The organism is Nocardiopsis prasina DSM 43845 (genome assembly GCF_000341265.1).
In the GTDB taxonomy this organism is placed as follows: domain Bacteria; phylum Actinomycetota; class Actinomycetes; order Streptosporangiales; family Streptosporangiaceae; genus Nocardiopsis; species Nocardiopsis prasina.
This window is the reverse complement of record NZ_ANAE01000098.1, coordinates 1-54,219: the sequence shown is the minus strand read 5'-3', so window position 1 is coordinate 54,219 and position 54,219 is coordinate 1. Positions and strand designations below refer to the sequence as shown.

Sequence of the window (54,219 nt, the reverse complement as noted above, 5' to 3'; positions counted from 1 at the left end):
GCTCCCCCCGCCGTGTCACGGGTGTCACCTGGGGTGACGGGACACTCGTCCACAGGGTCCGGGGCTCTGCCTTTCGCTGTCGTGCCCGCGCGGGTTAAGCTGCGCCGGGCAGGGGTTTCACGCGCACTCCCCCGACCCGGGCCGCTGCCCCCGAAACAACCAGCTCCTCCCGATCCCGCCTCCCCCGCCCTCCGCGGGGACCGACCCCCCGGACCACCATGCGAAGGCCCACTTCCGCCCCGGTACGCAAACGCCAACTCCAGGGTCGCCGCGACGACGGTCAGGCCAACGTCCTGCTCCTGTTCGGTCTGACCCTGAGCCTGCTCGCGCTCACCGTGCTGTTCGTGCGGGTGGGCGCGGCCAATGACATGCGTTCACAGGCGCAGACGGCCGCTGACGCGGCGGCACTGGCGGCTGTGGCGGGGCTCCGGGACCACGCGGCCCGCCAGCTCGCTGACGGAGTCCACCCCATGCCCCGGTATGACGAGGAGATCGCCGAGTCGCGCGCCGAGACGTACGCCCGCAACAACGGCGGCGTGCTCACGGACATCCGGGCCAGTGACAACGCCATGGGCCGCTTCGGCAACATCGTCCGGGTGGAGGTGCGCGGCGCGCTCTGTCAGAAGGAGCTGACGGAGGACGGGTCCCGTGCCTGGAACGACGTCGTGTGTGACGGCGAGGAGGACGACGCCACGTCCTTCGAGGGCACCGCGGCCGCCGTCGCGATCATCGATCTCTCCGCGGACTGCGGCCGCGACGGCGACGGACTGGTGTGCGGCGGCGACGCCGTCACCGACGAGGAGCAGGCCTCGTCCTACTTCGACGTGCACCTCATCGACCGGGAGGGGCAGTTCAAGTTCGACCCGAACTCGGTGTTCGGCGGCGGGGCAATCACCGACTGCGGTTCCCTCGGCGGGCTCCACCCACAGATGTGCGCGGCGCACGAGGCGCTCAACCAGGAGTTCCCCGGCTTCTACCTGAGCGCGGGCGGATACCGGGACGAGGACAACAGCGACCACGGCTACGGCGAGGCGGTGGACTACATGATGGCCGACCTGGGCGCGACGCCGACCCCGGAGATGGACGCGACCGCCATCGAGGTGATCGACTTCCTCATCGCGAACGCCGAGGACCTCAACATCAAGGGAATCATTTACAACTACCACATCTGGAGCCCCAGCAGAGATAATCCCGGGCCCTGGATGGAGGTCAAGCGTCCGGCGAACACGGTGTACAACAACCCGACCCTGGACCACGTGGACCACATCCACCTGTCCGCCGGTCCACCGCCCTTCCGGTAGTCCTCCAGCCACGTCTGGTCCGGGGGCGCCGAGCGGGTTGCGGTCAACGGTCCGCGCCGGTTTCCCCCGTCATGTGCTCGGGCTCCCTCAACCCTGCCGCGAGTTGTCCACAGATTCGGATCGGGGCTTGTCCAGGGTGGTCCGGCGACCGAACCTGGAGGCATGAAGCGAGACCGCCGTGTTCCCTCTGGTTGTTCCCCGCTCTTCCCGCTCCCCCGCCCCGTGCCCCGACCCGGGCCACGCCGTACGGAACCCCCGCCGCGACGACCCTCCCCGCTGACGGGGCCGCCGCCCGACCACGACCTCCTCCTGCGCACGCTGCGCCCCGTCCTGGCCCAGCTGTCCCCGGACGCGGTGGCCTTCGGTCGAACGGCCGCCTACGTGTGGGGAGTCGATCTGCACCCGCAGGGCACCTCCGTGACCCGCAACCGGCTGCATGTGGCGGTACCTCCGGAGGTCGAGGGCGCTGCTCGGGCCGGGGTCATCGCGCACCGTGAGCGCCTACAGGAGGCCGAGCGCACCCGGGTGCACGGGGTACTGGTGACCACACGGGCAAGGACCGCGCTGGACGTGGCGGTGCAGTCGACCTCCCTGTACGCCGCGACCGCGGCCCTGGACCGCTTCCTCGCCCTGCGCCTCACCTCGGAGGAGCGGTTGCGGGCCGCCGCCCTGGTCCACCCCCGACGGTCCCAGCGGCAACTGAGGCGGGCGCTGGGGCTCGCCGACGGGCGCAGCCAGTCGCCCGCTGAGAGCTGGACCCGGGTCCTGTTGCACCAGGTGGACCTGCCCAGGGCCGTGCCGCAGTGTCCGGTCTCCACCATGGAGGGCGACTTCAGGGTCGACCTGGGTTGGCCCGCGTACCGGGTGGCCGTGGAGTACGACAGCGCGGAGCACCACTCCCTTCCGATCGACCGTGCCCGCGACCGACTGCGGTACCGGGCCATGGAGGAGGCCGAGTGGATCGTGATCCCGATCGGCGTGTTCGACCTGTGCGCCCGCCCGGCCGGGTTCCTGCGCCGGGTGATGGGGGCGCTCACCGAACGGGGCTGGTCCGGGACGCCGGAACGCACGGCCGGGGTCTGGCGGGCCATCCGTCGGATCGAGCGCCATCCCCCGCGGTTGGGCTAGGCCGTTCTCGGCGCAGGTTCGCGCGGGCGGTCACGGCCACATGCGGACACCGAACGGATGCGTACCGTGGCCGCTCCCTCCCCCTGGGCGCACACGTCACGGACCCGGCCGCACGGGACCGGACCCCCGGCGCACCCTGGTCGAACGTGTCCGGGGCCGCACGGTGGGGCCGACAGGTCGGCGGCGCCGGGCCCCGCGCACCCCGCTCCGGGCCCCGTGGCGGGCCGCCCGTTCGTCGGTGGTGACAGCGATGATGTTCGCCCGACCCCCGAACGGAGCGGTGAGTTACCGCGTCGTACTCCGCGTAAGCGGTACCCCCCGATCGTCGAGCCGCAGAATCGAGGCGTTGTCAGTGTCGACGTCGATGCCGTCCACGGAGCAGGAGCTGGAGGACGTCCCCGGGAAGCCCAACTGGCTGCTGAGCCTGTTGGTGGCCGTGGCCAGTCTGGCGGTGGTCGCCAGTGGTTGGAGCGTGGCCCGGCTGACGCTGGACGTGGAGGCCGCGGTGCCACCGTTGGCGGACCCGGGCGGAGTGGAGTCGCCGCTGGTGCGGGCCGTGGACGCCGACCCCTCGGACCCGGAGGTGTTCCTGGAGTCGGCCGTCCAGGAGGTACGGGACGCCCCCGCCCTCCATGTGAGCTACACGCGGACCGTGGAGGGTGAGGAGCCCGCCCAGGGGTGGGCCCGCCACGAGCCCGGCTCCGACACCGCCTTCGAGCACTACTTCGAGTCGTCCGAAGGGGTACGGGTCTACCGCTACGACCTGCCCGGCACCGGATTCATGATGACCGCGGAGAAGGGCCTGCCCGGCATGACCGTGCTGACCCAGCCCACGGAGGCCGACCGCCGCCTGTGTTCGGAGGAGTTCGTCCTCGGCGTCCTGGAGGACCTGGTGGAGACCGCGACGGACCTGGAACTGGTGGGTTCGGAGGAGATCGAGCTCCCCGAGAGCACCCGCGGGGTCGGGGCCAGCACGCACACCGCCTACCGGTACGGGGGGACCTTCGCGACGGAGGCGGGCGAATACCTGTCCGAGCCCGGTCGCAACAGCCTGGTCCCGGTCCCCGAGGCCCGGTTCGACCTCTGGGTGGACGAGGGCGGCCACCCGCGAAGACTCAGCTACACCGCCCCGGACGGGTTCGGTGAGACCTACGACTACCACCCCGTGGGGATCTAGGAGGTGCTCCGCCGCTGTTCACGGGCGGCGGTCAGTCGGTTCCGGCCCGGCTCATCACCAGCTCGGGAACGTTGACGGTGTCGTCGAGTTCGTAGGCGTAGGGCGGGTCGGGCACGGTACCGCGCGGCTCGGGCTGGTCGGAGTCGACCAGCAGGTTGTCGCGGGTGACCACGTTGCCCGGTTCGTCGGGCTCGGCGGACACGGAGACCGGGGTGTTCTCGAAGTAGTTGCCCTCGACCAGCACCTGCGAGCCGTGCGAGGACTGGACGCCGTACTCCGGGTTGGCGCGGAAGTAGTTGTTGAACACGTGGACGTGCTCGGCGTTGCGGGCACGGGGGTGACGTTCGGAGGTGCCGTCGAAGAAGTTGTGGTGCACGGTGACCCGCAGCGCGCCGGGCTCGTCGTCGTCGCCTCCCACGGTGACCGCGGACTCGGCCTCGGTGAAGTGGTTCCACGAGAGGGTGACGTGGTCGGCGCCGTCGGTCACGGAGATCAGGGAGTCGTCCTCGCCACCGGAGAAGGTGGAACCGTCCACCCACACGTGGTGGGCTCCTCCCCTGAGGGTGATGGCGGGGCCCGTGGAGACCATGCCCAGGTTGGCGAGGATGACGTTGTCGGCGCCGTCCACGGTCAGACTGCCGCCGCTGAGCTCGGCGCCCTCCCCCACACCGAGGAGGGTCTTGTCGGAGGCGATCCGGACGGTGCCGTCGAGGTCGATCTCGCCCTCCACCTCCACCACGAGGGGCTCCTCGGCCTCCAGGTACTCGGCGAGCTGGTCGGCGTCGGTCGCGGTCACGGTCTCGCCGGCCGCTCCTCCGGTCACTCCGGGGTGTTCGGCCGGGGCGTCCTCCGCGGAGCCCTCCGTGTCCTCGGGGTCGGGGACCTCCTCTTCGGCCGAGGCCTCCGCTTCGTCTCCGGGGTTCCCGTCCGCCTCGTCCTCGTCCACCGGGCCGGCCAGCACCATGGGCTGGTCCGCCCAGCCGACGGGGGTGCCGAAGGGCCACTCCTCCTCGGGCGTATCCGGGGGCGGGCTGGACTCGTCCGCCTCTCCGGTGTCGGGGTCCACGGCGGCACCGACGGGGGGTTCGAGGGTGTCGTCCGTGTCCTCCTCCGGCCGGGAGCAGGAGGTGAGGGCCACACACAACAGAGCCGCCAGGCAGGCGGCGGCGAGAGGGTGGAGTCGCATCTGGAACTTTCCAACGAGCGGGGCGGGGGGGAGGGGAGGTGTCGGGGCTTCGACGATTCTCTCAGGCGGGGGGAGACACCGAACACACCGCCCGCGCGGTCCCGCCCCGTGCGAGCACGACGAAGGGCGTCGGCCCCCGTCCGACGGGGGCCGACGCCCTCACTGTCACGCCTCGCGATCACTCACCGTGGCCGCGAGGGGCTCCCCGGTGCCCGGTGTGGACACCGGGGACGCCCCGTGGAGGCACGTCACCCTGGGGTGGCGCTAGTCCTCCTTGGCCCAGCCGATGTCCTCGTAGACGTAGTCGGCCGCCAGGCCGTACTCGCCCCAGTTGTGCAGATCCTCGTTGACCACGTAGAGGCCGGGACGCTCGAACAGCGGGATGGTGACGACCTCGTCCCACAGCAGCGCGTCGATCTCGTTGGCGATCTCGGCGTAACGCTCGGGGTCGGTCTCGATCGCGAGCTCGTCGAAGAGCTCCTCGATCTCCGGGGTGGAGTGCTTGCTGTTGTTGGCGCCCCAGTCCTCGCCGTCCTCGTCCAGCGGCATGCCGTAGTTGCCCTTGGTGGTGGAGGAGAAGGGGGAGGTTCCGACGAGGACGTAGGTGACCATCTCGTAGTTGCCGGGGGTGACGTACTCGGAGAAGAGCGCGTTCGCGGGCACCTGCTGGACGTCGACCTCGATACCGACCTCGGCGAGCATCTGCTGCGCCATCTCGCCCTCGTCGACGGCCAGGTCCATGCCCTCGGAGGCCACGTAGGCCAGGGTGAGGGTCTCGCCGTCCTCGTTGGTCCGGATCTCCTCACCCTCTTCCAGGGTCCAGCCGGCCTCGTCGAGCAGCTCGGCGGCGCGGTCGAGGTCGCGGTCGCCCAGGTCGCCGCTGTTGTCCTGGTAGCCGTTCTGGCTGGAACGGAGGAGGCGGTTGACCTCGCCCGTGATGGGCCAGTCGACGGCGCCGAGCGCGACCTCGGCCATGGTGTCGCGGTCCAGGGTCATGGCGATGGCCTGACGGACGCGCTTGTCCTCGAGACGCGGGCTGGAGCCGTTCAGCGCGGTGAAGCGGTGGCCGTGGTTGACGGCGCGGGTGAAGTAGGCGCCGTCGCCCTCCATGTCCTTGACGCGCTCATAGCCGGCGGCGTCGTAGCCGAGGTAGAAGCCGTCGACTTCACCGTTGGCGAAGGCACCGGCCTGGGCGCTGGTGTCGAGGCCCGCGAAGATGATGCGGTCGAGCTTGGCCTCGTCACCCCACCAGTCCTCGTTCTTGTGGACGGTGATGCGGGAGGCGACGTCGTCGAACTCCACGTCACCGAAGGGACCGGCGGTGACGGGGATGTCCTTGTTGTAGCCGTCGGCGAAGAGCTCCTCGTCCTCCATGTACTCCTTGGGGTACAGGGGGGAGAACAGGGTCGGCCACTCGCCGTAGGGCTCCTTCATCTTCAGGGTGAAGGAGTGCTCGTCGTCGCCCTGGACGATCTCGTCGATCCACTCGTAGCCGGTGGTCGAGAGGATCTCGAAGTCCCCGTCACGATCGCCCTTGCGGGTGATGACGGTGGCCTCGTAGTCCTCCCAGGTGATCGGCTCGCCGTCGGACCAGACGGCGTCCGGGTTCAGCGTGTAGTCGACCTCCAGGCCGTCGTCGCTCACGCCGTACTCGAGGACGTAGTCCTCGTTGGGGGCGAACCCGCCCTCGGCGTCGTAGCGGCTCGCCGACGGCATGACGGCGGCGATGACACGACGGACGTCGCCCTTGTTGCCCTGCACGTGGTTCATGTTGTGCTGCTCTTCGTACTCACTCAGAGCCCAGACGAAGTCACCCCCGTCCTGGAGGTCGTCGCGGTCCGCCGGGTTGAGGTCCTCAGCGGCGAGGGAGGCCTGCTCCTCGCGGGCGTCGTCCTCGCTCTGACCATCATCACTCGCGCAGGCGCTGGCGAGCAGCACCAGTGCGGCCACGGGCGCGAGATAACGCGCCTTCCCGATACGCATGGGGATCTTCCTCCTAGGGGTGGTCTGACCGGCGCGCGGGGCGGCGTCGGCCTTGCCTTTGGTGAACCGTGGGTCAGGCAAGACCCGCNGAAAACCCCCCCCTGCCGCTCCGAGAAGTGGCAGGCCGAGGCCTGGTCTCCTCCATTGGTCGGCAGGATCGCCGGTTCGGCGCTCATGCACGTCTCCTGGTCGGACTCCGAGAGAGTGATGAACTTCTGGCACCTCGTCCGGAAGCTGCAACCCGTGGGCGGGTTGGCGGGGCTGGGCAGATCGCCTTCCAGAACGATGTGCGTGCGTGCCCGCTCGCGTTCCGGGTCGGGAACGGGGATGGCGGACAGCAGGGCCTGGGTGTACGGGTGGCTCGGGTGCCTGTAGACCGACCCGGTGTCGCCCAGCTCCACGATCTTCCCGAGGTACATGACCGCCACCCGGTCGGCGATGTGCCGGACCACGGACAGGTCGTGCGCCACGAACAGGTAGGCGAGCCCGAGCTTGGCCTGGAGTTCCTCCAGCAGGTTGATCACACCCGCCTGGATGGACACGTCCAGGGCGGAGACCGGCTCGTCGAGCACCAGGAGCTTGGGTTCCAGGGCCAGGGCTCGCGCGATGCCGATGCGCTGGCGCTGACCGCCGGAGAACTCCGCCGGGAACCGGGTGGCGTGTTCGGTGTTGAGTCCGACGAGCTGGAGCAGCTCGTAGACGCGCGCGGTGACCTCCCGGGACGGGACCCTGTGGGTGCGCAGCGGCTCGGCGATGATGTCGAACACCGGCATGCGCGGATCCAGGGAGCTCATCGGGTCCTGGAACACGATCTGCATGTCACGGCGCAGTGCGAACCGCTCCGTGCGGGACAGCTTGGAGACGTCCCTGCCCATGACCTCGACGCTGCCCCGCTGGGGCTTCTCCAGGCCCAGGATCTCCATGAGGGTGGAGGACTTCCCGCAACCGGACTCCCCCACCAGCGCCAGGGTCTCCCCCTCCCGGATGTCGAAGTCGAGGCCGTCCACCGCGAACACGGTGCCGACGCGGCGCTTGAAGACCGCGCCCTTCATGAGGGGGTGGTGCTTGATCAGGTCCCGGACCCGCAGGACCTCGGGCAGGTCCTCGCGCCGCTCGGAGGAGACCTCGAACTCGGGGATCTCGGGAACGGGGTAGATGTCCTTGGCGGTCCAGTCGTTGGCGTCGATCTCGCCGGAACGGATGCACGCGGCCCGCTGGACCCCGGTGTCCTCGACGCGGACGTGGTCGTCGTCGAAGTCGTGCCTGGACCCGATCATGAGCAGGTCCGGTTCGGCTGCCTCGCACTCGTCCTGCGCGATGGGGCACCTGGGGGCGAAGGGGCATCCGGGCGGCAGGTCCGTGAGCGAGGGCGGAGTGCCCTTGATCGGGACCAGCGCCCCCTGGTCCTCCAGGTCCATGCGGGGCACGGCGCCGAGCAGGCCCATGGTGTAGGGCATGCGGCTGTTGTAGTAGATCTCGTCGACGGTGCCGATCTCCACCGGCCGCCCCGCGTACATGACCAGGAGTCGGTCGACGAACCCGGCGACGACGCCGAGGTCGTGCGTGATCATGACGATCGCCGCGCCGGTCTCCTGCTGTGCCGTGCGCAGGAGGTTGAGGATCTGCGCCTGGATGGTGACGTCGAGGGCCGTGGTGGGCTCGTCGCAGATGATCACGTCGGGGTCGTTGGCCATGGCCATCGCGATCATGACGCGCTGGCGCATACCGCCGGAGAACTCGTGCGGGAAGGAGCGGTAGCGGTCCTCGGCGTTGGGGATGCCGACCAGGTCGAGGAGTTCCACGGCTCGGCGGCGCGCCTTGTCCTTGCCTCCCCTGGGGTTGTGCACCATGACGGCCTCGGCCAGCTGGTCGCCCACCGTGTACACGGGGGTCAGGCCGGACAGCGGGTCCTGGAAGACCATCGAGATGACCTTGCCGCGGATGCGGGCCATCTCCTTGTCGGACTTGCCCAGGAGTTCCTCACCGTGCAGGCGCACGGACCCGGTGATCTCGGCGTGTTCGGGGAGCAGTCCCATGGCGGCCATCGAGGAGACGGACTTGCCGGAGCCGGACTCGCCGACGATGCCCAGTACCTCGCCGCGGCTGACCGCGTAGCTGACGCCTCGCACGGCCTTGACGTCGGGATTGTTGTTGAAGCCACGGAAGGTGACCGTGAGGTCGGTGACCTCCAGGACGGGGGTCGACCCCGTGTTGGCGGTGTTCTCGGACTCCGTGTCCGCGATGGTCTCGGTGCTCATTGGTGGGCCTTCCCCTACTAGGACCGACGCGACTTGGCGGTGGGGTCGAGGGCGTCGCGCAGCCCGTCCCCGATCATGTTGACGGCCAGGACCAGCAGCACCAGCAGAGCCGTGGGGAAGACGAAGACCCAGGGCGCGGTGGTGGCGAAGGACGCTCCGTCAGCGATGACCACACCGAGGCTGACGTCGGGCGACTGCACACCGAGACCGAAGTAGCTCAGCGCGGTCTCGCCGATGATCGCGGTGCTGACCATGATCGTCGCGTCGGCGATGAGCAGCGACGACATGTTCGGCAGGATGTGCCGCAGGATGATCTTGTAGGGGGGCACGCCCATGAAGCGGGCGGCGTGGATGTACTCGCGTTCACGCAGGGAGATGGTCAGTCCCCGGACCATCTTGGAGGTGACCATCCAGCTGAAGGCCGCCAGCAGGATCACCAGGATGAGCCAGCCGCCCTGGCCGACGAAGTGTCGGGACAGGATCGCGAGAATGACGAAGCTGGGCAGGACCAGGGCCAGGTCGGCGGTCCAGGTGAGGGCGCGGTCGGTCAGTCCGCCGAAGTAGCCCGCGAAGGCACCGATGAGGGCGGCCATCACCGTGGAGATCGCGGCCACGAGCAGACCGATGAGCAGAGACTTCTGCAGACCGGCGGTGGTCTGGGTGAAGATGTCCAGCCCGGTCCGGTTGGTGCCGAACCAGTGGTCGGGTGAGATGCCCTTGAGCAGGGCCCCGTAGTCGCGCTCCCCGACGTTCCACGGGCTGATCACGGGCCCGATCAGGGACAGGACGATCAGCAGCACGAGGATCACGATGCCGACGATGACGCGCCGGGTGGAGATGAGCTGCCGGGCGATGTCCTTGAGCCGGCTGGGCGCGGGCGGCGAGGTGGGGACGTCCTGGGGCGTCTCGGTGGTGGTGGTCATGGCGTGGTCTCCAACATGGCTGCTGCGGTGGCGTCCGGGAAGGGCTCGCTGGTGCTGGTGGCGTGGCGGTTCGGCATCGTCACACCCGGACCCTCGGGTCGAGCCAGGCGTAGAGGATGTCCGAGAGGAACGACGCCGCCATGATGGTGACGGCCATGAACCAGGAGACCGCCGCGACCACGTGCACGTCCTGTCGCGCGATGGAGTCGATGAGCCAGGCGCCCATGCCGTGCCATCCGTAGATCTTCTCGGTGAAGGTCGACCCGGAGACCAGGGCGCCGAAGGTGAAGGTGAAGTACGTGATGGTGGGGATCAGTGCCGTCCGCAGGGCGTGCTTGAACAGCGCCTTCCTCCGGGTGAGCCCCTTCGCCATCGCCGTGCGCACGAAGTCCGAGCCCAGCACGTCCAGCATCATGTTGCGCTGGTAGCGGGCGAAGGCCGCGAACAGGGCGAGCGCGAGCACGAGGGTCGGCAGGATCGCGTGGTGCACGCGGTTGAGGAGGGTCTCCCAGAGGTTGCCCTGGAAACCCGCCGAGTACTCGCCGACGTACTTCAGGAAGGTGAATCCGAGCCCGTCGTTGATCGCCACCGCGAGGACCTGGATGACGATCGCGATCACGACCGTGGGAATCGAGAGCACGAAGAAGGAAGCGCCGGTGGCGGCCTTGTCGAAGAACCGGTACTGGCGTACCGCGGCGTAGGCACCGATCGCGATGCCCAGGGCGCTACCGAGGAGGGTGGCGACGGTGATCAGCCGCAGGGTGACACCGGCCTTCAGCCACATCTGGGCGGTGACGTCGCCGCCCTGGATGTTCTTGCCGAAGTCACCGGTCAGGACCCCGCTGATCCAGGTCACGTAGCGCTGGGCGAGCGGCGTCTGGTCGTTGAGGTTCAGCGAGTCCAGCTGGGTGTTGACCACCTCGGGCGGCGGCGGTGGCTGCATCTGCTCGAAGTAGACGCGCGGTTGAAGATTGGTGGCCGCGAGCACGTACGCGAAACTCGTCGCGATGAAAATCAGCACGACGTAGTTCAGCAGCCGTCTGGCCAGGAACTTGCCCAAAACTATCTCCGAACCTCACAGCCGAGCCCGGCGCTTGACCTGTCTTGATCTGTTGTGAGTCACCAGCACGGGGAGTGACACGGGTCGGGCAGGGTTCGTGGGCTCCGATCGGTTAGTCCGGGTAAGCGCCCAAGCTCTGCCGACACCGCGGGGATCACCCCCAGTGACCGCCGAAACACACTGGATTCCAGTTCACGGTCAGTGACCGGAATGTCAAGATTCTGGGGGATCACTAGACACTTGCTGGTAACCACCACATCAAGAAAGGACAACGGTGGCAATTTGGGCAGCAAGTTCGCATGCAATTGTCAAGTTTGACACGCAACGCAGCACTCCAACTCCATTGCGTCACATAGCCGCACTGACCTGGACAAAGGGGAGGCACAAACACGGATCACGTAAACGACGTTTACAGAAAACCGCTCCCGAAGACGTTTCGCCACCCGATCGGTCGACGTTCGCAACATGCCGGAAACGATCCCCCTCCGCGCGTCGACCAGGACCGAACCAGCACGCGGGCATATTACCCTCAGTCACAAAAGTGGCGATGTCCGGCGATCTCCGTTCCTCCCCGCGGCCCCCGAATTCGTCACCGTGGGTGACACGCGTTAACACCGACTAAGCACCGTCCCTGACGCGGTCTTACGAACGGCACCCTCAGCACCCTCTGCCACCTGCACGGATTCGAGCGACGTGGCCAACACCGGAGGACGGACACGCGGTACCAGCGGGGCCGGAGAACCGGACCGCACCGCACCCCACCAGGTGCCCAGCGAGCGCGCCGCGTCACCGGCGACGGACAGACCCGTCCATGCCAGTGGCCCCACCGGGGCCACACCGTGGCGGCGCCGCCAGGACACCAGGTGAGGAACGGTCAGCACCGCGGCGGCGATCAGCGCCCGCTTCCCCGGCCGCCGCGCTCCCCTGCCGTAACGGGGCGAACGCCGGATGCCCGGGGACAGGTCCGCACGGCGCGGGCGTTCGCGGGCCCAGACCACCGCGCCGCTGACGGCCACCGCCGCGACGAGCGGCCAGTGGGCCGTCCGCGCGAACCGTGCTCCGGTGCGCACCGTGTGCGCCAGGTCCATGGTCACCGGCCGCACCGTGTCCCTGGCCGGGACCCCGGCCTCCCGTACCAGTTCGCGTGCGGTCGCGGCTCCCCCGAGCGCGCACACCGCCAGGCCGGCCAGCGGACGGCCGGACAGGGCCAGGCCCAGGCCGACCACGCCGGACAGCGGCAGCTCGGGACCGGCCGCACCCCGCCCGTGCCTGCGCGTCAGCGGCCCGGCCGCAGCCCCGGCCTCGAACCGGGAGAGCAGATGGGAGCGCAGGTCCGTGAGCGGCGCCGTGCGCACCCGCGACCGGGGCTCGTACCGGACCGTCCATCCCCGCTCGGCCAGTCGCCACAGCAGGTCCAGGTCGGCCGTCGCGCCGAGGGAGGGGTCCGGTTCGGCCAGGCCCCGCCGCACGAACAGGGCGGGCACCGGTTCCGGCGACGCGGCCGGGCCGTGGGTGGGCGCGGGTCGGCCGGGGCCGGGCCCCCAGGGCAGGATCGGCGCGGGGTCGGGTCCCCTGTCGGCGTGCAGGGCACTGAGGGAGGCGACGAACATCCCCCGGGGGCCGCTCCGCACCCGTTCGGCGAGGACCCTGGGCACCACCGCCGCGACACCCGGGTCGGCGAAGTGACCGAGGGCGGTGACCAGCCAGCCGGGCGCGGGCCGGGTCCCGGCGTTCACCAGGGCGACCACCGGGGCGTCGCAGACCCTGAGCGCGACCGCCCGGGCCTCGGCGCCGTCCAGGGGTCCGGGCACCACGTGCAGGCCCCGGGCGCGGGCCACCTGGGCGCCCAGAGAGGTGGCGCCGACCACCACCGGCCTCAGGTCCGGGTGCTCTTGCCTGAGCCCGTCCAGGGTGGCCTCCAGTTCGAGGTGGCGTTCGGCCCCGACCACGGCGACCTGCACACCGGGAACAGGGGCCGCCGACGCGGGCCGTGGGTGGGCCAACCCGGCGTCCACCAGCGCACGTGCGATCCGGCGTTCACCTTGGTGGGCGGGCATGGCTCCGCTGAGCCAGCGGATGACCGCGCTGACGCCCTCGGGCGGCAGGCGCAGGGCTCCGGGCGGTGAACCGCCGACGAGGACGTGGCCCTCGTCCGTGAGTCGGACGGCGCGGTCGATCTCGACGCCGAGGCCGACAGGCAGGGGGTCGGGGGTGGGCGAAGCCATGCCTCCTACCCTCTCGGGTGATCCGCGCCACGCGCAAGGCCGAGGCAAGCGGCAAATTTCGGGAGGTCTTCACCAAATCGTTATTCGACCTTGAACCGCCGCAGCGGCGCGTATCCCCGCCGATATCCGACCCCCACCGGGCCCACCCACCCGACCGGAACCCTCTTTGGGCAGTTCAGAGGGGGTTACCCTGTCCGGACCAGGTCGGCTGGGTCGTCAAGGAGGCACGGAGCGTATGCTGAGCGCGATTAGGCCCTTCAGTGTCGTAGGGCACACCCCCCACCACACATGACCACCCTCCACGGCCGGCCCTTCGGCCTCGCCACCGTCCCGTGTGAAGCCCCGCGGCTTCTCCGCCATCGCATGCCGCCGCCCTCGTGCCGCGTCCCCAGCGGCACCGAGCCGTGTCCCTCCCTGCTCCCGGGGGCTTCGCCCCGTGTCTGCATCCCGCGCCGTGACCCGTTCCGGGCATGGACGCGTCCAGGGCCAGGCGCCAGTCCGGCCCTGCCCGCGAACACACATCCTCGGGGAGTGAACCCACTTGTGTGAGACCGCAGCCCCTCGACCAGTGCCCGCGCACCCGCTCCCGACGGCGTCGGCCCCTCTCCACCGTCCCCAACGCCCGGCCAGTCCCATGAAAGAGTCCAGCAGTACCCCGTCCCGATCCACCGCAGAGGGCCGTCCCGTGCGTCGGCGCTTCCCCGGTCTGGCCAGCCAGATCGCCTACGCGCGCAGGTTCGTCGCGCGGCAGCTGGCGGTCTCACCGGAGGTCACCACGGCGACGCTGTTGACCAGCGAGCTCGCCACCAACGCCATCACCCACAGCGACTCGGGCCGCGCCACAGGGAAGTTCGAGGTGTGCGTGCGGCACGCGCCCGGGTGGGCCCGGGTGGAGGTCCGTGACCTGGGCAGCACGACGGAGGCGCCCACGCCCCAGCACCGCGATCCCTACGACACGGCCGAACACGGCCGGGGTCTGGATCTGGTGGAGGCGCTCGCCAGTAAGTGGGGGACCGAACCACGCCACGACGGCCGGGGCCGTCAGGTGTGGTTCGAACTGGTGTGGGACGGCGACGACCAGGAGTCCGATCGGTCCGGCTGAGGGGCCGGTGCGGTTCCGGAGCTGGGCGTTCCCGGCCGCCAGGTCCGTGCGTCGCCGTGCCGGGGGCGTGTGCTGTCCTAGTCGTCAGCCGTGGTCGGTACGGTCCCCTTGGGGGCCTCGGTGGTCACACCGGTGTCCGTGGCGGGCAGCCGGTAGCGCTCGTACAGTTCGCGCGCGTAGTCCTTGGCCTCCTGGGAGGGCTCGTCTCCGAGCTCGTCGCGAACGAGGTCATCCAGGCTCTTCTTCGAATCATCCATGGGGGGAAGCCTGCCTGGACTGGGCGGATAGCACAAATCGACATACCGGTGACACAGAGGAAGGGCCCTGGATCCCTTGATCCACAGGGCTTTGCGGTCCTCCGGCGGTCTCGGGGCCCCGCGTTCCCCACGCTCACGGGCCCGGTCCGGTGCCGCCGAACGCGAGGAGGGTGCCCCGCACGACCCCCGTGCGGGGCACCCTCCTGTGGGTGCCGTACCGGTGGAGCTAGCTCCCGCTGGTTCCTCCGGTGGCGGTGTCCTGGTCCCGCGGGACGTCACCGGCCTCACCGTCGGCCGTGGTGCCGTCGCTCGATTCCCTGGCCTCCGCCCGGGCACGCCGCTTGGCGCGGCGCCGCTCCTGACGCTCGGCCGACCTGGCCTCGCGCCGCTGGCGGCGCACCTCCACCAGCTGGTAGAGGACCGGGACCAGGATCAGGGTGAGCAGGGTCGAGGTGACCAGACCACCGATCACCACGAGGGCGACCGGGGCGGAGACGAAGGCTCCGCCGCCCGCCAGCCCCGTGGCCATCGGGACGAGCGCGGCGATGGTGCCGACCGCGGTCATCAGGATGGGGCGCAGGCGGTGTCGCGAGCCCTCGACGATGGCCTCGCTGAGGCCCATCCCCTTCTTCCGGTTCTGGTTGATCAGGTCCATCAGCACGATGGCGTTGGTGATCACGATGCCGATGAGCATCAGCATGCCGATCAGGGCGGCGGCGCCGATCGGCGTGCCGGTCAGCATCAGCAGGCCCAGAGAACCGGTGGCGGCGAACGGGACCGAGACGAGCAGCATGAGCGGCTGCATCAGGCTCTTGAACGTCGCGACCATGATCAGGTAGCAGATGATGACCGCGGCGAGCAGTGCCAGACCCAGCTGCGCGAAGCCCTCGGTCTGGTCCTGGCTGACACCGCCGAGGCTGGCGGTGGCACCCGAGGGCAGGTCGATCCCGTCCAGCGCCTGGGTGATCTCGACGCTGACCGCGCCGAGGTCGGAGGCCGTGGGGTTGGCCGACACCGTGGTGCTGGTGACACCGTCGATGCGGGTCAGCTCCGGCGGCTGCTCGACCTCGGTGACCTCGGCGACGTCGCCGAGTTCGATCTCCTCGCCGGTGGGCGTGGTGATCGGCAGCTCCTCGAGCTCGGCCACGGTGCCCGGCGCGTCCTGGACCAGGACGACGACGTCGCGGCGGATGTGCTCGATGGTGGCGTCACCGACGTCGCGGCCGTTGAAGGCGGCGGAGACGGTCTGGCCGACCACGCTCTCGTTGAGGCCGTACTCGGCGGCCTCCTCACCGTCGACGTGCACCTCCAGCGCGGGCTGCGACTGGGAGATGCCGCTGGTGACGTCGTCCGCGCCGTCGATGCCGCGGAGTTCGTCCTCGATCATCCCGGCCGCCTCGACCAGGGTGTCCTGGTCTTCGGCGGTCACACGGACCTCGATGCCCGAGCCGCCCATGCCGCCCGTGGAGTCCATGCGCGGCGGGTACTCGGTGTCGAGGTCGTCGAAGGTGTCCCGCAGGACGTCGCGGTTGCGGAGCTGGTCGGTGTCGGGGTCGGCGGTGATCGTGTAGTCGATCTGGTCGCCGCCCCCGCCCATCATCGGGTTGCCGCCGATGTTGACCTGGTAGGTCTCGATCCAGGCCATTCCGGCCAGGGCTTGCTCGACCTTGACGGCCTCGGCGTCGGCGGCCTCCAGGGACATGCCCGGTTCGAGCTCCTGGATGACCGTGTAGGTGTTCTCCTCGGCCTCGCCCAGCCAGTCCGTCTCGGAGTTGGCGGCCATCACGACGGTGCCGCCGAAGATCGCCACCGAGGCGGCGAGCGTGACCACCGTGGCGACCCTGCGCTTGGTGGTGATCCACCGGATGATCGGCAGGTAGGCCCGCTGGAGCGGGGTGCGCATCTCGCGCTGGTGCGCGGCTCGCTCGATCTCCTCGCGGCTGGCGTCCCCGACCTCGGCGGGCCGCAGGAACCAGTAGCACAGGACCGGGGTGATGGTCAGGGCGACGAGCAGGGAGCCGGCCAGGGCCAGGCTGCTGGTGACCGCGAACGGCATGAAGAGCTCGCCGACCATGCCGCCGACGAAGGCCAGCGGGAGGAACACGGCGATGGTGGCGAAGGACGAGGAGGCCACGGCGGTGGCGACCTCGCGGACACCGTCCTTGACGGCGGTCATCCGCTCCTTGCCGTAGTCCATGTGTCTGCGGATGTTCTCCAGCACCACGATGGAGTCGTCCACCACCCGGCCGATCGCGATGGTGATCGCGGCCAGGGTGAGCATGTTCAGGGTGAACCCGAACACCTGCATGCCGACGAAGGCCGCCAGGACCGACACCGGGATGGACACCGCCACCACCAGGGTGGAGCGGATGGACAGCATGAAGACCAGGATCACGATGACCGAGGCGGCCAGGCCGTAGGCACCGGCCTCGAACATGTCCGTGATCGAGTCGTTGATGAACGGAGCCTGGTCGAAGACGACGGCCAGGTCGATGTCGTCGCCGAGCAGGTCGGACTGCTGGTCGAGGACGTCCTGGACGCCGTCGGAGATCTCGACGGTGTTGCCGTCCGGCGTCGCCATGACCATGAGCGCGACGCTGGGGTTGCCGTCCAGGCGGGCGATGGAGGAGGCGTCCTCGGTCACCATCTCGACGTCGGCGACCTCGGAGAGTTGCACGGGAGAGGGCGCCGGGGCCGGAGGCGCGCCCGGCATGGCCGCGGACGGGTCCGCGCCCTGGGAGGGCTGCACCCACACGTCCTCGATGTCGTCGAGGCTGGTGAGCTGGTCACCGGTGGTGACGCTCAGGCTGCGGCCGTCCTCGTCGATGCTGCCGCCCGCTATGAGCAGGCCGCTGGACTCCAGGGCGTCGGCCAGGTCCTGGGTGCTGATCCCGGCGTCGGAGAGCTCGTCCTCGTCCGGGGTGACCTCGACGCGCTGGTCGGGGACGCCGGACAGGTTGGCCGAGCGCACGCCCGGGACCGACTCCAGTTCCGGGATGAGCACGTTCTCGATGGACGCGGCCATCGACTGCTCGTCGCCGTTCTCGGAGCTGGCGGCGAGCATCATCACCGGCATCATGTCCATGCTCAGGGCCATGACGGAGGTGGAGGCGTCGTCGGGGAGCAGACCGGAGATCTGGTCGACGGCGACCTGGGTCTCGCGGACCAGGGCGTCCTGATCGCGGTCGTAGTCGAACTCCGCCATGATCTGCGCGGACCCGGTGGTGGAGGTCGAGGTGATGGTGTCGACCCCCTCCACTCCCTGGAGGGCCTGTTCGAGGGGCTCGGTGACCTGTCCCTCGACCACCTGCGGTGTGGCGCCCTGGTACTGGGCGGAGACCATCACCATCGGCAGGGACATCTCGGGGAAGAGCTCACGCTTGGACGACATCGCCGCGAGGACGCCGAAGAGCAGAACGGCCAAGGTGATGAGGAGGACCAGCGCCCGGTTGCCGAGCGACATGACCGAAAGCCGGTTCACGCGTTCGTCCCTTCCGCCGGGTGGGCGGAGCCCCGAGTCGGGGGTTGTTCCGCGCGGAGGGCCGTTGGGGCCTGTCTGGACATGAGAGGTGCTCGCTCCTAGCTCGCCGTGTGTGGGACGGCCGGACCCGGGTGTGCGGCGTTCGTTGTCGAGCGCGCGCTCACCGGTGCGGTCTCGGTGCCGATCCGCGAGGACGTGGGTGTGGGGGATGCGGGGTGTTCGTCCGCCTGGTACGGGGCCCGCGAGGGGCTGCGCATCCGCCGGGCGCACCACTCACCATACGTCGCGTTATATCGGAAGTTGAGCGGAACAAGGGAGTTCAGGGATCTCTCAGGGACATGTCAGCCTTCTGTCAGGGTCCCGTCCGACCAAAGTTAGGGACGCCTGCGAAAAGGACGGGGGTCACCCCTCCCGAAGTGTGTGTTCGTGCGCTCAGAACGCACGGGTTCCTGTAACGGACATCACATGGACCTTTCCGGCCCCCCGAAACTCGCCGGAGTGTGCCGCGCCCGCCCGGCGAACCGGGGACGAGCGACGGCGCGGCGCGGTGACTCAGACGACCGGCGCCTGTTCCCCTGGTTCCCCCTGGGAGTCCAGGGTCACGTGGGGCTGCGTGGTGCCCCAGACGACACCGAGGAGGTCCTCCAGCGCGTGGGCCAGGGACGCGTCGACGAGTTCGTAGCTGACCTGGCGTCCGCGCGCCTGCGTCCGGACGAGTCCGCAGTCGCGCAGGCAGGCGAGGTGGTTGGAGACGTTCTGCCGGGTGAGGCCGAGCCGGTCGGCGAGTCCGGCCGGATAGTCAGCCCCCTCCAGCAGGGCCAGGAGGAGGCGGCACCGCGTGGGGTCGGACAGGGCGCGGCCAAGACGCTGGATCGCGGAGAGGCGCTGCTCGGAGGTCAACATGAAAATCATTGTACATCGTTTGCTGTATAGACAGTCATCGCTGTATAAACAGTGAAGGCTGAACTGTTGGCCGGGGACACCCGGGCCCACCGATCACGCGGGCCCACCGCAGCAGACCGCAGCGACCGTGGCGACGCCGCCACCGCTCGCACCGAACCGAGGAGGGAACCCATGGGCGCGGGACACGACCACGGCCCGATCACCGCCGGGGCCGCCAACAGCAGGAGGTTGGCGCTGGTCCTGGGATTGATGCTCGTCGTCGCCGTCGTTCAGGTCACCGGCGCCGTGTTCAGCGGCAGCCTCGCCCTGCTCGCGGACGCCGGACACACCGTCACCGACTCCTTCGGGATCGCCCTCGCGCTGGCCGCCGTGTGGATCGCCGCGCGCCCCGCGACCAGCAAGCGCACCTTCGGTTTCCAACGGGCCGAGATCCTCGCCGCCGCCGTCAACGCGATCGTGCTGTTCGCCCTGTGCGCGTTCATCGTGATGGAGGCGGTCAAGCGACTCAGCGAACCCGCCGAGGTGTCCGGGCCCGGCATGGTGGTCGTCGCCGCCTTCGGCCTGGTCATGAACATCGTGGCGCTGTTCGTCCTGCGCTCGGGCGCCAAGGAGAGCCTCAATGTCAAGGGCGCCTACCTGGAGGTCATGAGCGACGCTCTGGCCTCGGTCGGCGTGATCGTGGGCGGCCTGATCGTGTGGCTCACCGGCTGGCAGCAGGCGGACACCCTGGTCTCCCTGGGCATCGCCGCGATCATCGTGCCGCGCGCGTGGGCGCTGCTGAAGGAGGCCGTGCACATCCTGCTGGAGGCCACGCCCAAGGGCATGGACCTGAGCGAGGTCCGCGCGCACCTCATGGGTCACCCGGCCGTCATCGACGTGCACGACCTGCACGCCTGGACCATCACCTCGGGTGTCCCCGTGATGTCCGCGCACGTGGTGGTCTCCGAGGACGACCTGAGGGACTCCGGAAGGATGCTCGACGAACTGCACGAGTGTCTGACCGGGCACTTCGACGTCGAACACTCCACCCTCCAACTGGAGCCGCCGGGCCACGCCGACCACGAGGGCGCCCGGCACCCCTGAGGGGTTCCCACTCCTCGCGGTGGGGCGGCGTGCCCGGACCGCGTGGCTTTGGCAGAATTGTTCGGGTCCCCGAGCGAGGAGAGCCCGTGTCACGGAGCCCTGACCACCAGGCACGTCAACGGTGAACCGACCGCCCGCACGCCGTCGCCCCAGGGCGCTGCGATGGTTCGCACGCGGCGTGTTCTCGCTGCGGGGAGCGGTACGGAACCGGAACCCGGCCACCGAACGGCACGTCAGTCGGGAGCCCCGCGCCTGGCTCAAGCCCGCGCGGGTCTTCCTGCTGATGTTCGTGACGGTGGATCTGGTCGGTGCCCTGCTCCTCAGCACCCCGTGGGCGACGACGGACGGCCGCGGGCTCCCCTTCGAGCAGGCCTTCTTCACTGCGACCTCGGCGCTCGCGGTCTGCGGTCTCAGCGTCGTCTCGATCGGTGACGACCTGAGCGGGTTCGGCCAGGGCGTGGTTCTGGCGCTGATGCAGGCGGGCGGCATGGGCATCATGACCCTGGCCTCGCTGCTGGGAACCGCCGTGATCCACCGGTTCGGGCTCCGGATGCAGCTCAACGTGCAGGCAGAGATGCGCACCCTGTGGGTCGGGGACGTGCGCGGCCTGGTGAGCCGGGTCCTGATGATCTTCCTGGTCTGCCAGGCGATCACCTTCCTCCTGATCACCCCCCGCATGTGGCTGGGCTACGACCTCACCCTCGGCCAGGCGGTCTACTCCGGCGTCTTCCACGCGGTCTCGTCGTTCAACAACGCCGGGATGTCCCTGTACCCCGACAGCTTCGTCCGGTTCTCCGGAGACGCGCTCGTCCTCTTCCCCATCGCGCTCTCCTCGATCCTCGGCGGCATCGGCTTCCCCGTGCTGCTGGAGCTGCGCCGCCAGCTGCGCACGCCGCACCGCTGGACCCTGCACACCAAGCTCACCGTCGCCACCACCAGCCTGCTCTTCGTGGTGGGAGCGCTGCTGGTCACCACGATGGAGTGGAACAACCCCAACACCCTGGGGCAGCTGCACTGGTGGGCCAGGGTCACCGACGGCGTCTTCGCCGGGGTGATGCCGCGCAGCGGCGGCCTGAACTCCGTGCCCACCGGCGAGATGCAGGACTCCACCCTGCTGCTGACCATCATGCTGATGTTCGTCGGCAACGGCAGCGCCGGGACGGCGGGCGGGATCAAGGTCGCCACCCTCGCGGTCATCTTCCTGGTGGTGCTGGCCGAGGTCCGCGCGCACGACCGCGTGCACGTCTTCGGTCGTCAGCTTCCCTACGACGTGATCCGCCAGGCCCTGAGCCTGGTCTTCCTGTCCGCGACGGTGGTCGCGGCCAGCACGTTGGTCATGCTGTACGCCACCCGGTACTCCCTCCTGGAGGTGCTCTTCGAGGTGGTGTCGGCGTTCGGCGTGGTGGGGCTCTCCACCGGGATCACCCCCGATCTCGCGCCCTGGAACCAGTACCTGATGGCGGTGCTGATGGTGGCCGGACGGATCGGGCCGGTCACCTTCGTGACGGCCCTGGCCTTCCGCGACCGGCACCGCCGCTACGAACTCGCCGAGGCCCGGCCCATCATCGGTTGAGCACGGGATCCCATCGGTACTTCCCCGGAGGAGAGAGAACATGCCACACCGAGACAGACCAGACGACAAGCGCGTGCTGGTCATCGGCCTCGGCCGGTTCGGGAGCTCGCTCGCGCTGGAACTGGTCAACCGCGGCTGGGAGGTGCTCGGCCTGGATTCCAACCCCCGCCTGGTGCAGACCTACGCCGACGCGCTCACCCACACGGTGGTCGCCGACGTCACCGACGAGGAGGCGCTGCGACAGATCGGCGCGGCCCAGTACGCGCGGGCGGTGGTGGCGATCGGCAGCCACCTGGAGGAGAGCATCCTGGCCACGTCCCTGCTGGTGGACATGGGTGTGCCCTCGATCTGGGCGAAGGCGACCAACCGCAGGCACGGGCGCATCCTGGAGCAGGTCGGCGCGGACCACGTGGTACTGCCCGAGCACGACATGGGCGAGCGGGTGGCGCACCTGCTGTCCGGCCGGATGCTGGACTACGTGGTCCTGGACTCGGGCTTCGCGCTGGGCAAGACCCGGGCGCCGAAGTCGCTGCTGGGCAGGACGCTGCGGGAGACACGGGTACGCCAGCAGTTCGGGATCACCGTGGTGTCGGTGAAGCGGGTGGGGGCGTCCTTCACCTACGCGACCCAGGAGACCGTCCTCCACAAGGGTGACGTGATCGTCGTGGCCGGGCGCACCGACGACGTGGAGCGGTTCGCGGAGAGCACCTGAACGGGGTTGTGGCAGGCCAGGGAGCTTCCCGACAAGGCCGACAAATTGACAACCGTTTTCATTGTCCCGATGATGGGTCCATGAGAACTCCCATCGCGCGCGCCGCCGCCCTCGGCGCCACCACACTCCTGTTCGTCACCGGGTGCGGAACCGGCGGAGGCGGGACCGACGAGGACGGCGTCTCCCCCGCCGACGCGGACCTGACCGTGGTCACCGGCGTGTATCCGCTGGAGTGGCTGGCGCAGGAGATCGGTGGCGACGGCGTCGCCGTCGTCCAGCTCACGGAGCCGGGCACCGAACCGCACGACCTCGAGCTGACCGGCCGACAGATCGCCGAGGTCAGTGAGGCCGACATCGCCTTCTACGTCCAGGGACTCCAGCCCGCGGTGGACGAGGCGGTCAACCAGGAGGCCGAGGGGGCCGCTCTCGACGTGGCCGACATCGTCGAGCTCCGCCCGGCCGCTGGCGCAGACGACCACGCGGAGGACGAACACGCGGAGGACGAACACGACCACGATCACGATCACGACCATGGGCACGAGGAGGAGGACGGGGGGCACGCCGAGGACGACGGTCACGACCACGGCGACCTCGACCCGCACTTCTGGCTGGACGTGGACCTCATGAAGGAGTCCGCCGAGGCCCTGGCCCAGCGGATGGGCGAGATCGACCCCGAGGGAGCCGACCGCTACCAGGAGGGGGCCGAGCGCGTCGTCGGCGAACTCTCCACCATCGGCGATGCCTACGAGGACGGCCTGGCCACCTGCGAGCACCGCGAGGTGGTGGTCGGCCACACCGCCTTCACCTACCTGACCGAACAGTACGACCTGGAGCAGATCGGGGTCAGTGGGGTGGACCCCGAGACCGAGCCCTCCCCCGCCCAGATCGCCGCGATCACGGACGTCGTCAGGGAGCGCGACATCACGACGATCTTCACCGAACCGCTGATGCCCGCCGCCACCGCTGACACCATCGCCGCCGAGACCGGCGCTCGGGTGGAGGTGCTCGACCCGCTGGAGGGCGTCACCGACCGGTCGCCCGGCGACGACTACCCGTCGATCATGCTCGGCAACCTGGACGCGTTGACCGCCGCACTCTCCTGCGAGTGAGTCGAGGGGGCGCACCCCCCAACGAGGCCCCGTCGGATACCGGCGGGGCCTTTTGCTACCACAGGACATTCAATGCGGGGCGCCCTTTCCAATAACGGTTCCGCGATCGTCACAAAGGGCCTGACCTGCATCGAAATGGGCTTGATCGGATACCGAAAGGCATCCCGATTACATGGCGCTTACATCCTCACAAAGCTCCGGACAAGTGGCGATGGTCACGCTATGCTCGGAAGAGTGTCAGTGCTGATGCACGTGCATCTGTCAGTGCATCGGTACGCACATCCCCTCAGAGAGACCAAGGAGCTAGACGAACATGACCGCACACAACGGCATCCGCGCGACCGAGCTGACCGAGGCCTCCTGGCAGAAGGCCAAGCGCAGCAACTCACAGGGCGCCTGCGTCGAGATGGCCCGCCTCAACGACGGTTCGATCGCCATGCGCAACTCGCGCTTCCCGACCGGACCGGCCCTGGTCTACACCCAGGAGGAGATCGACTGCCTCATCCTGGGCGCCAAGGACGGCGACTTCGACAATCTGCTCGGCTAGGGCGTGTTCCCCGACTCCTGACCGGCGCACCCCGGGGCGGTGCGTCAGCAACGGCCTGGTATGCCTCACCCTTGCTCTCTCCCAGGCCGCAGGGGCTCCACGAACACCGAAGGGCTCCGTCCGAACGGACGGAGCCCTTCACGCGTGTGTGGACCGGCCGGGCGGGGGGGCGGCCTCGGTACCGGTGTCAGTTGCCTTCGAGGTCCTTCAACATGTCCTTGAGGAAGGAGAGGGTCTCGTCGGGGGTGGCGGCGGAGACGCTGAGCCGCGTCATGGCCTTGGTGTAGGCCTCCACCGTGGCGGGCTTGTCGATGACCTCGCCGTCGGTGAGCTGTTCGAGGTAGACGATGTCGGAGAGTTCGAACTCGGAGTAGCGCAGCAGCGTGAAGGAACCGGCCTCCGCCGCGTGCGCACCCACCTCGAAGGGGATGATCTGGAGGGTGACGTTCTCGTGGTTCTCGCAGAGGTGGATCAGGTGACGGAGCTGGCCGCCCATGATCGCCGGGCCGCGCTCCCTGCCCCCGATGGGACGGCGCACGGCCGCCTCGTCGAGGATGATCCACATCTTCTTCCCGGCTTCCAGGTGCTTCTGTCTGGTGAGTCTGGCCTGGATGCGCTGCTCGGTCACCATGTCCGTGTCGACGCCGCCGGAGATGATCTCGCGGGCGTACTCCTCGGTCTGGAGCAGGCCGGGCACGAACTGGGACTCGTAGATCCGGATCTGGTCGGCGGCCTCCTCGAAGCCCACGTAGCGGATGAACCACTTGTGGAGGGCGTCGCCGTACTCCTTCCACCAACCGGGCTTGTTGGATTCGGCGGCCAGTTCCCGGAATTGCTTGAGCAGCTTGCGGTCCGTGACGCCGTACAACTTCAGGAGGTCCTCGATATCACGGGTCTTGAATCCGACCCGGCCGAGTTCCATGCAGCTGATCTTGGAGGCGGAGGCGCGAATCTTCTCACCGGCCGCCTCACGCGTGAGGCCGCTGCGCTCCCGATGCTTCCTCAGCTGGTGCCCGAGGAGCATGCGACGCACGGTGGGTCCACTCCCCTGACGCAATTGAGCGATATCCACCTTCGCCGCCTCTCTGTCATTCTCCGAACAAGGGTATCGGGTGGACCGAACCCCTTTGCCGGGCGGTCCGGACACTACACGTACACGATATAGCCCGCGTCCCGCGCCGCCCACGGATCGGTCCCGTCTACGCCTCCGACACGTCGGATCGCTGGGTGGAGACCCTCCGGGGGCCACCAAGCGGTCGGCCCCCGAGAACCGGGGGCCCGTGTCATCGACTCACACGAATTGCGCCCAAACGAACTTTCCGCCGGGCGGCGTGGGAATCACTCCCCACTCTCGCGCGAAAGCGCTCACCAGGGCAAGCCCTCTGCCACCCTCCATGCTCGGCTCCGCTTCCCTTCTGTGGGGCAGGCGATCTCCGCCGTCCCGAACGGCGCAGATGAATTCACCGCCGCTGCGCATCAGGGACAGCTGAATACCGGCTTCGCCCTGCCTGGTCAAGGCCAGAGGTCCCCCGTGGCGTACCGCATTGGTGACCAATTCGGAAACGACCACCGCCACATCACCTGACAAGTACTCCATCCGCCATTCGAGGAGGAGGGCCGCGGAAATCTCGCGCGCGGCGGCCACCGCCCGGGGACGGGGTTCGAAGGTCCACGTGACGGCGTCGTGCCGGTCACCGCAGACCGGGGTGTTCCAACGACGCGAACCATGGGTCAGGACCCTGAGCCACCAGGCGCCGGCCGGCTTCGCCACCACCTCCGCACACTCCATGCCCTTCAACTCCTCACTGACGCTTCGCGCCGGGCCGCCGACGAAAGGGGAGGCCCGTGCCGGTGCACGACCCGAATGCACGTGCATCTCGGCGTTGGAGGCAATCGTAGGCCACACCCCGACAAAGTGCAGGCAAACGCGGACACGAACCCGAATGGATTGCCGGTGCGCAGGTGGGAGGTATCGAGGAGCTGCCGCGGAAGCGCTACCCAGGTGTTTCGCAAGTGCGGCGCAACCACCACCCGGGGACGTACCGACCGGTAGGCATGTGGATAGGATTCCCCAGCGCCCAGCACACGAATTACGGAGGTAACACCATGTCCCCAACGCCTCGTGTGGCGATCGTTACCGGTGCGGCCCGTGGTATCGGGGCCGCGACCGCCCAGCGTCTGGCCCGTGAGGGCCGAACCGTCGCGGTGCTGGACCTCAGGGAGTCCGACGCCCGGGAGGTCGCGGACCGGATCACGGACGCCGGTGGCACGGCCGTCGCGGTGGGCTGCGACGTTTCCGACGAGGACCAGGTCGCCTCGGCGGTCGACACCGTCGCCGAACGGCTCGGCCCGCCCGCGATCCTGGTCAACAACGCGGGCGTGCTCCGCGACAACCTGCTGTTCAGGATGTCCGCCGACGACTGGGACACGGTCCTCGGCGTGCACCTGCGCGGATCGTTCCTGATGAGCAGGGCCGCACAGGCGCACATGACCGCCGCCAAGTGGGGCCGGATCGTCAACCTGTCCAGTTCCTCCGCGCTGGGTAACCGGGGCCAGGCCAACTACTCGGCGGCCAAGGCGGGGCTCCAAGGCTTCACCAAGACCCTCGCCGTCGAGCTGGGCAAGTTCGGTGTCACCTGCAACGCGGTCGCCCCCGGGTTCGTCGAGACCGCGATGACCCGCGCCACCGCGGAGCGGATCGGTATCGACTACGACGACATGAAGGCCTTCAAGTCGGCCGAGATCCCGGTCCAGCGGGTCGGCTACCCGGAGGACATCGCCAACGCCGTCGCGTTCTTCACCGGCGAGGACGCCGGGTTCGTGTCCGGCCAGGTCCTGTACGTCGCGGGTGGCCCCCTCGACTGACCGGCCCCGGCCACAGGGCGGGCGTCCCCTGGCGGCGGGGCGCCCGCCCTCCGTGATTCACGTGGCCGGAACCGGCCATCCGATCCCGGCGCCGGCGCGCTAGGAGGGCGGCTCCTCCGGCTTCGGGCGCACGAGCACCTCGGTGATGGTCCTGCCGTTGGTCTCCGCCACCTCGGCCGTCCAGCCGCCGAAGTCCACCCGTTCCCCCGCCCTCTGGGGGATGTGTTCCAGCACGGCGAGGATCAGCCCGGCCACGGTGACGTAGTCGCCCTCCGGCGGGTCCGGGAGGTCCAGGTCGAGGTCGGACAGGTCGTGCACCGGGTAGGTCCCCGGCAGCGTCATCGACCCGTCCTCGTGCCGCCGGACGACGCGGACGTCGGTGTCGGTCTCGTCGTAGATCTCCCCGACGATCTCCTCCAGCAGGTCCTCCAGGCTGACGATCCCCTCGATCCAGCCCATCTCGTTGACCACCACGGCGAGCTGCGCGCGTTCCTCGGTCATCCGTTCGAGGGCCAGGGACACCATTAGGGAGTCCGGGAGCAGCATCGGTTCCCGAGCGACCTCACGGACGCTTCCCGCCCCTCGAACGAGGTCGGACCAGTGCACCACGCCGAGGACCTCGTCGAGGTCGCCCTCGGCCACCACCGGCGCCCTGGAGTGCCCGTGCTCGGCGAGCATCCGCAGGGCGTCGTCGGTCGGCGTCCCTGCGGGGACGGTGAACACCTCCCCGCGCGGCACGACCACCTGGCGTAGCCTCCGGTCGTCGATCTCGAACGCGCCCGTGATGATGGTGCGCTGTTCCTGGGTGATGCCGCGCTGGGAGGCGAGCATGTCCCGCAGTTCCTCCTCCGGGATCTCCTCCCTGGCGGCCGCGGGGTCACCGCCGGTCAGTCTCACCAGCAGGTCGGTGGACGCGCTCAGCAGCCACACGACCGGACGGGACAGCGTGGCCATCAGGTCCAGGGGGCGGGAGACGGCCAGGGCCCAGGTCTCGGCGCGCTGCATCGCGACGCGTTTGGGCGCGAGCTCTCCCAGCACGAGCGTCACGAACGTCAGGACGACCGTGACGAGGACGACCGACACCGGGGCCGCGGCGGCACCGAGGAAGCCCAGGGGTTCGACGAGCGGACGCGCCAGGGACACGGCGGCGGTGGCGGAGGCGAGGAACCCGGCGAGGGTGATGCCGATCTGGATGGTGGCGAGGTAGCGGTTGGGGTCCCCGGCCAGGCGGGCCACGGCCCTGCCGCCCGCTCCGCGTGCCGCCAGGTGCTTGACCTGACCCTCGCGCAGGGTGATCAGTGCGATCTCACTGCCTGAGAACAGGGCGTTGACCAGGACCAGGGCCAGAACCAAGCCGAGCTGCACCCCGTAGCTGTCCATGTTCCGCCGTCTCCCCCGTGGTGGCCCCGTGGTTCGTTACCCCTTGTCCACTCACCCTTACACAACGCGCTGGTCGGACCCCCTCCACGCACCGTGGTCCGCGTTCTTTGTCGGAGGGCCGGGGTACCGGGCGCCGACCGCCGCGTCACGTCCCGAGTGACGGGCCGGTGGCCAGGAGGAGGTCGTCGCGGGGGCCGGGCGTGGCCTCGATGGCGTCGGTGACCTCGGTGACCAGTTCCTCGACGAGTTCGATGCCCGGGGCGTAGCCGGGGTGTCCTTCGGACAGGACCGCGACCAGGTACTCGTGGTCGGGGCCGCGGACGTATCCGACGCTGTTGATGATCCACGCGCCGCCGTCGGACTCGTTCGGAGTCCAGCCGTTCTTCACCCCCACGGTGTCCCCTGGGGCGGCGACCGCGGTGACCCCCCAGGCCTGTTCGGGGACGACCGACTCCATGAGCCCGCGGACGTGAGCGCGGTCGTCCTCGGAGAGCGGCCCCTCGTCGCTGTACAGGGCGCGCAGCAGGCGGACCTGGTCGGCGGCGGTGGTCGTCGTGGCGCCCCAGCTCCCACCCGCGTCGGGTTCCGTGCCGGTGAACCCGAGGCGCCTTGAGTGACGGCGGAACCCGTCGGTGAAGCCGAGCCGGGAGTAGAGGGCGTCGGTGACCGAGTTGTCGCTGTACCTGATCATCCGTTCGGCCCGATCGCGCTCGTCCTCGGTGAGTGCGCGGCCCTCCTCCTCAGCGCTCATGAGGAGCATGGTGATGACGGTCAGCTTGGCGACGCTCGCGGTGGGGAACCGCTGGTGCGCGTGATGGCTGAAGGTGGTGCCGGTTCGCAGGTCCTGGACCGCGATCCCGAACCCGGCCGCGTGCCGGGCGTCGAGGGCCTCGACGCGTTCGGTCAGGGCGGCCCGCTCGTCCGGGGGAAGGGCCGTGCCTCCCAGCGCGGCGGTGGGCGACTGCCGGGGCGGGGCGGCGTGTTGGGCGATCCGCGCGTCTCCGTGGGGCACGGCGTCGATCCCGGGGAGCGCACCGGGCAGGGAGGTGGCCACCAGAAGGGCGACGAGGACGGCGGTCGCGACGGACCGGACTCGTCGATCGGCGGAGGGAGGCCGGGGCACACGATCACCGGTTGCACCGTTGAGGGGGTCTGGCGGCCATTGTCCCCGGACAACCAGCGCGAATCACCCGTTCGATGCCGAATCGGTACCGGCGGGTCAGTCCGTTCCCACGCGGGTGTCCTCGTCGATCCCCCGGGCCACCAACGCCTCACCGGTGGCGTCGGCCATCCGGAGCAGTTGGACGATCACCGGCACCACCAGCAGGTGCGGCCGCCCGGTCAGACCGCGTGCGCGGTACCCCTCCCGCGCGGCGCGCCAGGCGGTGGCGACCATCGGGATCGACCGCACGGTCAGCGCGAGCACCAGGGCGACCCGGTCGGGGTTCACCCCTACGTGGCGCAGCGGACGGGCGAGGCGTTCGAAGAGGTCCAGCATCTCCCGCACACGGGTCGTGAGGGTGACGGCGTTGGCCAGCAGCACCAGGGCGGCGAGCTGGGAGCAGAGACGGAGCCCCTCCTCCCAGGCGCCGAACAACACCTGGAACGCCCCGATGGCCAGGAGGAACGGCCACAGCGCCCGCAGGACCCCCAGGGCCCGGCGCGGGTGCAGGCCGACGAGCGGGTACGCCACGAGGCTCGCCGCGAGGGCCCCCAGGGACACCCAGGGGCCGGCGGCGACCAGCAGCGCCGCGCCGGCCACGAGCAGGCCCAGGAGTTTGGGCCCGGCGGGCACCCGGTGCAGCGGGCCCGTGCCGGGCACGTACAGGCCGATCGCGCTCACGTGGCGCCGTCCGCCTGGTCCATGAGCTTGGTGTAGAAGGACACCGCGTCCCCGGGGACTCCGTCGAACGCCACCCGGCCCCCGGCCATGACCAGGACCCGGTCGAAGCCGGAGAGCAGGTCGAGGTCGTGGGTGAACAGGACGACCCTTTGATCGAGCCCGGCCAGGGTGCGGTGCACCATGCGGGTGTTGCGCAGGTCGAGCAGGGTGGTGGGTTCGTCGCAGACCAGGATCTCGGGCCCGGTCACCAGCACCGAGGCCAGCGCGAGGAGCTGCTTCTGGCCTCCGGAGAGCAGGTGCCCGGGGTGGTCGCGGTGGTCACTGAGCCCGTACCGCTCCAGGGCCTCGTCCACGCGGCGGGCGGTCTCCTCCCTGCCCAGCTTCAGGGAGCGCAGTCCGATCTCCACGTCCTCGGCAACGGTCGGCATGATGATCTGGTTGGCGGCGTCGGAGAAGACGAAGCCGACCCTGCGCCGGACCTGCCCGGCGTGCCGCCGGGTGTCCCACTCCCCCAGCGAGACCCTGCCCGCGTCCGGCAGCACCAGGCCGTTCAGGGTGCGGGCCAGGGTGGACTTGCCCGATCCGTTGGCCCCGATCACGCCGATGCGGTGCTCGCTCAGGTCGAGGTCGACGTCCCGCAGCACCGCGCGGCCGTCGTAGGAGTGTGAGACCCCTTCGAGGCGCAGCATCAGTCGTTCTCCGGGGAGACCCGCTCGTCGATGACCGGGCGGCCCGCCGGGGGGATCGGGTAGGCGCGGAAGACGGCGCTGGTGATCGCCGCGGTCGCCACGGCCTTGACGATGTCGCCCGGAAGGAAGACCGCCATGGACAGGGCCCCGGCGAGGACGCCGTCCCCGAGGACCACCGCCATCCAGGGGACGCCGATCGCGTAGATGACGACGACCCCGCCCAGCAGGTTGATGAGCAGACCCCGCAGGAAGCCGTACTTCCCGTGCGCCACCATGCGGTCGGTGAGGAAGCCGATGACGAGCGCGGCGAAGATCCAGCTCACGATGAACCCGGCCGAGGGCCCGGCCAGGACGGAGAGCCCGCCGCGTCCGCCCGCGAAGAGCGGGAGCCCCGCCAGTCCGAGCGCCAGGAAGGCCGTGATCGCCAGGCTGCCGCGCTTCCACCCGAGGAGGCTGGGGGCGAGCATGATTCCCAGGGTCTGGAGGGTGATCGGCACCGGCCCGACGGGGATGGCGACGGTGACGCTGAGCGCGGCGATCAGCGCGGCGAACACGGCGACGAGTGCGAGGTCGCGCGCGGTGAGTCCCCGGTAGCGGACGTGGGCCGTCACGGTGGTGGGCATGCGTGGTCACCTTCGGGGAGGAGTCGGGATCGGGTCACCGTCCATTGTCCGTTATGCGGGGTCGACCGGCAGGGGGCGGGGCGCACAGAAGCTCGGCGCGGGTGTTGTAGGGGTTCGCCTAGGACCCCGGTCACAGTGAGTGGTCCGGGCCCCTGGCTCTCCCCGCGATCCCTCTCCGGAGTCAGGCCTGGGCGGTCTCGGCGCGTCGGATGCGCTTGATGGGCACCGGCAGCACGCAGACGGGGACCGGGACGTCCAGGCGGTGGCCGGTGTCGGTGGGGATTCCGGTGTCGGGATCGATGAGCAGCGACATCAGGGAGTCCCCGTTCTGGGCGGCCACGACCAGGTGGTCGGGCTGTCCGTTGTGGCCCCGGACCACGGTGAAGTGGCGGGGCCAGGCGCCCACGGGGGTGTCGGCCAGGTGTTCCAGGCGGGCGCCCTCGTCGCGGACGGCGAAGGTCGAGACGGCGTCCGCGCCGCGGTTGGACACGTAGACGCGCCCCTCGTAGGTGGTGGTCATCGGCAGGGCGTCACCGTCGGCGATCTCACGGCCCTCGACCTTGAGCCGGTGGAGCGCGATCTCGGCCGGGAAGTTGTCGGGAAGGGGGTCACCGACGGCGGGGACGGACCCCAGGTGCTCTCCGGTGCCGTTGCGCGGGTTCCAGCGCACGACGTGCACCCGGGAGTCCAGTTCGCCGGTGACGTAGACGTGGCGGCCGTTGACGGCCATGTGCCGGGGGCCCGTTCCGGAGGGCAGGCGGACGGTGCCGAGGAGACCCTCGTCGATGGCGGGGGCCGGGCCCTGGTTCTCCTCGTTGAGCGGGGTGGCGTAGTGGTACACGCGCAGTTCGTCCGTGCCGAGGTCCGCGGCGAGCAGGTAGCGCAGGCGGGGATCGTGGGAGTCGAGGACCACGGCGGTGCTGTGCGCGTGCGGCCCCTCCTGGCGGTCGGAGACCGGCCCGTGGCCGCGGTGGGCGAGTTCGCGGCGGGGTTCGGTGGGCGCGCCGTCGACACCGGTGGGCTGGATGGTCACCACGCCGTTGGCGTAGTTGGCCACGGCCACCCGTTCGGGGCCCAGGTAGCGGACGTGGCAGGGCGAGCCTCCGCCGGTGGGCGCGGAGCCGAGTTCGGTGAGTGTGGCGTCGCCGTGCACCCGGAAGGCGGTGAGTGAGCCTTCGGCCCGCTCGTTGACCGCGTACACCGTGGGAGGGTCCGGCCGGAAGGCGAGGAACGAGGGTCCGGTGGTGCGGGCGGCGACGCCGTCCGGGGTCAGTTCTCCGGTCTCGGGGTCGAACCAGACACGGTGGACGCCCTCCCCCTTGCCGGGCGGGTCGGAGTCGGGGGTGTAGGTCCCCACGAGCAGGAGCCGTCGTGGTGTGTCCACAGGATGTCTCGTTTCCGTCGCCTCGGGCAGGATCGTGGTCCAGACCACGGCGGGAATGCTACCGCCCCCGTCGTCGGTGGGAAAGGACGCGCGGGCCGGCCCCGGGGCCCCTCCCAACGGTGGTTACCAAGAGAAACCTCTGACTCACGTAGCCCTTCTGTTACAGTTCCTCCTCGACAGCCCGATTAACGGTGGTCAGGTCCCCCTCATTCCGACCTGCCCTGTTCGTCTCCGGGTTCCGGGCCTCGGCGAGGCCGCGAACGGAAACCGTTTCGGCGCTGCCCGCGGGATCGAGTGCCCCCCGCGGACGAAGACCCACAGCCAGAGGAACCCGACCCTCGGTACACGGATCACCCATCGCGTTCCGTGGTTCCCCGCTCACCGGAAGTCTGGACCCGTCTTGACCCTTCGCTCCCTGTCCGAAGTGCCGTTGCCCGACCAGGAGATCATCGAACTGGTCCGCCAGTCCTGTGTGGACATCCCCGAGGGCTCCACACGTCTGGCCCGGTCCTTCTACGAGAACCTCTTCTCGATGGTCCCCGAGGTGCGGGGCATGTTCTCCGAGGACATCAAGCCCCAGCAACAGCGCATGGCGGACGCCCTGCTGTCCGTGGTGCGACATCTCGACAGCCCCGACGAGGTCGCCCACTACCTGCGCCGCCTGGGGCGTTCTCACCGCATCGAACTCGGCGTGCTGCCCGAGCACTACCCGCACGTGGGCCGTGCCCTGGTCCGCGCGGTCAGCGAGGTCTCCCCCACCTGGTCGTCCTCGATGAGTTCGGCCTGGGTGCTCGTCTACCAGTGGATCACCGCGAACATGATCGCCGGGGCCGAAGAGGCCCCGAACCCCGCGCAGGCGTCCCACCGACGGCGCTGACGCGGTTCCACCTCACCCTCCCCTCCTCTCACCCCGTCGAAAGCCTCCGTTCATGAGTCAGAGTCATCAGAACCGTACGCCCGGGACCGAGGGAGAACGCCACGTGCAGGCGGTCATGGGCACCGCCGAGCGGGCCGACCGCTTCTACAGTGACCAGATGCTGGACCACCTGAACCCGCTCATGAAGGACTTCATCGCCCGGCAGGAGATGCTGTTCGTCGCCACGGCGGACGCCCGGGGCGAGTGCGACTCCAGCTTCCGGGCCGGGCCGCCCGGGTTCGTGCACGTCATCGACGACCGGACCCTGGTCTACCCGGAGTACCGGGGCAACGGCGTGTTCGCCAGCGCGGGCAACATCCTGGAGAACCCGCACGTCGGCCTGATGTTCCTCGACTTCGAGCGGGACCGGATCGGCCTGCACGTGAACGGCCGGGTGAAGATCATGGAGGACGAGACCCTGCGCCCGCACGTCCCGGACCTGCCCCTGCCGCAGATGCCGGGCCAACGGGCGCAGATGTGGATGATGGTGCAGGTGGAGGAGGCCTACATCCACTGCCGCAAGCACATCCCCCACCTGCGCCGGGTCGGCGCGGAGGAGTCCTGGGGCACCGACGACGCCCTGCGCAAGGGCGGGGACTACTTCGGCGCCAAGGCAGGGAGGCGGGCCCCCGCCGGGCCCGGCCCCTGGTAGGGCCGACTCCGGGGGAGCCCGTCCCCTTCCTAGGGCCGCCTGCCCGCGTCCTTGACGGCCTCGATCGCCTTCATGATGCGTTTGTCCGAGACCGGGTAGGCGGTGCGCAGTTCCTGGGCGAAGAGGCTGACCCGGTACTCCTCCAGCATCCAGCGCAGCTCCACCACGTCCGGGTCGTCGGCCCGACCGGCGGGGAGAGCCCCCCGGATCCTGGCGACAGCCTGACGCATCTGCTCGACCTTGGACATGTTGACCTGGTCACGGCGCGGGTTCTCCGGGAGCTTGCCCAGCCGGTACTCGATGCCGCGCAGGTACCGGTGCACGTCGTCCAGGCGGGCCAGCCCCGTGCGGGTGACGAACCCGTCGCCGACGAGGTCGCCCAACTGTCCCTGGACGTCGTTGAGGGACGGCAGGACCGCGAGGGACGTGGTGCCCTTCACCTTCTTGCTGACCTTGCGCCACAGCACGAGGATGCGGGCGGTCCTGCCGAGGATCTCGGCGAGGGTGTCGCCGAGGTCGGCTCGCACGCGGTCGGCGAGCCGGGCGAAGTCGTCGGCGTTCCACACCGGCCCGCCCTCACGGGTGAGCAGGTGGTCGACGGCGGCGGCCTCGGCGTCCTCCAGCATCTTGCGGATCGACCCGTGCGGGTTGTCCGCCAGGGCGAGCTTGTCCGGGTTGTTCAGGCCCTTGCTCACCGCCGTCGCCGGGGACGGGAGGGTGAGCATGAGCAGGCGCCGGGTGCCCGCGCGCATGGCGGAGCGCTGCTCGGGCCGGGTGTCGAAGATGCGCACGGCCACGCTCTCGCCCTCGTCGACCAGGGCGGGATAGCCTTTGACCTTCGGGCCCAGGGCCTTGCGTTCCAGGGTCTGCTCCAGCGGACCGAAGTCCCAGGAGGTGATCCCCTTCCTCTCCACGCCCTTGGCCTCGGTGGCGATCGCCTCGCGCAGGCGGGGCTTGAGCTTGGCGCGCAGCTGTTCGAGGTCCTTGGACTCGGCCAGGGTGCGTTTGCGGTCGTCCACTGCGCGGAAGGTGATGCGCAGGTGGTCGGGGACCCGGTCCAGCTGGAAGTCCTCCGGGCGGATCCGCTCGCCGTGGGCCATCACGGTGAGTTCGGCGGCCAGCGCCTCGGTGAGGGAGCCCTCGTAGGGGGTGAGCCCCCCTCTGGCGCGGGCCGCGTTGTCGGGCACGGGGACGAAGTTGCGGCGCAGCGGCTTGGGCAGCGAACGGATCATCGCGGTGATGAGTTCGTCCCTCAGGCCGGGGATCTGCCAGTCGAAGCCGGTGTTCTCGACCTGGTTGAGGAACTTCACCGGGACGTGCGCTGTGACGCCGTCGGAGTCGCTGCCCGGCTCGAACTGGTAGGTGAGCGGGAAGACGAACGCGCCCTGGCGCCACACGTCGGGGTAGTCGTCCTCACTGACCCCGTCCACGCCTTCGTTGATCAGCTCCTCACGGGTGAAGTCGAGGAGCGCGGGCTCGGTGCGTCGGGCCTTCTTCCACCAGGAGTCGAAGTGGGCGGCGGAGACGGCGCTGTCCGCCACCCGGCGGTCGTAGAAGTCGAAGAGCGTGTCGTCGTCCACCACGATGTCGCGGCGGCGGGCGCGGTGCTCCAGGTCCTCGACCTCGTCCAGGAGTCTGCGGTTGTCATGGAAGAACTGGTGCCGGGTCTCCCAGTCGCCCTCGACGAGGGCGCGGCGGATGAACAGCTCCCGGGAGAGTTGCGGGTCGATGCTTCCGTAGGACACCTTGCGCTGGACGACGATGGGCACCCCGTAGAGGGTGACGCGCTCGTAGGCCATGACGGCGCCGCGCTTGCGCTCCCAGTGCGGTTCGCTGTAGCCGCGCTTGACGATGTCGGCGCCGAGCTCCTCGGCCCACTCCGGCTCGATGCGGGCGACCATGCGCCCCCAGAGCTTGGAGGTCTCCACGAGTTCGCCGACCATCACGAAGCGGGGCTGCTTCTTGAACAGCGCGGAGCCGGGGAAGATCGCGAACCGCGCCCCCCGGCCGCCCAGGTACTCGTGCTTGTCCGGGTCCTTGAGGCCGACGTGCGAGAGCAGTCCGGCCAGCAGCGACATGTGCACGGAGCGCGGGTCGGCGGCCTCCTCGCGCAGCGGCGGGACCTCGATGTCCATCGTGCGCAGGACCTGCTTGAGCTGGCCGTGGATGTCCTGCCACTCGCGCACCCGCAGGTAGTTGAGGAACTCCTCCCGGCACATCCGGCGGAACTGGTTGCCGGACAGCTCCTGCTGCCTGTCGCGCAGGTGGTTCCACAGGTTGAGGAAGGCCAGGAAGTCCGATTCCTTGTCAGTGAACCGGGCGTGGGCCTGCTGGGCCTGCTGCTGTTTCTCAGTGGGGCGTTCGCGCGGGTCCTGGATGGACAGGGCCGAAGTGATGACCATGACCTCGGCCAGGCAGTCGCGCTTCTCGGCCTCCAGGACCATACGGCCCAGGCGGGGGTCGATGGGCAGCTGGGCGAGACGGCGGCCGATCGCGGTCAGGCGGCGCTGCCGGTTCGGTTCGCCCGCGTTCTCGGGTTGGAGGGCGCCGAGCTCGGACAGCAGGTTGACGCCGTCCTTGATCTGCCGGTGGTCGGGGCCGTCCACGAACGGGAACGCGGCGACGTCGCCCAGGCCCAGTGCGGCCATCTGGAGGATGACCGAGGCGAGGTTGGTGCGCAGGATCTCCGGGTCGGTGTACTCCGGGCGGGAGAGGAAGTCCTCCTCGGAGTACAGGCGGATGCAGATGCCCTCGGACACACGGCCGCAGCGGCCCTTGCGCTGGTTGGCGGAAGCCTGGGAGACGGCCTCGATGGGCAGGCGCTGCACCTTGGTGCGGTGGGAGTACCGGGAGATGCGCGCGGTGCCGGGGTCGATGACGTACTTGATGCCGGGGACCGTGAGCGAGGTCTCGGCGACGTTGGTGGCCAGGACGACGCGGCGGCCCCCGTGCCGGGACCACACGCGTTTCTGTTCGGCCACGGACAGGCGCGCGTAGAGGGGCAGGACCTCCAAGCCCCGGATCTTCTTCTTCTCGAGGGCCTCGGCGGTGTCGCGGATCTCCCGTTCGCCGCTGAGGAAGACCAGGACGTCCCCGGGGTCCTCGCGGGAGAGTTCGTCGACGGCCTCAAGGATGGCCTGGGTCTGGTCCTTGTCGGTGCCCGGCCCGGGGTTCTTCTCCTCGGGGTCGAGGATGTCCTCGGAGATGGGCCGGTAGCGAACCTCGACCGGGTAGGTGCGCCCGGAGACCTCCACGATGGGGGCGTCGTCGAAGTGGCGGGAGAACCGTTCGGGGTCGATGGTCGCGGAGGTGATGACGACCTTCAGGTCCGGCCGCTTGGGCAGGAGCTGTTTGAGGTAGCCGAGCAGGAAGTCGATGTTGAGGCTGCGCTCGTGCGCCTCGTCGATGATGAGCGTGTCGTACTGGCGCAGCATGCGGTCGTGCTGGATCTCCGCGAGCAGGATGCCGTCGGTCATCAGCTTGACGAGCGTGCTGTCGTTGGAGGAGTCGGTGAACCGGACCTTGTAGCCGACCGTCTCGCCCAGGGGTGTGCCGATCTCGTCGGCGATCCGCTCGGCCACGGTGCGCGCGGCCAGCCGGCGGGGCTGGGTGTGGCCCACGGTGCCCATGACGCCGCGCCCCAGCTCCAGGCAGATCTTGGGCAGCTGGGTGGTCTTGCCGGAACCGGTCTCTCCGGCGACGATCACGACCTGGTTGTCGCGGATGGCCTCGGCGATGTCCTCGCGCCGGGCGCTGACCGGCAGGTCCTCGGGGTAGCTGAGCTCGGGGACGGCCTCACGGCGCAGGCCCACACGGAGTTCGGCGCGGTCGATGTCGCCCGCGATCTGGGAGGTCACGGAGGCACGGCGGCGCTCGTCACGGATTCTGGCCAGACCGTCGATACGGCGACGCAGCCGGTGCCGGTCGGCGGGCATGAGGTCGCGCAACCGGGAACGGAGCTGGTCCGTGGCGGGCGCGGGCGTGGTGGTGCTCATCAGTACTCAAGGTTAGAAGGGCTGGCAACCGGTTTTCCCGGCGGGCACGGATCGGGACGGCACGTGCCCGTGCCGAAGCGGACGTCCCGGGCGCGCCTCAGGGGCAACGCCCGGGATGTCGGAGTTGTTCCGGAGCGGGTGCCCACACCGGACGTGCGGCCACCCGGGGTCCGCGACTCCGGGTCAGTCCGTGGCACCGCCCTCCGAGACGACTCGTCCGACGGCCTCCGCGGTGTGGGGCGCCCACTCCTCCATCATGGTGAAGTGGTCGCCCAGCACCTCGACCCGGACGTGCCCGGTCGGCCAGCCCCAGCCCAGTCCGAGCTTGGCACCGGAGGCGGTGACCACCGCCTCCGTGGGCCGCACCTGAACCGTCGTACCCCGCCACTCCGAGGGGCGCCACCCGGAGAACAGGTCGAGGTAGGCCCCCATCGCGGTGAGCCGGGGGGTGTCCAGGAGCTCGAACTGGTGGGCCCGATCGGTCACGAACTCCGACACCATGGGCAGGAGTTCGTCGTCCCCGGGCACCACCGAGTCGAGCAGGATTACCTTCTCCGGAGCCCTCCCCCGGCTCGCGAGACGTTCCGCCACGGCGTGCGCCGTCCATCCGCCGGAGGACCGTCCGACCAGGACGAACGGGCGCCCCTCGGCGACGGTGAGCACCTGGTCGGCCTGGGTCCGCACGAAGGTGTCCAGGTCGGCGGGGAGGTCCTCGCCCTCCAGGTAGCCCGGAGCGGAGACCACGTGGACGCGGCGGCGTCCCTGCCAGCGACTGGCGAACCGCGCGAACTCGTGCGGGCCCGAGGTCATCACCAGAGACGGGTGGCAGATCAGGACGGGTTCCTCGGGGCCGGTGGCCAGGGTGGTGGTGGCGGGGGGAGAGTCACCGGTGAAGACCGTCCGGGTGCGCGAGGCGGCCAGGGCGAGTCCGACGGCTTCCTTCGGTCGGTGTCGCACACAGGCGTCCGTGAACAGACCCACCAGACTGTCCCTGACACTCGTGTCCCGGGGCGTGTGACCCAGCCTCTCCCGATCCGGGACGATGTCCCCCCCGTCGACCGGTTCGCCCATCTCCTGGTCCAGGTACCGTGCCAGGACCTCCGGGTTGCTGTGCTGGAACACGAGGGTGACCGGCAGGGGCAGACCGGTGAGGTCCTGGAGGTGGTTGCGCAGCTCCACCGAGGTCAGCGAGTCGAAACCGGACTCCGGGAACTCCTGCCGCGCGCCGTACTCGCGGTAGCCCAGGATCTCCGCTGCCCGTTCCCTGATCCTGCGCGTGATCAGTGCCCGGCGCCCGGGTCCGGGCGACGCCGCGGCCAACGGTGCGGTGTCCGGCCCCGTTCGGTCGGGTGTGCGGACCAGCCCGCGCATCAGGGCCGGAACGGGCCCCTGGGTGACCGCCCGGGCACGGAGTCCGACCAGGTCGAGGGGTGAGGGCACCAGGTGGGGACGGTTCGTCGCCATGGCGGCGTCGAGGAGGGCACACCCCTCCCGGTCACCGATCCCCTCGACACCCCAGGTGCGGGCCATCCGGTTCGCGCTGACCTCGTTCATCTCCGCGAACTCCCGCGTCTCCACCAGCCAGCGCCCCCACGCCAGGGACTGCGCGGGCAGGCCCCGCGCCCTCCGGTACTCGGCGAGCGCGTCCAGATACGCGTTGGCGGCCGAGTAGGCGGCCTGGCCCGCGCTGCCCAGCACTCCGGCCGCCGAGGAGAACAGGACGAAGGCGTCCAGGTCGAGGTCGGCGGTGAGTCGGTGCAGGTTCCAGGCGCCCGCGACCTTGGGAGCCGTCACGACGTCGAGGGACTCCTTGGTCAGACCAGTGAAGGTGGAGTCGTCGAGCACGGCCGCCGTGTGCACGACGGCGGTGATCGGAGCGTCGTCGAGAAGCAGCCGCAGTTGCTCCTCGTCGGTGACGTCACAGGCCTCGACACGCACGTTCGCCCCGAGACCCGTGAGCTCGGCGACGAGTTCGTCGGCGCCCGGGGCCTCCCGGCCCCGGCGGCTGACGAGGAGCAGGTTCTCGACACCGTGCCGGAGCACCAGGTGCCGGGCGACCAAGGCGCCGAGACGTCCCATGGCGCCGGTGACCAGGACGGTCCCCCCGGGCCGGAAGCGGGTCGACAGCTCCAGTACCGCCTTGCCGACGTTGTGGCCGCGTTGCATGACCTGGAACGCCTCCGGTGCCTCCTCGATCGGGTACCGGGTGAGGGGCCCACGGGTCAGGGTGCCGTCCACCAACAGGGGAAGGAGTGCCGCGAAGGCCCGCTGGATGCGCTCCGGCCCCACCTCCATGACGTTGAAGTGCAGGTAGGTGATGTCCTCGGGAACGTCGTCCCTGCCCAGCAGCTCGTTGTGCCCCAGTTCCACGAACCGGCCTCCCTCCGAGAGCAGACGGAGGGAGGCGGTGATCGCGTCACCCGTGAGCGAGTTCAGGACCACGTCCACGCCTCCGGCTGCCGCGCGGAAGCGCTCCTCGAAACCGGGTTCGCGCGAGTGGGCGATCTCGTCGTCGGTCAGCCCCGAGGATCTGAGCAGGTCCCACTTCCCGGGGCTGGCCGTCGCGAGCACGCGAGCTCCCAGGTGCCGGGCCAGGCCGAGTGCCGCCTGGCCGACGCCCCCGGCGGCGGAGTGGACGAGCACGGTCTCCCCCGCCCGGAGCTTCACCTCGTCGACGAGCACGAGGTAGGCGGTCAGGTAGACGGCGGGGACGGCGGCCGCCTCCGCGTGGTCCCAACTCTCCGGAACCCTGGCCAGGTACCGGTGGTCGGCCACCGCCAGGGGACCGAAGGCCCCGGGGAAGAGCCCCATCACGCGGTCACCCGGCCTCAGGTCCCTGACCCCGGATCCGGTCTCCAGTACCACACCGGACCCCTCGTTGCCGATGTCACCCGGCTCCGGGGTCATGCCCACGGTCATCAGGACGTCACGGAAGTTCAGTCCGGCGGCGCGGACCGACACCCGCACCTCGTGAGGGGCCAGAGGGCGGTCGGGCACGGGAATGTAGGTGAGCCCGTCAACGACGCCCCGCCCGTCGGCGTCCAGACGCCAGCCGGGACTACGGGCGGGCGGGTGGGAACCCTCGTCGGCCTTGGTGAGGCTACGCGCCAGGCGCGGTGCGTGGAGGCGGCCGTCCCGGGCCGCCAGACGAGGTTCTCCCGTGGCCAGGGCGGCCCGGACCAGATCGACGTCGGCCCGATCGGCGTCCAACAACAGGAAACGCCCCGGGTTCTCGGTCTCCGCGGTGGCGACGAGTCCCCACAGCGCCGCTCCGGACGGATCCATCGACGGCTCGGTGTCCCCGGGCAGGCGCACGGCGCCGCGGGTGAGCACGACGAACCTCGTGGTCGTGTAGCGCTCGTCCTCGACCCAGCCGCGCAGGGAGGCCGTCCCGAGCAACCGCTCGTGTGTCCTCTCTGGGTCGGCGCCCCCTGTGCGCCCCTCGTCGACGACCACCACGGCGGGCGCCTCGTCCCCGTCCTCGGGGCGACGGTCGATGCCCAGAGCGGCACCGCCGGACACGGCCCAGGTTCCGGGGTCGGCGGTCACGGCCGCATCAGGTGCGGTGACCTCCTCCCACTCCAGGTGGAAGAGGGCGTCCCGGTCTGCGCGGACCGCCGACGCCGCTTCCCGGACCGTGAGGGAATCGACGCTGAGGACGGGGGCGCCCTCGGGGTCGACGACCAGGACCTCGTAGGTGTCGTCACCGGTCCGGGTGAGCTGTACCCGCACCCGTTCGGGGGCGCGGTCCCCGTAGCGCCGGACCCCGCCCCACTCGAAGGGCATGAGCAGCCGGGACGCGTCCGAGCCCGTCTCTTGCAGGAGCAGTGACTGGAGCCCGGAGTCCAGCAGCACCGGGTGCGGTCCGGTCAGGGCGGCGGCGTCGGCGGGCAGGGCGTCCGGGCCGACCTCCGCCCAGGTACGGGAACCGAGGGTTCGAACCTCGCGCAGGCCCCGGAAGGAGGGGCCGTACTGGAGGCCCAGGGCTTCGAAGAGCGGGTAGACGGCGGAGAGCGCGAGTTCGCTCGTTTCGGCGCCCGGGGGGACCAGCACGGGGGCGGGCGTCCTGGTCGCGGGGCCCAGGAGACCCTCGGCGTGCGAGGTCCACGTCCGACCGTCAGCCGAGGACAGGAGTTGGAACGCCCGGGTGCCGCGCAGTTCGGACGGCTCGACGACGACCTGGATCGGGAGACCCGGCCCGTCGGGGTCCATTTCCAGCGGGTGGGTCAGGGTGAGTTCGGCAATCTCGGGCCGGTCGCACAGTCGCCCGACCCGGAGGAGCAGCTCCACGGTGGCGGTCCCGGGCAGGATCGCTCGCCCGGAGACCGTGTGCTCGGACAGCCAGGGGACGCGCGCGCTGTCCAGCCGACCGGTGAAGAGGGTCTGCCCGGTCGTGCCGATCGTGGTCCAGGCAGCGATCAGGGGGTGATCGGCGGAGCTGAGGCCCCCAGCCGAGGGGGCTCCAGAGAGCGCTGGCTCCCTCAACCAGTACCTGCGACGCTGGAAGGGGTAGGTGGGCAGATCGACATGACCGCCGCCCCCGCCCAGGACTCGTCGCCAGTCGACCTCCACCCCCTGGCAGTGGGCTTCGGCCAGCGCCGCGAGGAATCGGTCTCCGGTGTCCTGGTCCCTTTGCAAGGTGTGTACGAGGGAACGGTCCCCGGCTCCGACGGCCTCCAGGGTCTCGCGCATCGGCACGGCCAGCACCGGATGCGGCCCCACCTCGACGAACGCCTCGCTGGCTTCGGCCAGGCGGCGCACCACCGGTTCCAGGAGCACTCCGTGGCGAAGGTTCCGGTACCAGTAGTCGGCGTCGAGCGAGGTTCCGTCCAGTGGCGACGCCGGGGGCTCGTCCCCCGCCCTCCACACCGGCTCGGGAGCGACGGTGGAGTGGAAGGGCACGGTGCCCCGCCGAGGCTTGATCTCGGCCAGCGCGGCCCGCACCTCCTCCTCGACACGGTCGATGGCGAAGGAATGTGACGCGTAGTCGATCGGAAGCCGACGGACGAAGGTCTCCTCCGCCTCCCGAGCCGCCACGAAGGCGTCCACCGCCTCGGGGGTTCCGGCGACCGTGCACGTCGTGGGGCCGTTGATCCCGGAGAGGACCAGTCGGCCCTCCATCCCCTCGAGCAGGCCCGCGACGGCGTCCGGGGCGAGTCCCACCACCGCGATGCCGCCCTCACCCGCGATCTTCGCCAGCGCACGGCTGCGAGCGACGACCACCCGGGCACCGTCCTCGATCGAGAGGATCCCGGCCACACAGGCCGCCGCCACCTCGCCCTGCGAGTGGCCGACCACCGCGGTGGGTTCGACCCCGGCGGCGCGCCACATCCGTGCCAGTGAGACCAGGAACGCCCAGACGGCGGGTTGCAGGACGTCGGCGGCGGCGCCCTCTCCTGTGAACGGAGGCGCCCCGGGATCCTCGCGCAGGACGGAGGACAGGGACCAGTCGACCAAGGGGGCCAGGGCACGCTCGCACTCGGCCACGGAGGCCGCGAAGACCGGTGAGTCTGCCATCAGGTCCCGGCCCATGCCGGCCCACTGACCGCCCTGGCCCGGAAACACGAAGACCGGCCGTGCTGGGCGAGCGGACCGCCGAACCACTCCGGTGACCGTGCCCTCCGCGACCTCTCCGGCGGCCAGGCCGCGAAGCCCCCGCTCGATGGACTCCGGGCCACCGACGACGACCGCGCGTTCATCGAACCGCGCGCGCGTGGTGGCCAGGGAGCGAGCGATGCTCTCCGGTGACGGGGCGCCACCCGCGACGCCGGTGAACCGGTCGGCGAGGCGCGCTGCCTGGGCCCGGAGCGCGGATTCGTCGCGCGCGGACAGCAGCCACGCGGTCCTCCCTTCGACCAGCGGCCGTGCGTTCTCCGTCTCACCGGGGACGGTGTCGTCGGGCCCGGAGACGGGTACCGGGGCCTCCTCCAGGACGAGGTGGACGTTGGTACCGCTGATACCGAAGGCCGACACCCCTGCGCGGCGCACGCGTTCCCCCCGCGGCCAGTCCCGTGCCTCGGTCAGCGGTCGGACCCCGCCGGAAGCCCAGTCGACCAGAGACGTGGGCTGGTCGGCGTGGAGGGTCCTCGGTAGCCGTTCCCCGTTCAGGGCCAGCACCATCTTGACGATGCCGACCGCCCCGGCCGCACTCTGGGTGTGTCCGACGTTCGACTTGACCGACCCCAGCCACAGGGGCTCCCGGCCGGGCCGTGCGCCGAACACCTCCAGGAGGGCGTCGGACTCGATCGGATCGCCCAGTTCGGTCCCGGTGCCGTGCGCCTCCACCACATCGATGTCGTCGGGCTCCACCCCGGCGTCGGCGAGCGCGGCCCGGATCACGCGGCTCTGCGCGGGGCCGCTCGGCGCGGTCAGCCCGCTGGAGGCGCCGTCCTGGTTGACCGCACCGCCCCGGATCACCGCCAGGACGGGGTGACCGTGGCGTTCCGCGTCCGAGAGCCGTTCCAGTACGAGGGACGCGGCACCCTCCGCGAAACCGGTTCCGTCGGCCCCGTCTCCGAAGGCCCTGCAACGCCCGTCATGGGAGAGCACACCCTGCTTGGCGGACTCCAGGAAGAGGGAGGGACCGGACATCACGGTCGCGCCCCCGGCCAGGGCCAGCGTGCACTCGCCCCGGCGCAGGGAACGCACGGCGAGAAGGACGGAGGCGAGCGAGGAGGAACAGGCCGTGTCCACCGTCAGCGCGGGGCCCCGAAGACCCAGCGTGTAGGCGATCCGCCCCGAGGCCACGCTCGCGGCGGTACCGGTCATCAGGTAACCCTCGGCCCCCTCCGGGGTGGGGACACGGCCCGAGGTCGTGACCCGGGCGTAGTCGGTGGTGCTGATCCCCGTGAAGACCCCCGTGCTCGACTCGGCCAGGGAGTGGGGATCGATCCCCGCGCGTTCCAGGGACTCCCAGGTCACCTCCAGCATGAGCCGCTGCTGCGGATCCATCGCCTCGGCTTCGCGGGGAGAGATACCGAAGAAGGCGGAGTCGAAACCTGCCACGTCACGGATGAACCCACCTCCGGAGGACATACCCGGGCGACCCCGCAGATCCTCGATGTCCCAGCCCCGGTCTTCTGGCCAATCTCCGATGGCGTCGGTTCCCCGGTCCAACAGGTCCCAGAGCCCCTCGGGTCCGTCCACCCCTCCGGGCAGGCGGCACCCCATGCCCACCACGGCGATGGGCTCGGAGTCGCGTTCACGGAGTCGGTCGAGTTCGGCTCGGGTGCGGCGAAGGTCCGCCGTGACTCGTTTGAGGTAGTCGAGAACCTGTGCGTCGTCAGTCATGGTGGTGCCTTGCCGATTCGCTTCGCGGCGCTGGTGCCGGGTGGTCTGTGGTGGGGTGGGTGTCCGTCATCGGCTCGTCTGCGGTGGGCCGGGAACCCTGGCCGGGCTCAGTCGGCCAGGGTCTCGTCGATGAGCGCGAAGAGCTCCTCTCGCGAGGCCGCCGCCAGTTCGGAGCCGTCGGTGTCCCGCCCGGTCTGGCCCGCTGCCCCCGGTTCCAGGCGCTTCAGAAGGGCGCGCAGTCGTTCCGCGACACGTGAACCGTCGGTCTCCTCGTACTCGTCAAGCGCGGTCGCGAGGCCGTCAAGACGCTCCAGTACGATCTGCTCCGCGCTGCCGAACACCCGTTCCTCAAGGTGACGGGCGAGTGCGTCACAGGTGGGGTGGTCGAAGGCGACGGCCGGGGCGAGGCGGACTCCGGTCAGCACCGTGAGCCGGTTGCGCAGCTCCACGGCGGTGACCGAGTCCATGCCCAGGTCCTTCAGTCCACGGTCCACCGGGACGGCGTCACCGGAGCCGTAGCCGAGGACTGCCGCGACGTGGTCGCACACCTGATCCGTGAGTGCACGGACACGGTCGGTGCGCCCGGCCCCGGCCAGTCGGGCCCTCAGGTCCCCGACCGGCTCCGACGTGGACCCGGCGCCCGCTCCGGGAACGGGTGCGGTGGTGCCGCCGGAGCCGACCGGGGCGACGTCGGTGATCAACGCGCTGGGACGGTTCGCCGTGAAGGCGAGCCGGAAACGCGGCCAGTCGATGTCGGCGACGGCCAACGCCGTGAGGTCGTGGTCCAGGACCCGGCGCAGTCCCTCCACTGCCAGGGAGGGCTTCATGGTGGGCAGTCCGTGCCTGCGCAGGAGCCCGGCCACGGCCTCCCGACCGGCCATCCCGGCACCTTCCCAGGCGCCCCACGCGATCGATGTCGCGGGTAGCCCCAGGGCCCTGCGGTGGTGGGCGAGGGACTCACAGAAGACGTTCGCGGGCGCGTAGTTGCCCTGCCCGGTCACGCCGAAGACCGCTCCCACCGAGGAGAACATCACGAACGCGGACAGGTCCAGCCCTCGCGTTAGCTCGTGCAGATGCACGGCTCCATCCGCCTTCGCGCGCAGGACACGGGCGATGCCCTCCGGATCGAGATCGGCCACGGGGGCGTCGTCGAGTTCCGCCGCCGTGTGGAAGACCGCTGTCAGAGGCAGGTGCGCCGGTACGGCGTCCAGCACCTCGGCTAGCCGGTCGCGGTCACCGACGTCACAGGCGACCAGGGTGACCTCGGCGCCGACCGCGCGCAGTTCGGCGGTGAGGTCCTCGACGCCAGGGGCGTCCGGCCCCCTTCTGCTGAGCAGGAGGAGGTGCTCCGCGCCCTGTTCGGCGAGCCACCGTGCGGTGTGCGCGCCGAGTCCGCCGGTCCCCCCGGTGACCAGCACGGTGCCCTCGGGCCGCCACTCGCGTGCCGTGTCGGTGTCGAGGGACACACGCGCGAGCCTCCTGGCCAGCACCCTGGAGCCGTGCACCGCGAGTTGGTCCTCGCCGAAGGCGGCCTGGCCGCTCAGGACCGAGGCCAGCGCGTCCCCGCTGTGCGGGTCCTCGGGATCGGGGATGTCGACCAGTCCGCCCCAGCGATCAGTGTGCTCCTGGGCCGCCACGCGGCCGAAGCCCCACAGCAGCGCGGCGGCGGGGTCGCCCGCTCCCCGGCCGCTCTCGACCGCACCGCTGGTCAGACACCACAGCGGAGCCGCGACACCCGTGTCGAGGAGGGCCTGGAGGAGGAGAACGGCGTCTCGGTGGGCGGGGGCGGCGGACGGAGGACGGACCGCTCCGGGGCCAGCACTCACGGAGGTGGCCAACAGGACGCCGGCGATGTCCCCGACACCCTTGCGCGCATCTCCGACCAGTGAGCTCACGGCGTGCCGATCCGCGCCGTCCGGAAGGTCGAGAACCAGGACGCGGTGGCCACGCGACTCCAGGCCCCGCACACACTCCTTGAGGGCGGGCCCGAACCGGGTCCCGACCAGCAGCCAGGTACCCCCGGCCGTGGGAGGGGGGGACACGGCCCCCTCCGGGACGGGCACCCACTCCTCGCGGTAGGTCCAGCCGTCGGGCGGAGCGAGCGAGGTGAGTGCCGCACCAGTGCCCCGCTCCGGGACCGAGCCGGGGCCCGGCCGCCAGTAGCGCTGGCGTTGGAAGGCGTACGTGGGCAGGGCGACCCGCGCGGCGCTCTGGTCGAACAGCGGCGCCCAGTCGAGGTCGACCCCGTGGGCGTGGGCCTGCCCGAGCGACGTCAGGAACCGGACAGGTCCGCCCTCGTGCCGACGCAGGGTCGCCATCGCCACCGCGTCGCGGGCCCCGGCCTCCTCCAACGTCTCCTGGACCGCCGGTGTCAGCACCGGATGGGGCCCCACCTCGACGAACACGTCGTGCCCGGAGTCGACCAGGGCGCGGGTCGCCTCGGCGAAGCGCACGGGTTCGCGCAGGCCCCGGAACCAGTACTCCGCGTCCAGCGGACGGTCGTCCACGGCCGCACCGGTCACGGTGGAATAGAAGGGGATCATCGGACGTCCGGGGGTGACGCCCGCGAGTCCCGCCGTGACACGGCCCGCCAGGACGTCCACCGCGGCGGTGTGGGAGGCGTAGTCGACGGTGATCGTCCGGGCTCGGAGACCGTCGGCCTCACACTCCTCGACCACCCGTGCCACGGCGTCGGGCACACCCGCCACGACCGTGTTCGTCGGGCTGTTGACCGCCGCCACGAAGACCGGACCCCGCGAGGAGGCGAGGCGGTCGCGCACGGCCCGCTCGGGGCTGGCGATCGAAGCCATCGCGCCGGTACCGGCCAGGTCGAGCACGGCCGCGCTGCGCAGCGCCACCACCTTCGCGGCGTCCTCCAGGGACAGGGCCCCGGCGATGTGCGCGGCGGCGACCTCCCCCTGCGAATGTCCGACCACGGCGGCCGGGGTGAGTCCGTGCGCCATCCACAGGCGGGCCAGGGAGACCATGACCGCCCACAGAACGGGCTGGACGACGTCGACACGGTCGAGAGAGGGAGCCCCCTCCCGGCGACGCAGCACATCGGTGAGACTCCACCCGACGTGGGGTTCCAGCGCTCGTTCGCAGGCGGCGACGTGGTGGGCGAACTCGTCGGAGGAGTCGAGCAGCTCGACGGCCATGCCCTCCCACTGCCCACCCTGCCCCGGGAAGACCAGCACGGGGCGGCGGTCGGGTCGCGCCCGGCCCGTGGCCGTGGTCGCCCCCGGCGTCCCTGACTCTAGGGAAGCCAGCGCGGCCAGGAGCTCCGCGCGGTCGCGACCCACGACCACGGCCCGGTGTTCCAACGCCGATCGTGTGGTGGCCAGTGACCGGCCGACGTCGCTCGGCGCGAGCTCGGGACGCTCGCTGACGTGAACGCGGAGCCGGGCCGCCTGGGCGGTGAGCGCCTCGGGGCTCCGTGCGGAGAGGGGCCAGGCGGTGGCGCCGGTCACCGACGCACCGACCACGGGAACGGGCTCCCCCGTCGCCGTCTCGACGGCCTGCGGCTCGGGGGCCTGTTCCAGGATCAGGTGGGCGTTGGTACCGCTCATGCCGAACGAGGAGACACCGGCACGGCGCGGCCCGCCGGTGTCCTCCCACGGGCGGGACTCGTGGAGCAGCCGGACCCCGCCGTCCCAGTCCACGTGCGTGCTGGGCGTCTCCGCGTGCAGGGTGGGCGGCATGACGCTGTGGCGCAGCGCCTCGACCGTCTTGACCACCGCGGCCACCCCGGCGGCGGCCTGGGGGTGCCCGATGTTGGACTTGAGCGATCCCAACCAGAGGGGCCGCCCCTCGGGACGACCGCGACCGTAGGTGTCGATGAGCGCCTGCGCCTCGATCGGGTCACCCAGCGGCGTACCGGTGCCGTGCGCCTCGACCAGGTCGACGTCGGAGGTGGTCAGTCCCGCGTCGGCCAGCGCCCGGCCGATCACGCGGGCCTGTGACGGACCGTTCGGCGCGGTGAGCCCGTTGGAGGCGCCGTCCTGGTTCACCGCTCCGCCCCGGACCACGGCCAGGACCGGGTGCCCGTGGCGGCGTGCGTCGGAGAGGCGTTCCAGGACGACCATTCCGGCGCCCTCGGAGAAGGAGGCTCCGTCGGCGCCCCCGGAGAACGCCTTGCAGCGGCCGTCGGCCGCCACCCCTCGCAGGCGGGTGAACTCGGTGAGGGTGCCGGGCCCGGACATGACCGTGGCGCCACCGGCCAGCGCGAGCGAGCAGTCGCCGTCGCGCAGGGCGCGCACGGCCAGGTGGAGGGCGACCAGGGAGGAGGAGCACGCGGTGTCCACGGTCAGCGCGGGACCGACGAGCCCCAGGCAGTAGGAGATGCGACCGGAGGCGACACTCGCGGAGATACCGGTCAGGGTGACGCCGTCCGAGGTCACCCCGTGCACCGGGGGCCCGTACTCCTGGTAGGCGAGTCCGACGTAGACCCCGGTGTCGGTACCCGCCAGGGAGGTCGGGGCGATGCCCGCGCGTTCGAGCGTCTCCCAGGCCAGTTCGAGCAGGATCCGCTGCTGGGGGTCCATCGCCTCGGCCTCACGCGGCGAGATGCCGAAGAAGGCCGGGTCGAAGTCGAAGACGTCGCGCAGGAACGAGCCCCGGTCCATGGCGAGGCGCCGTTCGTCGTCCAGACCGTCCAGCAGCCCTGGAAGGTCCCATCCCCGGTCGTCCGGCAGGGGCCCCCGGGCCTCACGCCCCTGGGAGACCATGTCCCACAGCTGTTCGGGGGTGTCGACCCCGCCCGGGAGGCGGCAGCCGGTCGCCACGATCGCGATCGGCTCGGGTTCGGACCGCTGGTCCAGCTCGGCGCGAAGACGCGAGTTCTCCTTCATCGCGCTCCGGAGAGCCGTCACCAGACGTTCGTCTTCACTGCTCAACTCAAGCCTCCTCGTCATACACTCGGGCCTCGCAGAGCGAGGTTCACCAGTTCGTCGACGCCCATGGAGTCGATGGCGTCTCCGTCGCCGTCCGCGCCGGAAGGCGTGGTGGTCCGATCCTGGTCGGTCCGCCCCTCCGGAGCCGGGAGCTCCGGTGTGAGGAGTCCGGTGAGGAACCGCGCCAGCGCCCTGGGGTTGGGATGGTCGAAGACGGCTGTGGCCGGGACGCGCACACCCACCGCGGCGCTGAGCCTGTTCCGCAGTTCGACACTGGTGAGCGAGTCCGTGCCCTGTTCGGTGAAGGGCCGGTCCGGGTCGACCTCGGAGCCCGCTTCGGCCCGGTGGCCGAGCACCACGGCGGTGTGCTCGCGGACCTCGCGCAGCAGGGACCGGGAACGCTCCTCCGGGTCCATCGCCGCGAAACGCGCGGCCGGGTCGTGTTCCTCCCCGCCGCTCCCCGCCTCACCGGGTGCGCCCTTCCCCGTGACCGGGATCGGGGAGCGTTCCGAGTCGGGATGGGGCAGGAGATCCCGGAGCACGCTGAGGCCGGGGACCGGGGAGAGCCACGCGGGCACCGCGTGCACCAGGTCCCGGGCCATGGCGGTGTCGAACAGGTCGAGGGCCGCCTCCGGCCGCATCGGAAGGAGCCCGCTCCGGCTGAGGGCGGCGAGGTCGTTCTCGTCCAGGTGGCCGGTCATGCCGCCGCCCTCCCACAGACCCCAGGACAGCGACGTGGCGGGCAGACCGGCGTCGCGCCTCACGTGCGCCAGGGCGTCACAGAAGACGTTGGCCGCGGCGTAGTTGGCCTGACCCGGGTTGCCCAGGACGCCCACGGCCGAGGAGAACAGGACGAAGGACGACAGGTCCTCGGTGAGTTCGTGCAGGTTCCAGGCGGCGTCCACCTTGGGCCGCAGCACCGTGCGCAGTTGTTCGGAGGTCAGGGCCGTGACGGTGGCGTCGTCGAGGGCCCCGGCGGCGTGCACCACGGCACGCAACGGCCGGTCCTGGGGGACCGCGTCCAGGACACGGGCCAGATCCTCGCGGTCGGCCGCGTCGCAGGAGACCACCTCCACCCGCGCTCCGAGTGCCTCCAGTTGGGCGGTGCGCTCGGCCTGTCCGGGGGTGTCGGGGCCGCGGCGCCCGAGCAGCAGCAGGTTGCGGACCCCGTAGCCCGAGACCAGATGGCGGGCCAGACGGTTTCCGAGCCCCCCGGTACCACCGGTGACCAGGACGGTTCCCTCCCGGGGGAAGGGGGCTGGCACACGAAGGACCAGCTTGCCGACGGTCTCACCGCGTTGGAGGGCGCGCAGGGCCGTCTGGGCCTCACTGGCGTCGTAGACGGTCGTGGGCAGTGGACGCAGGGCACCCTCCTCGAACAGCTCCATCACCCGAGCGAGCATGTGACCGATGCGTTCCGGATCCACGTCCGGCAGGCTGAACGCGGTGTAGGAGCAACCGGGGTGGTCGGCGGCCACGGTTGCGGCGTCGCGCACGTCGGTCTTGCCCATCTCCACGAACCGACCGCCCGGACCTCGGCCGTCACTGGGAGAGCGCAGCAGGCGCAGGGAGGCGTCCACGAACTCGCCGGTCAGCGAGTTGAGGACCACGTCGACTCCCTCGCCACCGTTCGCCTCGCGCAACCTGCCCTCGAACTCCAGTGAGCGGGAGGACGCCATCCGATGCGGAGACAGGCCGTGGTCCGCCAGCGCCGACCACTTGTGCGGGCTCGCGGTGCCGAACACCTTCGCGCCCATGTGGCGGGCAAGCTGGACGGCGGCGGTCCCGACCCCCCCTGCGGCCGCGTGCACCAGGACGCTCTCGCCGGGCCGCACGGCGGCCAGGTCGACCAGCCCGTGGTAGGCGCTCAGGAAGGCCACCGGGACGGCTGCCGCCTGCTCGAAACTCCAGCCCTCCGGCATGCGGGCCAACCGGGCCCGGTCGGCCACGGCGAAGGGGCCGAAGGCACCGTCGAACATGCCGACCACCCGGTCACCGGGCGCCAGGTCCGACACTGCCGAGCCGACGTCGAGGACGACTCCCGCCCCCTCGATACCGATCCCGGTCTCCCCGTCGACCAGCCCGAGGGCGACCACCACGTCCCGGAAGTTGACACCCGCGGCCCGGACGGACACGCGCACCTCCCGAGGAGCCAAGGCGTCCTCCGCCTCCGGAGCGGACACCGCCTCCAGGGAGTCCAGGGAACCGGGGCTCCTCGTGTCCAGCCGCCACGACCGGGTGGAGGGGGCCACCGACTCCGTCCCCGTGTCCGAGGACCGCCTCAGCCTGGGAACGAGGACGGCGCCCGAACGCAGGGCGATCTGTGGTTCGTCGAGACCGAGGGCCGCTGGCAGCATCCGATGCGACTCCTCGGAGCCGTCGGAGTCCACGAGCACCAGACGGTCGGGGAACTCGCGCTGGGCGGCTCGGAGCAGGCCCCAGACCGGAGCGGCGGCGGCGCCGGGGAGCTGTTCACCGGGGAACGTGGCCACGGCCCTCCAGGTGACCAGGACCAGGCGGGAGTCGGCGGTGCGCTCGTCCGCCAACCACGCGCGGACGGATTCCAGGCCGGACTCCAGCCCCTGGCGGACCGTGTCCGAAAGGGCGTCGCTTCCGGCGTAGACGACGTGCGCGGGCAGTTCGGTACAGACGAGCGCGGGAACCGGGGCCCCCGGTTCCAGGTCCTCCAGTGAGGGCAGGGCGTGGGGACTCGGAACCTCCGCGGCCGAGCTCGACGTGGGCTCCACCCGCTCCCACTGGAGCTCGTACAGTTCGGCGACCTCGCCCGGCTCCGCTTCGGGGAGGGTTTCCGCGGACAGGGGCCTCAGGGCCACCTCGTCGACTGACCAGAGCGTTCCCTCACCGTCAGGACCGGTGGCCAGCAACCGGTAGCGGTCGTCGCCCAACGGGGTGATCCGGGCCCTCAGTCGGCGGGGCGTCCGCTCGTCCTCGGCCCGAAGCAGCCGGACCCCGCTCCAGGCGAACGGCACCTGGGGGCCCCGGTGGCGCTCGGTGCCCTGGTTCCGCAGTGCGGCGTGCAGGACGGCGTCGGTCAGGGCGGGGTGGGGGCCGTGAAAGGCTTCGCTCCCACGCACGGAGTCCGGAAGCTCGACCTCCAGGAAGAGTTCGTCCCCGTGCCGGTGCACCGACCTCAATCCGCGGAAGGCCGGACCGTAGTCGTAGCCCAGAGCCCGCAGGTGGGCGTAGTCGACCGGAATCCGCTCGGCTCCCTTCGGGGGAAGGGTTCCGATGCCCGGGGCACCGTTCACCTCGGCCGCTCCACCGGGGTTCGGTCCTGCGACGAGGCCGGAGGCGTACCGCACCCACGAGGAGTCGTCCGTCTCGCGGCGCGCGTACACGTTGACCTCGCTGTGTCCCTGGGGGTCGCGAGCACCGACGATGATCTGGATCTCGGCGGCTCCGGCCCACCCCAGGGTCAGGGGGGCCTCCAGCACCAGGTCGGTGACGGTGTCCGCGCCGACGGCCGCCCCCGCCCCGGAGACCAGGTCCACCACCGCCGTACCGGGGAGCATCACCCTTCCGAGCACGCGGTGGTCCGCCGCCCAGGGGTGAAGGGAGACGGAGACCCTCCCCCGGAACACCGTTCCCCCGTCGGCGAGGCTGAGGCCGTCGTCCAGCATGGACTCCACCGATTCCGTCGGAGGGGCCTCGGGCCCGCTCG

At 70.6% G+C, this 54,219-nt stretch carries 32 protein-coding genes and 1 pseudogene; 12 read left to right on the top strand and 21 right to left on the bottom strand.

Annotated features, from left to right (window positions below):
* Positions 1-218 precede the first annotated feature (218 nt).
* From D452_RS0108535 to D452_RS0108525, 3 genes are all read left to right on the top strand, one after another.
* Positions 219-1,301 carry a pilus assembly protein TadG-related protein gene (locus D452_RS0108535; protein ID WP_017543739.1) on the top strand — a complete coding sequence of 361 codons (1,083 nt, stop codon included), beginning with the start codon at positions 219-221 and terminating at the stop codon, positions 1,299-1,301.
* Positions 1,302-1,523: 222 nt separating this feature from the next.
* Positions 1,524-2,429 carry an endonuclease domain-containing protein gene (locus tag D452_RS0108530; protein WP_239646344.1) on the top strand — a complete coding sequence of 302 codons (906 nt, stop codon included), beginning with the start codon at positions 1,524-1,526 and terminating at the stop codon, positions 2,427-2,429.
* A gap of 352 nt (positions 2,430-2,781) precedes the next feature.
* Positions 2,782-3,606: a hypothetical protein gene (locus tag D452_RS0108525; RefSeq protein ID WP_239646345.1), complete on the top strand. Its 825-nt coding sequence runs from the start codon at positions 2,782-2,784 to the stop codon at positions 3,604-3,606.
* A gap of 31 nt (positions 3,607-3,637) precedes the next feature.
* On the opposite strand, the gene D452_RS0108520 is transcribed toward D452_RS0108525, so the two are convergent.
* The 6 genes and pseudogenes from D452_RS0108520 to D452_RS0108495 all read right to left on the bottom strand — a co-directional run bounded on the left by D452_RS0108520 (position 3,638) and on the right by D452_RS0108495 (position 13,241).
* Positions 3,638-4,792 (bottom strand): pectate lyase family protein, encoded by a 1,155-nt coding sequence (locus D452_RS0108520; RefSeq protein ID WP_017543736.1) that lies wholly within the window; start codon positions 4,790-4,792, stop codon positions 3,638-3,640.
* 264 nt (positions 4,793-5,056) lie between these two features.
* Entirely contained in the window at positions 5,057-6,775 is a 1,719-nt protein-coding gene (locus D452_RS31000) for an ABC transporter family substrate-binding protein (protein ID WP_026129096.1), read from the bottom strand.
* Between the two features lie 101 nt (positions 6,776-6,876).
* A pseudogene (locus D452_RS27945) lies at positions 6,877-9,033 on the bottom strand (ABC transporter ATP-binding protein); the annotation flags it as partial.
* A 17-nt stretch (positions 9,034-9,050) separates the two neighbouring features.
* Positions 9,051-9,956: an ABC transporter permease gene (locus tag D452_RS0108505; RefSeq protein WP_017543733.1), complete on the bottom strand. Its 906-nt coding sequence runs from the start codon at positions 9,954-9,956 to the stop codon at positions 9,051-9,053.
* Between the two features lie 79 nt (positions 9,957-10,035).
* Positions 10,036-11,016: an ABC transporter permease gene (locus tag D452_RS0108500; protein ID WP_017543732.1), complete on the bottom strand. Its 981-nt coding sequence runs from the start codon at positions 11,014-11,016 to the stop codon at positions 10,036-10,038.
* A 608-nt stretch (positions 11,017-11,624) separates the two neighbouring features.
* Positions 11,625-13,241 carry a hypothetical protein gene (locus D452_RS0108495; protein ID WP_017543731.1) on the bottom strand — a complete coding sequence of 539 codons (1,617 nt, stop codon included), beginning with the start codon at positions 13,239-13,241 and terminating at the stop codon, positions 11,625-11,627.
* Between the two features lie 634 nt (positions 13,242-13,875).
* Here D452_RS0108495 and D452_RS0108490 point away from each other — a divergent pair.
* A complete protein-coding gene (locus D452_RS0108490; RefSeq protein WP_193374220.1) occupies positions 13,876-14,343 on the top strand; it encodes an ATP-binding protein in 468 nt (155 codons plus the stop codon).
* A 77-nt stretch (positions 14,344-14,420) separates the two neighbouring features.
* Here the strand turns inward: D452_RS0108490 and D452_RS0108485 are convergent, their stop codons facing one another.
* From D452_RS0108485 to cmtR, 3 genes are all read right to left on the bottom strand, one after another.
* Positions 14,421-14,600, bottom strand: a complete 180-nt coding sequence (locus D452_RS0108485; protein ID WP_017543729.1) for a hypothetical protein — start codon at positions 14,598-14,600, stop codon at positions 14,421-14,423.
* Positions 14,601-14,826: 226 nt separating this feature from the next.
* Positions 14,827-18,063, bottom strand: coding sequence for an efflux RND transporter permease subunit (locus tag D452_RS0108480; RefSeq protein ID WP_017543728.1), 3,237 nt, complete (start codon positions 18,061-18,063; stop codon positions 14,827-14,829).
* 570 nt (positions 18,064-18,633) lie between these two features.
* Positions 18,634-18,984, bottom strand: a complete 351-nt coding sequence (gene cmtR / locus D452_RS0108475) for a Cd(II)/Pb(II)-sensing metalloregulatory transcriptional regulator CmtR (protein ID WP_017543727.1) — start codon at positions 18,982-18,984, stop codon at positions 18,634-18,636.
* Positions 18,985-19,155: 171 nt separating this feature from the next.
* Here cmtR and D452_RS0108470 point away from each other — a divergent pair, with 171 nt between their 5' ends.
* The 5 genes from D452_RS0108470 to D452_RS0108450 all read left to right on the top strand — a co-directional run bounded on the left by D452_RS0108470 (position 19,156) and on the right by D452_RS0108450 (position 24,008).
* On the top strand, positions 19,156-20,067 hold the full coding sequence (locus D452_RS0108470; RefSeq protein WP_017543726.1) for a cation diffusion facilitator family transporter: 912 nt from the start codon (positions 19,156-19,158) through the stop codon (positions 20,065-20,067).
* A 283-nt stretch (positions 20,068-20,350) separates the two neighbouring features.
* Entirely contained in the window at positions 20,351-21,640 is a 1,290-nt protein-coding gene (locus tag D452_RS0108465) for a TrkH family potassium uptake protein (RefSeq protein WP_040693393.1), read from the top strand.
* A 40-nt stretch (positions 21,641-21,680) separates the two neighbouring features.
* Positions 21,681-22,352: a potassium channel family protein gene (locus D452_RS0108460; protein ID WP_026129091.1), complete on the top strand. Its 672-nt coding sequence runs from the start codon at positions 21,681-21,683 to the stop codon at positions 22,350-22,352.
* Positions 22,353-22,432: 80 nt separating this feature from the next.
* A complete protein-coding gene (locus D452_RS0108455; protein WP_017543723.1) occupies positions 22,433-23,461 on the top strand; it encodes a metal ABC transporter substrate-binding protein in 1,029 nt (342 codons plus the stop codon).
* 313 nt (positions 23,462-23,774) lie between these two features.
* A complete protein-coding gene (locus tag D452_RS0108450; protein WP_017543722.1) occupies positions 23,775-24,008 on the top strand; it encodes a DUF397 domain-containing protein in 234 nt (77 codons plus the stop codon).
* A 187-nt stretch (positions 24,009-24,195) separates the two neighbouring features.
* Here D452_RS0108450 and D452_RS0108445 read toward each other — a convergent pair whose 3' ends face one another.
* A complete protein-coding gene (locus D452_RS0108445) occupies positions 24,196-25,032 on the bottom strand; it encodes a helix-turn-helix domain-containing protein (RefSeq protein WP_017543721.1) in 837 nt (278 codons plus the stop codon).
* Positions 25,033-25,299: 267 nt separating this feature from the next.
* A complete protein-coding gene (locus D452_RS0108440; protein ID WP_017543720.1) occupies positions 25,300-25,797 on the bottom strand; it encodes an ATP-binding protein in 498 nt (165 codons plus the stop codon).
* 317 nt (positions 25,798-26,114) lie between these two features.
* Here D452_RS0108440 and fabG point away from each other — a divergent pair, with 317 nt between their 5' ends.
* Positions 26,115-26,873, top strand: a complete 759-nt coding sequence (fabG, locus tag D452_RS0108435) for a 3-oxoacyl-ACP reductase FabG (protein WP_026129090.1) — start codon at positions 26,115-26,117, stop codon at positions 26,871-26,873.
* A gap of 99 nt (positions 26,874-26,972) precedes the next feature.
* Here fabG and D452_RS0108430 read toward each other — a convergent pair whose 3' ends face one another.
* From D452_RS0108430 to D452_RS0108405, 6 genes are all read right to left on the bottom strand, one after another.
* The gene (locus D452_RS0108430) at positions 26,973-28,253 is read right to left on the bottom strand and encodes a hemolysin family protein (protein ID WP_017543718.1); all 1,281 of its coding nucleotides are present in this window, start codon (positions 28,251-28,253) and stop codon (positions 26,973-26,975) included.
* Positions 28,254-28,398: 145 nt separating this feature from the next.
* The gene (locus tag D452_RS0108425) at positions 28,399-29,376 is read right to left on the bottom strand and encodes a serine hydrolase (protein WP_017543717.1); all 978 of its coding nucleotides are present in this window, start codon (positions 29,374-29,376) and stop codon (positions 28,399-28,401) included.
* Positions 29,377-29,472: 96 nt separating this feature from the next.
* Positions 29,473-30,096, bottom strand: a complete 624-nt coding sequence (locus tag D452_RS0108420; RefSeq protein ID WP_017543716.1) for an energy-coupling factor transporter transmembrane component T family protein — start codon at positions 30,094-30,096, stop codon at positions 29,473-29,475.
* Entirely contained in the window at positions 30,093-30,785 is a 693-nt protein-coding gene (locus D452_RS0108415) for an energy-coupling factor ABC transporter ATP-binding protein (RefSeq protein WP_017543715.1), read from the bottom strand. Before D452_RS0108415 ends, D452_RS0108420 begins: the two co-directional genes overlap by 4 nt.
* On the bottom strand, positions 30,785-31,408 hold the full coding sequence (locus D452_RS0108410) for a biotin transporter BioY (protein ID WP_017543714.1): 624 nt from the start codon (positions 31,406-31,408) through the stop codon (positions 30,785-30,787). Before D452_RS0108410 ends, D452_RS0108415 begins: the two co-directional genes overlap by 1 nt.
* A 181-nt stretch (positions 31,409-31,589) precedes the next feature.
* Complete coding sequence (locus D452_RS0108405) at positions 31,590-32,792, bottom strand: lactonase family protein (protein ID WP_017543713.1); 1,203 nt, start codon at positions 32,790-32,792, stop codon at positions 31,590-31,592.
* A gap of 400 nt (positions 32,793-33,192) precedes the next feature.
* On the opposite strand from D452_RS0108405, the gene D452_RS0108400 reads away from it, so the two are divergent.
* Positions 33,193-33,669: a globin domain-containing protein gene (locus tag D452_RS0108400; protein ID WP_017543712.1), complete on the top strand. Its 477-nt coding sequence runs from the start codon at positions 33,193-33,195 to the stop codon at positions 33,667-33,669.
* Between the two features lie 52 nt (positions 33,670-33,721).
* Positions 33,722-34,360: a pyridoxamine 5'-phosphate oxidase family protein gene (locus D452_RS27940; protein ID WP_040693387.1), complete on the top strand. Its 639-nt coding sequence runs from the start codon at positions 33,722-33,724 to the stop codon at positions 34,358-34,360.
* Between the two features lie 29 nt (positions 34,361-34,389).
* Here D452_RS27940 and hrpA read toward each other — a convergent pair whose 3' ends face one another.
* The 4 genes from hrpA to D452_RS27935 form a co-directional block, all read right to left on the bottom strand.
* A complete protein-coding gene (gene hrpA / locus D452_RS0108390) occupies positions 34,390-38,355 on the bottom strand; it encodes an ATP-dependent RNA helicase HrpA (RefSeq protein WP_017543710.1) in 3,966 nt (1,321 codons plus the stop codon).
* Positions 38,356-38,538: 183 nt separating this feature from the next.
* Positions 38,539-45,645 (bottom strand): type I polyketide synthase, encoded by a 7,107-nt coding sequence (locus tag D452_RS0108385; protein WP_017543709.1) that lies wholly within the window; start codon positions 45,643-45,645, stop codon positions 38,539-38,541.
* A gap of 107 nt (positions 45,646-45,752) precedes the next feature.
* A complete protein-coding gene (locus tag D452_RS0108380) occupies positions 45,753-50,540 on the bottom strand; it encodes a type I polyketide synthase (RefSeq protein ID WP_026129089.1) in 4,788 nt (1,595 codons plus the stop codon).
* A 14-nt stretch (positions 50,541-50,554) separates the two neighbouring features.
* Positions 50,555-54,178, bottom strand: coding sequence for an SDR family NAD(P)-dependent oxidoreductase (locus D452_RS27935; protein ID WP_017543707.1), 3,624 nt, complete (start codon positions 54,176-54,178; stop codon positions 50,555-50,557).
* Positions 54,179-54,219 lie beyond the last annotated feature (41 nt).

Excerpts from the sequence above, each read along its gene's own strand:
- D452_RS0108415 (WP_017543715.1), bottom strand. The coding sequence starts at position 30,785 with ATGCTGCGCCTCGAAGGGGTCTCACACTCCTACGACGGCCGCGCGGTG.
- D452_RS0108410 (WP_017543714.1), bottom strand. The coding sequence starts at position 31,408 with ATGCCCACCACCGTGACGGCCCACGTCCGCTACCGGGGACTCACCGCG.
- D452_RS27940 (WP_040693387.1), top strand. The coding sequence starts at position 33,722 with ATGAGTCAGAGTCATCAGAACCGTACGCCCGGGACCGAGGGAGAACGC.
- D452_RS0108490 (WP_193374220.1), top strand. The coding sequence starts at position 13,876 with ATGAAAGAGTCCAGCAGTACCCCGTCCCGATCCACCGCAGAGGGCCGT.
- D452_RS0108385 (WP_017543709.1), bottom strand. The coding sequence starts at position 45,645 with ATGACTGACGACGCACAGGTTCTCGACTACCTCAAACGAGTCACGGCG.
- D452_RS0108480 (WP_017543728.1), bottom strand. The coding sequence starts at position 18,063 with ATGTCGCTCGGCAACCGGGCGCTGGTCCTCCTCATCACCTTGGCCGTT.
- D452_RS0108520 (WP_017543736.1), bottom strand. The coding sequence starts at position 4,792 with ATGCGACTCCACCCTCTCGCCGCCGCCTGCCTGGCGGCTCTGTTGTGT.
- D452_RS0108495 (WP_017543731.1), bottom strand. The coding sequence starts at position 13,241 with ATGGCTTCGCCCACCCCCGACCCCCTGCCTGTCGGCCTCGGCGTCGAG.
- D452_RS0108445 (WP_017543721.1), bottom strand. The coding sequence starts at position 25,032 with ATGCTCCTCGGGCACCAGCTGAGGAAGCATCGGGAGCGCAGCGGCCTC.
- D452_RS0108430 (WP_017543718.1), bottom strand. The coding sequence starts at position 28,253 with ATGGACAGCTACGGGGTGCAGCTCGGCTTGGTTCTGGCCCTGGTCCTG.
- hrpA (WP_017543710.1), bottom strand. The coding sequence starts at position 38,355 with ATGAGCACCACCACGCCCGCGCCCGCCACGGACCAGCTCCGTTCCCGG.
- D452_RS0108465 (WP_040693393.1), top strand. The coding sequence starts at position 20,351 with ATGTTCGTGACGGTGGATCTGGTCGGTGCCCTGCTCCTCAGCACCCCG.
- D452_RS0108505 (WP_017543733.1), bottom strand. The coding sequence starts at position 9,956 with ATGACCACCACCACCGAGACGCCCCAGGACGTCCCCACCTCGCCGCCC.
- D452_RS27935 (WP_017543707.1), bottom strand. The coding sequence starts at position 54,178 with ATGCTGGACGACGGCCTCAGCCTCGCCGACGGGGGAACGGTGTTCCGG.
- D452_RS0108450 (WP_017543722.1), top strand. The coding sequence starts at position 23,775 with ATGACCGCACACAACGGCATCCGCGCGACCGAGCTGACCGAGGCCTCC.
- D452_RS0108485 (WP_017543729.1), bottom strand. The coding sequence starts at position 14,600 with ATGGATGATTCGAAGAAGAGCCTGGATGACCTCGTTCGCGACGAGCTC.
- D452_RS0108535 (WP_017543739.1), top strand. The coding sequence starts at position 219 with ATGCGAAGGCCCACTTCCGCCCCGGTACGCAAACGCCAACTCCAGGGT.
- D452_RS0108440 (WP_017543720.1), bottom strand. The coding sequence starts at position 25,797 with ATGGAGTGTGCGGAGGTGGTGGCGAAGCCGGCCGGCGCCTGGTGGCTC.
- cmtR (WP_017543727.1), bottom strand. The coding sequence starts at position 18,984 with ATGTTGACCTCCGAGCAGCGCCTCTCCGCGATCCAGCGTCTTGGCCGC.
- D452_RS31000 (WP_026129096.1), bottom strand. The coding sequence starts at position 6,775 with ATGCGTATCGGGAAGGCGCGTTATCTCGCGCCCGTGGCCGCACTGGTG.
- fabG (WP_026129090.1), top strand. The coding sequence starts at position 26,115 with ATGTCCCCAACGCCTCGTGTGGCGATCGTTACCGGTGCGGCCCGTGGT.
- D452_RS0108470 (WP_017543726.1), top strand. The coding sequence starts at position 19,156 with ATGGGCGCGGGACACGACCACGGCCCGATCACCGCCGGGGCCGCCAAC.
- D452_RS0108460 (WP_026129091.1), top strand. The coding sequence starts at position 21,681 with ATGCCACACCGAGACAGACCAGACGACAAGCGCGTGCTGGTCATCGGC.
- D452_RS0108455 (WP_017543723.1), top strand. The coding sequence starts at position 22,433 with ATGAGAACTCCCATCGCGCGCGCCGCCGCCCTCGGCGCCACCACACTC.